Source organism: Halioxenophilus aromaticivorans (genome assembly GCF_042850945.1).
Classification (GTDB): domain Bacteria; phylum Pseudomonadota; class Gammaproteobacteria; order Pseudomonadales; family Cellvibrionaceae; genus Halioxenophilus; species Halioxenophilus aromaticivorans.
On the sequence record NZ_AP031496.1, the window covers coordinates 5,356,910 to 5,414,580 of the forward strand.

At 52.5% G+C, this 57,671-nt stretch carries 46 protein-coding genes and 1 pseudogene (1 of these 47 cut by a window edge); 21 read left to right on the top strand and 26 right to left on the bottom strand.

All coding sequences use genetic code 11. From position 1 onward, the window contains the following. The 3 genes from ACGHM3_RS22755 to ACGHM3_RS22765 all read left to right on the top strand — a co-directional run. On the top strand, positions 1 to 414 hold the 3' end of the coding sequence (locus ACGHM3_RS22755) for an MFS transporter (protein ID WP_345424207.1). 954 nt of this gene lie to the left of the window's left edge; the window shows 414 of its 1,368 coding nt (coding positions 955–1,368); its start codon lies off the left edge, out of view; the stop codon is at positions 412 to 414. A gap of 298 nt (positions 415 to 712) precedes the next feature. Continuing rightward, positions 713 to 1,570 carry a TauD/TfdA family dioxygenase gene (locus tag ACGHM3_RS22760; protein ID WP_345424210.1) on the top strand — a complete coding sequence of 286 codons (858 nt, stop codon included), beginning with the start codon at positions 713 to 715 and terminating at the stop codon, positions 1,568 to 1,570. A gap of 134 nt (positions 1,571 to 1,704) precedes the next feature. After that, the gene (locus ACGHM3_RS22765) at positions 1,705 to 2,490 is read left to right on the top strand and encodes a sugar phosphate isomerase/epimerase family protein (protein WP_390517709.1); all 786 of its coding nucleotides are present in this window, start codon (positions 1,705 to 1,707) and stop codon (positions 2,488 to 2,490) included. Here the strand turns inward: ACGHM3_RS22765 and ACGHM3_RS22770 are convergent. The 4 genes from ACGHM3_RS22770 to ACGHM3_RS22785 form a co-directional block, all read right to left on the bottom strand. After that, positions 2,473 to 2,913, bottom strand: a complete 441-nt coding sequence (locus tag ACGHM3_RS22770; protein ID WP_345424216.1) for a hypothetical protein — start codon at positions 2,911 to 2,913, stop codon at positions 2,473 to 2,475. The two genes, ACGHM3_RS22765 and ACGHM3_RS22770, sit on opposite strands and share 18 nt — an antisense overlap. 107 nt (positions 2,914 to 3,020) lie before the next feature. Beyond that, the gene (locus ACGHM3_RS22775; RefSeq protein WP_345424219.1) at positions 3,021 to 4,166 is read right to left on the bottom strand and encodes an acetate/propionate family kinase; all 1,146 of its coding nucleotides are present in this window, start codon (positions 4,164 to 4,166) and stop codon (positions 3,021 to 3,023) included. Position 4,167: 1 nt separating this feature from the next. Continuing rightward, complete coding sequence (locus tag ACGHM3_RS22780; protein WP_345424222.1) at positions 4,168 to 5,586, bottom strand: bifunctional enoyl-CoA hydratase/phosphate acetyltransferase; 1,419 nt, start codon at positions 5,584 to 5,586, stop codon at positions 4,168 to 4,170. An 81-nt stretch (positions 5,587 to 5,667) separates the two neighbouring features. Then, positions 5,668 to 7,566, bottom strand: coding sequence for an alpha/beta fold hydrolase (locus tag ACGHM3_RS22785; RefSeq protein WP_345424224.1), 1,899 nt, complete (start codon positions 7,564 to 7,566; stop codon positions 5,668 to 5,670). Between the two features lie 1,275 nt (positions 7,567 to 8,841). On the opposite strand from ACGHM3_RS22785, the gene ACGHM3_RS22790 reads away from it, so the two are divergent. Continuing rightward, entirely contained in the window at positions 8,842 to 9,489 is a 648-nt protein-coding gene (locus ACGHM3_RS22790; protein ID WP_345424227.1) for a TetR/AcrR family transcriptional regulator, read from the top strand. A 163-nt stretch (positions 9,490 to 9,652) separates the two neighbouring features. On the opposite strand, the gene ltrA is transcribed toward ACGHM3_RS22790, so the two are convergent. The 7 genes from ltrA to ACGHM3_RS22825 form a co-directional block, all read right to left on the bottom strand. Further along, entirely contained in the window at positions 9,653 to 10,885 is a 1,233-nt protein-coding gene (gene ltrA / locus ACGHM3_RS22795; protein WP_345424229.1) for a group II intron reverse transcriptase/maturase, read from the bottom strand. A 693-nt stretch (positions 10,886 to 11,578) separates the two neighbouring features. After that, the gene (locus ACGHM3_RS22800; RefSeq protein WP_345424232.1) at positions 11,579 to 12,901 is read right to left on the bottom strand and encodes a heme biosynthesis HemY N-terminal domain-containing protein; all 1,323 of its coding nucleotides are present in this window, start codon (positions 12,899 to 12,901) and stop codon (positions 11,579 to 11,581) included. Positions 12,902 to 12,906: 5 nt separating this feature from the next. Beyond that, positions 12,907 to 14,265 carry a uroporphyrinogen-III C-methyltransferase gene (locus tag ACGHM3_RS22805; RefSeq protein WP_345424236.1) on the bottom strand — a complete coding sequence of 453 codons (1,359 nt, stop codon included), beginning with the start codon at positions 14,263 to 14,265 and terminating at the stop codon, positions 12,907 to 12,909. A gap of 23 nt (positions 14,266 to 14,288) precedes the next feature. Continuing rightward, positions 14,289 to 15,050 carry a uroporphyrinogen-III synthase gene (locus ACGHM3_RS22810; RefSeq protein WP_345424239.1) on the bottom strand — a complete coding sequence of 254 codons (762 nt, stop codon included), beginning with the start codon at positions 15,048 to 15,050 and terminating at the stop codon, positions 14,289 to 14,291. After that, entirely contained in the window at positions 15,047 to 16,048 is a 1,002-nt protein-coding gene (gene hemC, locus ACGHM3_RS22815) for a hydroxymethylbilane synthase (RefSeq protein ID WP_345424242.1), read from the bottom strand. The genes ACGHM3_RS22810 and hemC overlap by 4 nt, the downstream gene beginning before the upstream one ends. A gap of 196 nt (positions 16,049 to 16,244) precedes the next feature. After that, the gene (locus ACGHM3_RS22820; protein ID WP_345424245.1) at positions 16,245 to 16,976 is read right to left on the bottom strand and encodes a LytTR family DNA-binding domain-containing protein; all 732 of its coding nucleotides are present in this window, start codon (positions 16,974 to 16,976) and stop codon (positions 16,245 to 16,247) included. Positions 16,977 to 17,093: 117 nt separating this feature from the next. Continuing rightward, positions 17,094 to 18,182, bottom strand: a complete 1,089-nt coding sequence (locus ACGHM3_RS22825) for a histidine kinase (protein WP_345424248.1) — start codon at positions 18,180 to 18,182, stop codon at positions 17,094 to 17,096. A 141-nt stretch (positions 18,183 to 18,323) separates the two neighbouring features. Between ACGHM3_RS22825 and argH the strand changes: the two genes are divergently transcribed. The 6 genes and pseudogenes from argH to ACGHM3_RS22855 all read left to right on the top strand — a co-directional run bounded on the left by argH (position 18,324) and on the right by ACGHM3_RS22855 (position 25,929). Then, positions 18,324 to 19,724 carry an argininosuccinate lyase gene (gene argH, locus ACGHM3_RS22830; RefSeq protein WP_345424251.1) on the top strand — a complete coding sequence of 467 codons (1,401 nt, stop codon included), beginning with the start codon at positions 18,324 to 18,326 and terminating at the stop codon, positions 19,722 to 19,724. Between the two features lie 133 nt (positions 19,725 to 19,857). Continuing rightward, positions 19,858 to 22,713, top strand: a complete 2,856-nt coding sequence (locus ACGHM3_RS22835; RefSeq protein WP_345424253.1) for a class I adenylate cyclase — start codon at positions 19,858 to 19,860, stop codon at positions 22,711 to 22,713. Between the two features lie 220 nt (positions 22,714 to 22,933). After that, positions 22,934 to 23,038 (top strand): annotated as a pseudogene (locus tag ACGHM3_RS22840) (lipoprotein); the annotation flags it as partial. A 78-nt stretch (positions 23,039 to 23,116) separates the two neighbouring features. Continuing rightward, complete coding sequence (gene lysA / locus ACGHM3_RS22845; RefSeq protein WP_345424259.1) at positions 23,117 to 24,382, top strand: diaminopimelate decarboxylase; 1,266 nt, start codon at positions 23,117 to 23,119, stop codon at positions 24,380 to 24,382. A gap of 21 nt (positions 24,383 to 24,403) precedes the next feature. Next, a complete protein-coding gene (gene dapF, locus ACGHM3_RS22850) occupies positions 24,404 to 25,234 on the top strand; it encodes a diaminopimelate epimerase (RefSeq protein ID WP_345424262.1) in 831 nt (276 codons plus the stop codon). Next, on the top strand, positions 25,231 to 25,929 hold the full coding sequence (locus ACGHM3_RS22855) for a DUF484 family protein (protein ID WP_345424265.1): 699 nt from the start codon (positions 25,231 to 25,233) through the stop codon (positions 25,927 to 25,929). The genes dapF and ACGHM3_RS22855 overlap by 4 nt, the downstream gene beginning before the upstream one ends. A gap of 58 nt (positions 25,930 to 25,987) precedes the next feature. On the opposite strand, the gene ACGHM3_RS22860 is transcribed toward ACGHM3_RS22855, so the two are convergent. The 5 genes from ACGHM3_RS22860 to ACGHM3_RS22880 all read right to left on the bottom strand — a co-directional run bounded on the left by ACGHM3_RS22860 (position 25,988) and on the right by ACGHM3_RS22880 (position 29,670). After that, positions 25,988 to 26,251: a hypothetical protein gene (locus ACGHM3_RS22860; protein ID WP_345424268.1), complete on the bottom strand. Its 264-nt coding sequence runs from the start codon at positions 26,249 to 26,251 to the stop codon at positions 25,988 to 25,990. A 256-nt stretch (positions 26,252 to 26,507) separates the two neighbouring features. Continuing rightward, a complete protein-coding gene (locus ACGHM3_RS22865) occupies positions 26,508 to 26,846 on the bottom strand; it encodes a P-II family nitrogen regulator (protein ID WP_345424271.1) in 339 nt (112 codons plus the stop codon). A gap of 258 nt (positions 26,847 to 27,104) precedes the next feature. After that, positions 27,105 to 28,373, bottom strand: coding sequence for an ammonium transporter (locus ACGHM3_RS22870; RefSeq protein ID WP_345424274.1), 1,269 nt, complete (start codon positions 28,371 to 28,373; stop codon positions 27,105 to 27,107). Positions 28,374 to 28,444: 71 nt separating this feature from the next. Beyond that, positions 28,445 to 28,783: a P-II family nitrogen regulator gene (gene glnK, locus ACGHM3_RS22875; protein WP_345424277.1), complete on the bottom strand. Its 339-nt coding sequence runs from the start codon at positions 28,781 to 28,783 to the stop codon at positions 28,445 to 28,447. Positions 28,784 to 28,953: 170 nt separating this feature from the next. Continuing rightward, positions 28,954 to 29,670 carry a TorF family putative porin gene (locus tag ACGHM3_RS22880; protein WP_345424280.1) on the bottom strand — a complete coding sequence of 239 codons (717 nt, stop codon included), beginning with the start codon at positions 29,668 to 29,670 and terminating at the stop codon, positions 28,954 to 28,956. Positions 29,671 to 30,174: 504 nt separating this feature from the next. On the opposite strand from ACGHM3_RS22880, the gene ACGHM3_RS22885 reads away from it, so the two are divergent. Then, positions 30,175 to 30,375 (top strand): accessory factor UbiK family protein, encoded by a 201-nt coding sequence (locus ACGHM3_RS22885; RefSeq protein WP_345424283.1) that lies wholly within the window; start codon positions 30,175 to 30,177, stop codon positions 30,373 to 30,375. Between the two features lie 188 nt (positions 30,376 to 30,563). Here ACGHM3_RS22885 and ACGHM3_RS22890 read toward each other — a convergent pair whose 3' ends face one another. The 3 genes from ACGHM3_RS22890 to ACGHM3_RS22900 form a co-directional block, all read right to left on the bottom strand. Continuing rightward, entirely contained in the window at positions 30,564 to 31,583 is a 1,020-nt protein-coding gene (locus ACGHM3_RS22890) for a glutamine synthetase beta-grasp domain-containing protein (RefSeq protein ID WP_345424286.1), read from the bottom strand. Between the two features lie 281 nt (positions 31,584 to 31,864). Further along, positions 31,865 to 32,641: a PP2C family serine/threonine-protein phosphatase gene (locus tag ACGHM3_RS22895; RefSeq protein WP_345424289.1), complete on the bottom strand. Its 777-nt coding sequence runs from the start codon at positions 32,639 to 32,641 to the stop codon at positions 31,865 to 31,867. A gap of 184 nt (positions 32,642 to 32,825) precedes the next feature. Continuing rightward, entirely contained in the window at positions 32,826 to 33,776 is a 951-nt protein-coding gene (locus ACGHM3_RS22900) for a serine/threonine-protein kinase (protein ID WP_345424291.1), read from the bottom strand. A 252-nt stretch (positions 33,777 to 34,028) separates the two neighbouring features. Here ACGHM3_RS22900 and ACGHM3_RS22905 point away from each other — a divergent pair, with 252 nt between their 5' ends. Then, on the top strand, positions 34,029 to 35,519 hold the full coding sequence (locus ACGHM3_RS22905) for a YifB family Mg chelatase-like AAA ATPase (protein ID WP_345424293.1): 1,491 nt from the start codon (positions 34,029 to 34,031) through the stop codon (positions 35,517 to 35,519). A gap of 47 nt (positions 35,520 to 35,566) precedes the next feature. On the opposite strand, the gene ACGHM3_RS22910 is transcribed toward ACGHM3_RS22905, so the two are convergent. Together ACGHM3_RS22910 and thiI are read right to left on the bottom strand one after the other, a co-directional pair. Next, positions 35,567 to 35,998: a hypothetical protein gene (locus ACGHM3_RS22910; protein WP_345424296.1), complete on the bottom strand. Its 432-nt coding sequence runs from the start codon at positions 35,996 to 35,998 to the stop codon at positions 35,567 to 35,569. A gap of 57 nt (positions 35,999 to 36,055) precedes the next feature. Beyond that, the gene (thiI, locus tag ACGHM3_RS22915) at positions 36,056 to 37,504 is read right to left on the bottom strand and encodes a tRNA uracil 4-sulfurtransferase ThiI (RefSeq protein WP_345424299.1); all 1,449 of its coding nucleotides are present in this window, start codon (positions 37,502 to 37,504) and stop codon (positions 36,056 to 36,058) included. Between the two features lie 400 nt (positions 37,505 to 37,904). Here thiI and glnA point away from each other — a divergent pair, with 400 nt between their 5' ends. The 6 genes from glnA to ggpS all read left to right on the top strand — a co-directional run bounded on the left by glnA (position 37,905) and on the right by ggpS (position 47,218). Then, positions 37,905 to 39,311 (top strand): glutamate--ammonia ligase, encoded by a 1,407-nt coding sequence (gene glnA / locus ACGHM3_RS22920; RefSeq protein ID WP_345424301.1) that lies wholly within the window; start codon positions 37,905 to 37,907, stop codon positions 39,309 to 39,311. 230 nt (positions 39,312 to 39,541) lie between these two features. Continuing rightward, entirely contained in the window at positions 39,542 to 40,126 is a 585-nt protein-coding gene (locus ACGHM3_RS22925) for a DUF4124 domain-containing protein (RefSeq protein ID WP_345424304.1), read from the top strand. 192 nt (positions 40,127 to 40,318) lie between these two features. Further along, the gene (gene glnL, locus ACGHM3_RS22930) at positions 40,319 to 41,395 is read left to right on the top strand and encodes a nitrogen regulation protein NR(II) (protein WP_345424307.1); all 1,077 of its coding nucleotides are present in this window, start codon (positions 40,319 to 40,321) and stop codon (positions 41,393 to 41,395) included. Then, positions 41,379 to 42,824 carry a nitrogen regulation protein NR(I) gene (gene glnG, locus ACGHM3_RS22935; RefSeq protein WP_345424310.1) on the top strand — a complete coding sequence of 482 codons (1,446 nt, stop codon included), beginning with the start codon at positions 41,379 to 41,381 and terminating at the stop codon, positions 42,822 to 42,824. The genes glnL and glnG overlap by 17 nt, the downstream gene beginning before the upstream one ends. 662 nt (positions 42,825 to 43,486) lie before the next feature. Next, entirely contained in the window at positions 43,487 to 44,830 is a 1,344-nt protein-coding gene (locus tag ACGHM3_RS22940; protein WP_345424313.1) for an MFS transporter, read from the top strand. A gap of 162 nt (positions 44,831 to 44,992) precedes the next feature. Beyond that, positions 44,993 to 47,218, top strand: a complete 2,226-nt coding sequence (gene ggpS / locus ACGHM3_RS22945; protein ID WP_345424316.1) for a glucosylglycerol-phosphate synthase — start codon at positions 44,993 to 44,995, stop codon at positions 47,216 to 47,218. 405 nt (positions 47,219 to 47,623) lie between these two features. Here the strand turns inward: ggpS and ACGHM3_RS22950 are convergent, their stop codons facing one another. From ACGHM3_RS22950 to ACGHM3_RS22970, 5 genes are all read right to left on the bottom strand, one after another. After that, positions 47,624 to 50,335, bottom strand: coding sequence for an FG-GAP-like repeat-containing protein (locus tag ACGHM3_RS22950; protein ID WP_345424319.1), 2,712 nt, complete (start codon positions 50,333 to 50,335; stop codon positions 47,624 to 47,626). Between the two features lie 397 nt (positions 50,336 to 50,732). After that, positions 50,733 to 51,818 carry a peptidase M42 gene (locus ACGHM3_RS22955; RefSeq protein ID WP_345424322.1) on the bottom strand — a complete coding sequence of 362 codons (1,086 nt, stop codon included), beginning with the start codon at positions 51,816 to 51,818 and terminating at the stop codon, positions 50,733 to 50,735. Between the two features lie 165 nt (positions 51,819 to 51,983). After that, complete coding sequence (gene secB, locus ACGHM3_RS22960) at positions 51,984 to 52,487, bottom strand: protein-export chaperone SecB (protein ID WP_345424325.1); 504 nt, start codon at positions 52,485 to 52,487, stop codon at positions 51,984 to 51,986. Between the two features lie 204 nt (positions 52,488 to 52,691). Then, a complete protein-coding gene (grxC, locus tag ACGHM3_RS22965) occupies positions 52,692 to 52,949 on the bottom strand; it encodes a glutaredoxin 3 (RefSeq protein ID WP_345424328.1) in 258 nt (85 codons plus the stop codon). Positions 52,950 to 52,957: 8 nt separating this feature from the next. Beyond that, positions 52,958 to 53,371 (bottom strand): rhodanese-like domain-containing protein, encoded by a 414-nt coding sequence (locus ACGHM3_RS22970; protein ID WP_345424331.1) that lies wholly within the window; start codon positions 53,369 to 53,371, stop codon positions 52,958 to 52,960. Positions 53,372 to 53,540: 169 nt separating this feature from the next. Between ACGHM3_RS22970 and ACGHM3_RS22975 the strand changes: the two genes are divergently transcribed. The 3 genes from ACGHM3_RS22975 (at position 53,541) to ACGHM3_RS22985 (ending at position 57,469) form a co-directional block, all read left to right on the top strand. Then, positions 53,541 to 54,674 (top strand): peptidoglycan DD-metalloendopeptidase family protein, encoded by a 1,134-nt coding sequence (locus ACGHM3_RS22975; protein WP_345424334.1) that lies wholly within the window; start codon positions 53,541 to 53,543, stop codon positions 54,672 to 54,674. Positions 54,675 to 55,336: 662 nt separating this feature from the next. Further along, complete coding sequence (locus ACGHM3_RS22980; protein WP_345424337.1) at positions 55,337 to 56,677, top strand: S41 family peptidase; 1,341 nt, start codon at positions 55,337 to 55,339, stop codon at positions 56,675 to 56,677. A 99-nt stretch (positions 56,678 to 56,776) separates the two neighbouring features. Next, entirely contained in the window at positions 56,777 to 57,469 is a 693-nt protein-coding gene (locus tag ACGHM3_RS22985; RefSeq protein ID WP_345424340.1) for a divergent polysaccharide deacetylase family protein, read from the top strand. Positions 57,470 to 57,671: the final 202 nt, after the last annotated feature.

Below are 57,671 nucleotides of genomic sequence, written 5' to 3' on the forward strand. Positions count from 1 at the left end.
GGCCATAAAAACGCGCAATTTAAATGGTACGGCTGGAGCCTAGTGGCGGCCACCCCCATTGGCGTGTTTGGCTGCATGAGCAGCAACCCTTGGGTGTATTTAGTTTGTTTATTTTTATTTATTGCTATGCTATCACCGCTGGCTGCCGTGTACATCGCCTCACTCAACCTGGTAACCCCGAACGAACTACGCGGCACTGGCGTGGCCTTTTTTGGCACCATTGCCGGCGTGGTATCGCTCAGTGCCGGCCCTCTTTTAATTGCGATGTTTTCCGATTACATTTTCGGTGGCGACGCCATCGGCTTAGGTATGGCGTTGCTGTACGGCATCTTCTGCCCGCTGGCTGCGATAGCCCTTTTAACCGGCAGCAAGGCCATGTACAACGCCGTTAGCGAAGCAGAAAGTTGGAATTAGTACGCTGACTTAAGCGTTATTGCCGACACCTATTTGTCCGCTCATTTACTGCGCGGACAAAATCACCTTCTCCTTTAACCTTCCCCGTCCCCCTCTCCGCCCCCGATTCGTAATTAATCATTATCTAATTTTCATCACTGGTACGGACAACCGCGCGTTTTAGTTGGCAAAGCCATCGATATTACTTACCATAATTCCGTATACGCACACTGTTTTTTGCGTATGCGAACTGAGCTAAAAACCCGATTAATACAATAAGAGATCGCCAAAGAAATCGCGAAGGCCACAGGAAGCTGTTATGTTCGCTTTAAACCTCGAAAAAATCACCGATCACCTTGGCGCCAGGGTATTTATTGATGCCAGCCAATTGCTTGCCCCCGATGCACCTGCCGCCGTGCTGGATGCACTCAATCAATACGGAGTTTTGGTATTCCCACAAATCCACGTCCCCGATGAAACCCTGGTGGCTTTTACTAACCAATTGGGAGACATGGAGGCCGCCACCCGCACCGCCGACGGCTCTAACGTAAGTGCCAAAGGCATTTATCGTATTGCATTAGACAAAGACGATAAAACCCAGCGCGATTACGTGGTTGGCAATAATTACTGGCACATGGATGGCACCTCCTACGAGGTACCCGGGAAGGCCACGTTACTGAAATGCGAAAGCCCTGCCAGTGCTGGCGGCGAAACCGACTTTGCGCACGTTTATGCGGCCTATGAAGCATTACCTGAGGATAAAAAGCACGCCCTACAAAACCTGCGTGTGATCCACGGTCTAAAAGCCGTGGGTGTCAAAATTTACGACAATCCCACGCCGGAAGATTTCGAACGCTGGCGCGTAGCTTTCCCCGAAACAGAACAACCCTTGGTATGGCACCAAGCCAATGGCCGTACCTCCTTGGTGATTGGCTCAACGGCGCAGAGCATCGTCGATATGCCGGAAGCCGAGGGATACCAACTGCTGCAAGAACTAACCGATTGGTGCACTCAGCCTCAATTTACCTACCGCCACCATTGGCAACAAGGTGACCTGGTTATTTTTAATAACCCAGGCCTATTGCATCGCTCTCGCCCCTACGCAGAAAACAGCGGCCGGGTCATGCACAGAACTACGGTTAAAGGTGTAGAGGCATTTACCTACGGTAATATTTAAGGCAAAAATTTGAGGCACAGTTACGCTGAAATAGTCACGCCGAAATAGCAAAGTTGGGCCCCGCACTATGGCAATGATTTTATAACTTGGCCAAGGTTAAAACTAAAAGCTCACGCGTTAGGAGATTAATGACTATGCCCAATATCGGCCTTCACCATCTGTGCGCCTTAGAAATTAACGCTGAGGAATTGGTAAGAATAGCCGGACGCAATGGCTTTGTTACGGTCTCGACCTTTACCCAAGGGTTAACGGGCGGCCAAAGTCAGTTTCCGCTGATCGACCAGTCTAACAAAAAATCGTTTACAGCCGCCCTCAGCCATAGTGGCGTTAGCCTACTCAACATCGAGTGCTTTATGTTGACGCCACACACCCAGGTAAAAGATTACGCCCCCGCGTTGACTCTCGGTGCTGAATTAAACGCCGTGGGCGCTACCGTATTGATTTACGATACCGACAGCCAACGGGTGGTGGATAACCTGGCGCAACTGTGCAGCCTGGGCCAAGAGCTGGGGTTGAAAATTAACGTTGAGTTTATGGCATTAACGCCGGCATTTAACACCCTCGACCAAATGCTCGCCCTGCTTAATCGCGTGGCGGCAGATAACCTAGGTTTGGGCTTGGATATTCTGCATTTGGTACGCACAGGCACCCAGCCGCAACAGCTCGGTAAAATACCACGCGAAAAAATTCATTATGTGCAAGTGTGCGACAGCAAGAGTTTAGCCGTAACCAACGATTACGCACGCGAAGCCGGCAGCCATCGGTTGGCGCCCGGCGATGGCAATATTGAAATAAACCGGTATCTATCGGTACTACCAGCAGGGGTTGCCATGGAGCTTGAAGTACCCCAGCCCGCCAGCACACCGGCAGCCGATAGAATCGCTTATCTAGCGAAAAAAGCGTTACACATCGGGGCTTAAATTAACGCCGCGCTTGTCGCAGGCAATCTGTTTAAATCCGGGCTGTTGACCCTGCTGCAAACTCGACACCGGCTTAAACCCAGCACGTTCTGCCAAGGGTAGATGACTAGCCTGAATAACGTGGAGATTGATTTTTTCGGTGTGGCCGCCACACACTGCGGGAAACATCACGCCAGTCAACACACCGCAGGCGCTTTCCGTCACAGTGACACCGGCGGCCTGTAAACGCTGCTCGGTTTTGGCCAAGGGATGGCCTGAGAAATAGCATTGCTTAGCACCGCTATCGATGTAAACGGTGACGGTTTCCACGGCACTGCCCTCTGTTGTTTGACCCTTACAGCCAGCCACGAATACCGTAACAGTAATGATAAAAAAGGCAATCAATACACCACACAGCCTAGCAACCCTGCGAGGCCAACACATTCTTCGCCCTAAACGATGTAAATACGATTGCACGGTAGACTCTCTTAACCAATTCGCAGCCAACTTTAAGGGGCACTATACCGCGTTACTAGGGCCTGTTGAATAAATCAATGAGGTGAGACAAGCGCAGCCGATTGTTGGGCAATCATTAATTCTTCGTTGGTGGCGATAACATACACCCCTAGGGCGCTGCCTTCGGCGTGTATGCGATTGATGCTTTGCGTACCGGCGCCCGCCACACTGTTGGCGTGCACATCCAGCTTAACCCCAAGCCAAGCTAAATAGTCGCAAATCATTGTGCGGGTGGCAGCGCTGTGTTCACCAATGCCACCGCAAAAGACTATGGCATCCAAGCCGTTTAAAGCCGGGATCAAGCCGGCCAATTTTTGCGCCGCGCGCAAACAAAACAACTGGCGCGCTTGCAGAGCCTCGGGCTTACAACTGCGTTCCAGCTCGCGCATATCGCTGCTCACGCCAGACACACCCAACAACCCCGATTGTTTGTACAACAGCTGCTGAACCTCGTTTAAGCTCATACCTTGCTGCTGGCATAAATGCAGTACCACACCGGCATCCAACTCGCCACAGCGAGTGCCCATCACCAAACCATCCAACGCAGTGAAGCCCATGGTGGTGGTAACGCTTTTGCCATCTTGCATGGCACATAGGCTGGCACCGTTGCCCAAGTGCGCTACGATGACCTTTGCTCGGTGCTCAGGCTGCAGCACGCAGGCCAATTGGGTGCTGATATATTGATAAGACAGACCATGAAAACCATAGCGCTTTACGCCTTGCTCGTTAAGTGCTCGCGGCAGAGCAAACCACTGCGCCAAAGGCATTTGAGTGGCATGAAAGGCAGTATCGAAACACACTACCTGGGCCATATCCGGGTAGTGTTGACGAATAATTTCCACCGCATTGATTTCTGCGGGCAGATGCAAAGGCGCTAAGGGAATAAGAGTCTTAAGCCGAACTAGAACCTCTTCATCCACCAATATCGGTTGGCTATAAAAATCGCCACCGTGCACCACTCGGTGCCCCACCGCCGCAATGCAATCGCCACCAAACGTATTTTCCACCAGCGCCACTACCCGATCCACCGCAAGAGACAGAGCGTTTTCATCGGGGCTGTCGCTGGGCGATACCTTAAACTCCAGCTTGCCGGCGGTTAGCTTATGGCGGACCTGGGCATCGTAAACCGAATATTTTAAATTGGAGGAGCCCGCATTTAACGTTAAATATACCTGCTCCATGTCATTGCACCGGCACTTGTTTGCTCATTGCGTACAACTGAGCCAAAGCACAGGACGCCAACCGCGTGGGGCCAGCTCCGGCGGCTCGGCTGGTTAAGATTATGGGCACCTTAGCCCCCATAACAATGCCGGCACCGTCAATACCAAACAAATACCCCATTTGCTTGTACACCATATTGCCGCTCTCTAAATCCGGTGCCACGATAATATCCGCATCACCCGCCACCTGAGACACAATGCCTTTGGCCTCGGCAGCGGCTTTTGAGATGGCGTTATCGAACCCCAGCGGTCCATCCAACAGCCCGCCGGTAATTTGCCCTCGCTCGGCCATTTTGCACAGAGCGGTGGCATCTAATGTGGACGGTATATCTTGGTTAACGGTTTCCACCGCGGACACCAAAGCCACTTTTGGTGTACCGCGGCCCAAGCCTAAAAATAAATCAATGGCGTTTTGCACGATGTCGACCTTCACCGACAGGTTGGGCTGAATATTAATGGCGGCATCGGTTAGAAAAAGCGGCTTGTGATAGCTGGGAACATCCAGAGCAAAGATATGGCTCATGCGCCGGCCTGTACGTAGGCCATGTTGTTTATCCACCACCGCGGCCATTAATTCATCGGTGTGGAGTTTTCCTTTCATTAACGCCAGGGCTTGGCCGCTAACCGCCAAACCCACAGCCACTTCGGCAGCCTCATGGCTATGCTGGGTTGAAATTAATTGATAGGGCGATAGGTCGATATTGGACTGCTCGGCAACGGCGCGTATTTTCTGCTCCGGCCCCACCAAGATGGGCTCGATAATACCCGCTTCGGCAGCTTCCACCGCACCCAATAAAGAGGCCTCGTCGGTGGGGTGGACAATGGCGGTCACCAGTGGCGGCAACGGCTTGGATTTGGTCATTAGCCAATGGTAAAACCGGCCGCCGTTGTCCTTAAAATCGATTTCTGGCAACGCTACTTTTTTGCGGCTTATTTTTTCAGTAGGTGCGATCACCCGTGCCTGACCAACCACCACCTGCTTGCCGTCTTGGTTGGTGCATTCGCAGTCGAGCACCACGGTATTTTTATTTTCATTATTGCTGTCGCAGGTTTTTTCACTTACCTTCACCGTGGCAGTAACCGTGTCACCCACCTTTACCGGGCGTAGAAAGCTCAGGCTTTGATCCAGATAAATAGTGCCGGGGCCAGGCAATTGTGTGCCCAAAACGGTAGAGATTAATGCCCCACTCCACATGCCATGGCCGATAATGCCATGAAACATATCACTCTTTGCGTACTCTTCGTCTAAATGCGCCGGGTTAACATCGCCGGACATGACGGCAAACAATTGAATGTCTCGCATGGTTAATACGTGGTTAACACTGGCGCTGTCTCCTACCTCAATTTCGCGGTAGGTTTTATTGGCTATGATATCCGTCATACTGCACTCCTGGGATAGCAATTGCGGCAAATTTAGGTTCGTAAATGTATTTGGCTTTGGTACATCAACTTGGGGCTCGCATTAGCTTTCGTAAACGTAGCTGCCCGGCGCGTCAGCCAGCACCCGGTAGCCTTTTTCATCGTTACCCATGGCCGGTGGTACCACCGGTGTACCGGAATATTGTTCTAACCAGCAAGCGTACTCCAGCCACCAAGAGCCCTCTTGAATGGCCGTGGTTTCCAACCAGGTATCGGGGTCAACATAGGGGCTTTGATCGGTACTGTGGGATACCCGGTAATGGCGCCGGGGGTGGCCGGGCTCAGAGACAATGCCCGCGTTGTGCCCGCTACTGGTAAGCACAAAGGTCACGTCGGTATCACTTAAAATATGAATTTTAAACACCGATCGCCAAGGCGCCACATGATCCTTTTCCGTTCCCACAGCAAAAATAGGCGCCCGAATATCGGTGATGGAAATGGGTTTGCCATCAACCAAATATTGCCCCTGGGATAATTCGTTATCCAAAAACAAATGGCGAAGGTAATGGCTGTGCATGCAGTAGGGCATGCGCGTGGCATCGGTATTCCAAGCCATTAAATCGTTGGCACTGGTACTCTCGCCCATCATTAACTCGTGCACCAAGCGCGACCAGATTAAATCGTTTGAGCGTAGCATTTGAAACGCGCCGGCCATTTGTGAATTGTCCAACACCCCCTGGTGCCACATCATGTCTTCCAGAAACGTCACTTGGCTTTGATCAATAAACAACATCAACTCGCCAGCTTCACTAAAATCGGTTTGGGCAGCCAACTGACACAAACTTTTAAAACGATTGCTTTTCGCCCGCGCTTGGGTGGCGGCTGCAATGGTCAGCAGGGTTCCTCCCAAGCAATAACCGACACCGTGAGCCTGGTCTTGGCCGGTGATAGCCTGCACGGCATCCAGCGCTGCCTCTACCCCCAATTGCCGGTAATCGTCCATGGTCAGCTCGCGGTCTTTACTGGTGGGGTTGTGCCAAGAAATACAAAAGACCGTATAACCCTGTTGCGTCAGGAACTGAATAAACGAGTTCTTGGGTGATAAATCCAAGATGTAGTATTTCATAATCCAGGCCGGTACGATGAGTATTGGCTCTGGCTTGACTTTATCCGTACTGGGCTCGTATTGAATAAGTTCTATTAATCGGTTGCGGTAGACTACCTTACCCGGCGTGACCGCCAGATTAACCCCCACTTGATAGCCTTCTGCCGCAACCGGCTTTTGCCCCTGCAGAGAACGCTGCCAATCCTGCACGGCATTGGCGATACCGCGAACGATATTGGCGCCACCCTCTTGAGCAGTTTTCACCTGTACCTCGGGGTTGGTGGCAAAGAAATTACTGGGCGAAAACATATCCAACATTTGCCGCGCACCGAACTGCATCATGTTTTCATGATGCTTAGAAACTCCGCGCACACCCGTAGTGGCGCTTTGCCACCACTGCTGTGTTAGTAAAAAATTTTGTTGAATAACGTTGTATGGCCAGGTTTTCCAACCCACATGAGAGAAACGCTTATCCGTGGGCTGAGGCTCTACACAGGGCTCTAGCATGGTGTAAAACGCGCCATTGGCGGTGTAATTAGTCAACCGCAGGTTTTTGTTCCAATACTGTTCGGCCAAACGCATTTGTTTGCCGGGAGATATCATCAGATGGCTGAACCAATCCGCATAGGCCTCTAAAACCGACGCAGGGGAAATGCCCATGGTCACCTTGGCCATCATTGCGTGAATGGAGCGATCCCACTGATCGCCCAACTCTTGGGATGGCTGCTGCATAATCTGCGATACATCGTTCATATAACGGTACAGCGGCCAAATCGCATTAAATCGCTTTAGCCGTGTTTGCGCCTGTTCGCTCACTAAACCTTGTGCACCGTTACGTACAACAGATGCAGCAGGCTCTGGAAAGGAAATCACGTTTTCCGACAAGTTCTTAGCCATTCTTATATAACCACTGTTAACCGCTCCTTGGAACGCCCAGCAATTCTTAGCCACTCCTAGGAACGCAAAGCAATTCCCCAAACCAATGGCAAGCCAGTTATCTCGGCATTACTGAAAGTTAAATCATACTCCCTTCGTTACGCGCTGATTTGATACAAATCACGAACTGTTACACGGCTTAGACGTTAGCCGCATGGATAGATAGTGGCAGCACCTTGCAAAAAGTACTGGTACTGCATTCGACCAAAGCCATTGAATCTGCGAGCAATAAAATATGGCAGCAAAAGTAGGCCAATAGCAGCGATTGCGAAAAAACATCACCAAAACTGCTTATGAAAATCTCCATTACAAATGAGAATACACCTTCGGTGGCACGCCAATAAATGCTACGTAAAAAACTAGTACGCTCGGCAATTTTTTAATTGGCTCCTACCACCCAAAAGCTTAAGCACAAGAATAACTTTGCCATATTTACTCACGTATTTTTTGCAGTCTAAAACCTGACTAAGTTAATTTTTTCGCATGAGAAATGCCTAGCGTTACATTAGACATGTTGGAGTAGTTTATTAGCGGATAAGAAAAAGCATTAATACTTAGAGTTAAAATTACGGGTGTTTGCGGGCTCTCGCCTATTTCAATGTGACCTTTCCAACAGAGAAACTGGCTGGTCAACTCGACGAGAATTGCGAAGAAACGTCAAGCAAAGCAATTTTAACCGCCACAAATGGCCGCAAAAAGGAGATAAGCGTCTCATTAGAGTAAATAAGTCTAAGCCGCTTTTTAACATCCAGAGCAAATTGCCGGATAATCACAACATATCGTTAGGCTCTTTCGAGCGCTGTCAGCGAGATTTTTCCACCGTTCGATACACCATACTCACATGCTGTGTTTTTTAGGTCGGCTCTGCCGATGGCAAGCAATGGGTTTTGGTGAAAACCTTTAGGTGTTGGCTAAGGTCTATAGACGTTAGCGAATGCTTGGTTAGTGATTGGCGAGAGCCTGATTACGGGTTTTTTGTTACTGCTTTGTATAGCAGGCACTTGATTCAAGTATCGTCTAACGAGGCATAAGGTGGTAAAACCTCTAGAATTTCGCGCCAATATCAGGGACGAAGTGCGCATGCCCGTCAACGGATGTTAGTCCTAAGAGCCCATCGAAACAGTACGATCCAGAATAACAGTTGGTACATTGGCCACCATGAGTCAACGGTAGCTGTATTTTAGTCGGCATAGAGCAGTGCGACTGCGTTGCTCCCATAAAAAAGGATACGTCAAGATGGAATTACAAAAGCCCAAGAAGGGCACAAGAGGACGCCCCATTTCATTCGATAAAGGTCAGCTGGTTAATGCTGTGATGCAGAAGTTTTGGCAACAAGGCTACAACCAGGTATCTCTGAATGAAATCGCTAAAGACAACGGCCTTACCCGGGCCAGCTTGTACCACAGTTTCAACTCCAAAGAGGCTTTATTTTCCCAGGCCTTACATGTCTACCTAGAGACCGCGCCGGAGGCCATTCTAGACCACCCGGTCAGCCCCAGTAGCGTCAGTGATTTTCTGTTTAGCCTGATGGATAGCATCTGCCACGCCAGGGCCGCCGATCCGTTGCGCCGGGGCTGCTTGGTGTGCAATAGCGTTAATGAGCTGGTTGGCTCTGAAAGCCCGATCAAAGTCGAAATTTTGGATGTCATGGCCGCGCGTCAACTGCACGTAGAGCAATTGATCTCCCGTGCAGTGCGAATGGGCGAGCTACCAGAAGCAACCAATATCGAATTAACCGCAAAAATGTTTATGAACTTCATTTTTGGGTTAAATACCTTTTCCAAAACCGCCGAAAATGAATCAGAGCTACGTGATCTGTGCGAGGCGTTTTTAAAAAGTATGGGTTTTTATCGCCGGGCCGAGATTAGCCAACAAGCCGGATAAATTTAGCGGCATCAACCCGATGCCGTAAAAATGGCCCGCAAACATTAGCCCGTAAAAAATGGCCCATAGAAATCCGCCCAAAGAAATTAGCCATCGAGTAGGAGGGGCCTCGCGGTCCCCGTCCTCTCACACCACCGGGCATACGGTTCCGTACCACGGCGGTTTATGTTAATGATTGTAGCCGGTGGAACTGATCCACCAGCGATACCAAGCCAAGGCGATCGAAGCGCCGTTTGGGCAGTGCTTGGTTCATGTGGCTTGCGCCCGCATTCCACCAAGCCCCTCTACCGTTTTGCGCACTAAACCACGCCCGCTTTTCAGTAAGACCAAGTTTCATCAAGTTCTTGGCTCGTGTGAAAGAGCGTTTCCACTGGCGCCAGATTATCTTGCGTAGATGGCGGCGTACCCAGCCATCTAATTCAACCAAGATTCCCTTCACGCCAATGAATCGGAAGTAGTTGATCCACCCTCTGATTTTCGGGTTAAGTTCTTCTACCGTCCGGATTAACGATCTACCCCGCGACCTACGCAACAGCGATTTAAGATCTCCACGGAACCGTTTCACCGTCTCCGGGGATATTCTAAGGCGCACGTTGCGCTTACGCGGACACACACTGTAACCGAGGAACTTCCGTTGCCACGGTCGCCCAACAGCGCTTTTATCTCGATTAACCTGCAACTTCAGCTGGGTTTCGAGATAAATGCTCAGTGAGGTCAACACCCGTTCGCCCGCTTCTTGACTGCTCACGTAAACGTTACAGTCATCCGCGTAGCGACAAAACGCATGGCCGCGCCTTTCGAGTTCTTTGTCAAAGTCATCCAATAATATATTGGATAGCAATGGCGATAGCGGCCCACCTTGCGGTGTGCCTTTATCACTGACAGTGAATACACCGTTATCCAGTATCCCTGCTTCAAGATAGGCGCGTATCAGCTTCAGTACGCGCTTATCCTTAACTTTGCGAGCAACACGCGACATCAGAATGTCGTGATTTACTCGGTCAAAGAACTTTTTCAGATCAAGATCAACCACCCAGCGCTTACCGCCCTCAACGTAGCGTCTGGCCTGCTTTACTGCTTGGCCTGCGCTACGCCCAGGCCGGAAGCCGTAACTACTGGTTGAGAAGTCTGGCTCATAGAGCGCACTGAGCACTTGATGTATGGCTTGTTGTATCAGCCGATCCAGTACCGTTGGAATACCCAGCTCCCGGATACCTCCGTTGGGCTTAGGTATGGACACTTTGCGTACCGGTTTAGGCTGATAGCACCCAGTCAGGAGCATTGATTTATGCTTGGGCCAGTTTGACTTTAGGTGGGCTTTTAGCTCGTCCGTTGTCATTCCATCTACGCCCGGTGCTCCTTTATTTTTAAGCACTCGGTCATAGGCCTTTTGCATATTGCTCCGTTCTAGTATCGCTGACAGTAGATCTGTCGACTCTTGGTTCGAGTGGGTTGTACCCGCCGCAATGTTGGCTACGCGCATCACCTATCGTCACAAATTCTGTTTGTTATTGTCGGTTGAGGCTTTCTGGTTTTCATCAGAAATTCTGTCGCTTTTACATCGTCGAGAATTCAACGCTCGTTCCAATTAACACATTCGGCCCTTCAGTTTGTGGTAGCAAACCTACTATGGCTTCTGCTGACTTCTGTCGTCGCATCCCAACACCTCACGATGCTGGTAGCCTGTGGCACAACAACAGACCTCCCAGGGTAATACGCGTGACCTTCACACTTATACCTGCCGCATCTACAGCCGTAGTTTCCGTGTAAGTTTTGGGCTTTGAAGATAATGGCCTTCTCACCCACTACGACTGCCTTCCATGCGATTCCTGTTCGTCAGGCCAGTGCTTTGCCTGCGGCTTCCTTCAGATTCCTCCTCGCGGAGGACACCCTTGCCGTTCGGCTAACTGTTCCCCTTACCGGGCCAGTAGAGGACTTTCACCTCCAAGTCATCCAATCACCACCACGCGGATTGGAACAGCGCTTGCGCGCTACGCGCCATGCCTGGCGCACCATAAAAAAGGCCGCCGCAGCCTAGGCTGCGGCGGCCCTATCTTTAAGGCTTGCAAACGTTTGCGCTGAATAGCCCTTAGGACTTAACAGCCGCTTGCTCTGCGTTTTCTTCGTGTTGCTCGGCCGCCTCTGGTTGAGCCTCTTCATTAGACTCAGACTTTGCCGCCGCCATAGGGGGCATGGGCAGCTCCGGTGCGTCGGTGTTGTCTAATCGCAGTGCGTCGCGGTAAACCAAACCACTGGTTTGATGCTCACCCAAGCTGGTAAGCAGCCGAGCCAGCTCGGAATAGGCTTCCCGGGTTGGCCCAGCCTCGATGCTTTTCTGATAATAACCCTTGGCTTTATCCCACAGATGGTTACGCATACTTAAGCGCGCCAGGGTAAGCAGCAAGATGGCGTCTTTGGGGTGGCGCTTGAGCCAGCCTTCGGCGTGGGACAACTGGGCCACGGAATCAGCGGAATCCATTAAGCCGTAGTACAACACCATGTCTTTATGCCAAGAGCTGCGCAAAAATTTACGTACCGTAGACTCGGCTTCTTTGCTGTCACCCACAATAATCAATGAGCGGGCATACTCGGCACAAACCTGGGGAATTTGCTGGATGCGACTGGCTTGCTCCAACCAAAACATTTGCAGCTTGCGGCTGGCTTCGCTGGGCTCTTCGTTGGCTTGCTGGGTTTGCAGGGCTTTCAAATCGGCAATCACCAACTTACCTTGCAGCTCACGCCAGCGATCCTTGGGCAACTGCGGGCGCAGGCGTGGCAGCATCTCGCGCACCTCGGCCCAACTGCCCAATTCCATGTAGGTATCGCACAGACGGTCTTGCACCATAACGCTGTTGGGGTGCTGCTGGTTAGCTTCCAACAGTGTTTCCAAACGCGCTTCTTGGTTGTTAGCCCGGCGGAAGATTTCTGCACGCGCCAACGCCATGGTAACGCTTTGCTCGCCAAAATCTGGCTTGGCTTTATCTAAAAAGCCCAAAGCCTTACCGGTGTCACCCAGCGCCTGGGCGGAATCCGCCGCAGCCAGCAGGTTAACCAATGGCATGGGCGATTTTTTGGCCGAGCGCAACAACCAGCGCTGGGCTTTGTCGTGCTCGCCACGCATGTAAGCCAACATGCCGCGGTTGGCCAGTTTGGCGGCGCTTTCAGAGCTGCGAATACCCAACGCTGGGCGGGTTAAACGCCAGGAAAGACGCAGTAATTTCACACCCCAGTAAAGTGCGATCAGCAACACTATCAGTGTTAACACCGCCATCCACAGGTTCATTTCTAGGGTGGTTTTATTAATGGCAATCAACACATAACCCGGTACCTCGGTCATGAGTTTGTCCAACGCGTAGCCGCCTACAATAAGCAGCAATACCACCAACAGTATTTTAATAATTAAATTTTTCATTCTGCTTAGGGCTCCTCACCGCTGCCCGCAAGCTGATGCAAGCGTTCGATGTAAGCCTCCAGCTGCTCAATGGAGTTGTCGATGTGAGGCAAGTCCACGGCGATGGGTCGTTCCTGCAAGCCGGTGAGCTCTTCAATCAAGGCTTTGCTGGCTGGCGTCTCTGGGAAATAACGCTGCACCAAATCAACGGCTTGGCCCAAGCTAGCCGCGTAGATTTCGTTTTGCTCACGCAACATGGCCACCTGAGCAGACTCCAAACTTAGGCGCACATTTTGTCGCAGGTAGGACTCCTGGGTAGGCGCAATCAGAGCACTTTGAGGCTGGTCGTGACGCTTCAACACAAAGTACTGAGACAAACGGTCACCGGCGGCATCCAAATATTGTTGCGCCCATGGCCAGGTACCGATTTCTGGCTCAGCGGTCTCACTGGCTTGCTCACCTGCATCCACAGACTCAGGCTCTACCATCTCTACGGTGGGCGAATCGGACAGCGGATTTTGGTAAAGAGGCAGCTGCTCCATGTTGTGGATCAGGCCATCCAGGCGCAGGTAAATACCCTCGCGGTCCACCTCAGCGGCAAGACGTACAGCGCCGAGGTCACGGGCCAAGGCTTGGCGTACCGAGAACAAATCCGGCATGGCCAGCTCTTGTAAAATATCATCCACCGCTTCCATCAGGCCCAAGGCTGACGTCGCCTGGCGATCAACCAATAGGCGCTGGCTGGCCAAGCGCAGTAGGTAGTTGGCCTCGGCCAGCATCCAATCCTCACGGGAGGTGTTGGACAGCGACAACAAGCGCTGGTTGTGCGCGTTTAAACGCTCGGTGATGGAGCGCAGCTCGGCTTTCATTTCTTCGGCCAACTGTTGCGCCTGGGCCAGAGATTCATCGCTGGCTTGGCGCACGCCCGCCATCTGATCGTTGATGGCGTCGGCACTCTCAGCCAGGCTGGTTTTTTCCGCCGCCTGTTGTTTTTCCACCGCAGCCAGCGCCTGCTGCTGCTGTTGCCACTGCTGTTTCATTTGTGGAAACAGCATCCAAACGCCGTAGGCGATGCCGCCGATTAACGCTAGGGTCAGCAGGAAGTTAAAAAACACCGGTATCCACAGCTTGGACTTTTTCACCTTTAACGGCGCCGCTGCCGGGGCAGGTTGTGGCTCTTGCTGTGTTGGCTGAGGCTCTGGTGTTGGCTCGGGCTCGGGCTCAGCGTCGACGGTGTTGGACAAGATCGGTACGTCTTTACTCTGATCGCCGGCGTCAGCTTGTGACTCTAGCGTTGGCACGGTTTCAGATTCGGGTGTGGCTTCACCGTTGTTGGTGAGCTCGGTGTTGTCAGATTTTGGGTCTGTATTTTTTGGATCGCTCATCTATCGGATTCCAACCAAAGTTATTAAATTCGTAATTCCACGGCTGCCAGTGCAGCCAGCATTGCTGGGTCGGTGGCGTTTTGCGCCTGTATTACTCGGCTAAAGCCAAGCTCCTGTGCAATCGCCGCTACCCTGGGCCCCGGCACAATGGTGGTTCTGGCCAGTAGCTCCCGGCGCTGTGCTGCCTGCAGAGCAGTGTGAATCAGTTGTATGCTTTCGCCACTGTACGCCAAGGTGCAATCGTTAGGCATTAAGCCAAAGTCGGATTGGGCCAGTGCGGTGGCTGCCTCCGTGCAGGCTTTGCGTTCGTACAGTGGGCAGTTATCTACCCGCGCACCCCGTGCGCTCAGAGTATCGGCCAGCTCTGTGCGGCCGCCTACCCCTTTGAAAATAATGATGCGCTGTTGTTCAACCTCGGCCAGCACCGGCAGCGCCAACAGCGCTTCGCTGTCCATGGCCACCTGGGGCGCCTCGGCTAAAATGCCGGCCTGCTGCAAGGCCCGAGCCGTGGCATTGCCCACGGCCAAAAAGGCCACGCCCAAAGGCACTTGTGGCCAAAACGCTTCTATGGCGGCCACACCGTGACGCACGGCATTTTGGCTGATAAAAATCGCCACCTGGTACAGATCCAAATCCATCACCATAGTGCGATTGGCCGGTGCCAACTCGGCCAGAGGGTGAATTTCCATCACCGGTTGCGACCAGGGCTGCAAGCCCAACTGCACCAGTGCCGCGCAGGTTGAACGCGCCTGGGCCTCAGGCCGCGACACCCAAACTCGGGTCACAATGCGTGTCCGTCGCCGTATACCTTGGTCAATATTTCTCCGGCACCGGCGGCCAGCAATCGCTCCGCTAAGGTCACCCCCAGTTGCTCGGCCTGATCCACCGGCCCGCGGATTTCATCACGCAGAATTAAACTGCCGTCCGGGCTGCCCACCAACCCGCGCAACCACAAGTGCACGGTTGGATCCTCTGATGCTTGCGGCTGGTCGTTTGTTAACAGCGCAAAACAACCGATGGGCACCTGGCAACCACCTTCCAAACGACGGTTCATGGCGCGCTCGGCGCTAACCCGAGCGGCAGTTTCTGCATCGTGCAAGGGTTGTAACAAAGCTTGGGTTGCACGGTCATCGGTGCGGCATTCTATGCCGACTGCGCCCTGACCTCCAGCCGGTAAGCTCACTTCCACGGAAATGTACTGGCGGATACGCTCAGCCATTTCGAGCCGAATTAATCCCGCCGCAGCCAGGATGATGGCATCGTATTGGCCTGCGTCCAGTTTGGCCAATCGAGAGTTCACATTCCCGCGTAAAAAGGTAATTTTTAGGTCTGGCCGCAAAGCGCTTAGTTGGCACTGGCGGCGTAAACTGGAGGTGCCTACCACCGCCCCTAGGGGCAGGTCATCTAGGCATTGATACTGGTTGGAGACAAACGCATCGCGCGGGTCTTCCCGGGGACAGATCACGTGCAACCCCAATCCCTCGGGAAATTCCATGGGAACGTCTTTCATGGAGTGCACGGCGATGTCGGTTTCGTTGGCTACCAAAGAGTGTTCTAACTCTTTAACGAACAGGCCCTTGCCGCCTACCTTGGCCAGCGGCACATCCAAAATGTGGTCGCCACGGCTGGTCATAGGGCAAAGTTCAACGATGAGATCTGGGTGGTGATGCTCTAACTGCGCTTTAACGTATTCCGCCTGCCACAACGCCAACGCACTTTTGCGGGTGGCAATGCGCAGTGTTTTGCTAGGCTTAGAGGCATCCGTTGAGGTGGCGTTGACCATAGTAAATCCGTTATTTCAGCCCGCCGGGCTAGATTCGAGGCCGCCTATGATACCAGTCTGATGCGCACTTGGCGCATGTCGACGTAAAATCCTTTTAATTTTAAATTAAGCCAAACCACCCAAGGCGCAACCCGCCGCGCTATTTAAGCCCGCGGCGCGCACCTTGGAGGCAGCTTAGTGCCTTACAATTAATCTACTACAGGCTTTGTAATAGCGCTTTTACGGAGGATAAATGACGACGACTCACCGAAGGCTTGCGCTCGGTGCCCTGCAGGCGTAATTGGTATCCGCCCTCGGGGCTTTTTTCCAGGGCCAAAATGTACTTTTTGGCCACCAGCGCGTTGCGGTGTACCCGCACAAAACGCGAACCCAGCATGGACTCCAATTCTTTAAGCGTATCGTCGATTAAGGTTTCGCCCTCAGCGTGGACCACGGTGACGTATTTTTGATCAGCGCTAAAAAACCGAATACTGTCGATTTCTATCAACTCCAAACCGCGGTGGGTTTTGGCACTGATGTGCTGGCGTTGGGGCTGTTCGCTGCTGGTGTCGGCCACGGCGCGCTGTAGGCGGTTCACCTTGGAGGCTTTTTCTATCACCTCGGTAAGCTCTTCGGTGCGCACCGGTTTCACTAGGTAACCCACAGCGGACACGCCAAAGGCATCCAGGGCGTATTCATCGTAGGCGGAACAAAAGATAATCGCCGGAGGATCTTCCATCTCACCGATGGTGCGGGCCACTTCCATCCCATCTGGGCCGGGCATACGGATGTCTAGCAGTACCAAGTCGGGATCTTGGGATTGCACCATGGTCAGTGCTTCTTCGCCCGTCGTCGCCTCGCCTACTAAACGGTGTGCGGGAAGGTCTTCCAATAACTTTTTCAGACGTTGGCGAGCCAAAGGCTCGTCGTCGACCAACAAAATATCCATTGATTAGTCTCTTCGGCTTTGAAATTAAATTCCTGTTAGCAGACCATTTGACGTCTGCTCATCCTCATTACAGTGAATTTAACGGCAGAAACAGAATAAACGTGAGTGATTTATCGCTTATTTTACGTTTTTAGTAGCTGCCTCTAGCCGGCTGTGGTGCCAGTTATAACGCAAATGGACGCAATATTCATCGCCTTGGGCTAGGCTGGTGAAAACAACCTGCTCGCCAAAGTGTGCTTGCAAGCGGGCGCGAATATTGCCCTCAGCCATGCCATTACCGCGCCGCACGGCGGCGGATTCGGGCCTGGGGTTGATGATGCGCAGATCGCAGACACCGCCTTTTACCGAGATATCCACCTTCACCGTACCGCCTGCCGGCAGGGGTTCAATGCCGTGGTATACCGCGTTTTCCAGCAACGGTTGCAAAATCATACTCGGGATTCGACAGGACTCGACTTCGCCATCAATCAACCACTCCACGCGCAAACGATTATCCAAGCGCAGGTCCTCAATGGCGATGTATTGCCGTGCCAATTTCAACTCAGAGGCCAGGGAGACCAAAGTGGGCTCAGCAATGGAGGCCCGGAACAGATCGCACAGATCCAATACCACGCGCTCGGCTTTAATAGGGTCAAAACCAATTAAGCTGACCACCGCATTTAAGCTGTTAAACAAAAAGTGCGGCCTAATGCGCGCTTGCAAGGCGTTAATTTGGGCGCGGTTGCTGGCTTGCTGTTGGTAGCTCAACTGCTGTTGCAGATACATATAGCGCAGCACAACACCGGCGATAATGGCAGTGAGTAACAGCACCTTAAGCACCACTAGCCAATCAAACGCCGGCCACACCAGCCACTGGCCGGCGATGGTGAAAAAGCTCGCCAGCAGCAAAATCAACAGGTAGCTCAATCCACCGGCCACCCAGCTGGGTAACCGGCCCAGCCATATCCGGCTTTGGCACAATAGGCCGGCACTGGATAAACTAATCCACAGCAGCAACATCGCTAACTGCCCCAACAGCTCCCAGCTGAATTCATTCAATGGCGAACTAACCAAAACAATGGCCACCGCCAGTAGGCCGGTGCCCAGCACCAAAAACAGCACTGACTGCAACGAACACAAATCCGGTAAGAAGGCGCGCGGCTCCAGCGTGGCCGTTGCTGGGGCAGTGGTGTGAGTGCTATCGCCCGCGGGCGAGGAAACGATCATGCAGCATGTTACTCTTGCGTGTTATTAAACGTTGATCCATCAATCTTATGCTAACTTTTGGCAAAGCAGCCGCTTGGGCTATAATCCCGCCGCTTTTTGCCGCACATTTTGCATGTTTTACCAACTACAGGTCATCTGACTATGGATAAGAAATCCGCGACTAACCAGCAGTGGGGCGGGCGTTTCAGCGAAGCCACCGACGCCTTTGTGCAACGATTCACCGCCTCTGTGGACTTTGATCAGCGCCTATACGCCCACGATATCCAAGGCTCCATTGCCCACGCCACCATGCTGGCCAAAGTAGGCGTGCTCACCGACGAAGAGCGCGACCAAATCATCACTGGCCTGGAAACCATCCGCGATGAAATCGAACAGGGCATCTTCGCCTGGAGCGTGGAGCTGGAAGATGTTCACATGAACATCGAAGCGCGCCTCACCCAGCTTATCGGCATAACCGGTAAAAAGTTGCACACCGGGCGCTCCCGTAATGATCAGGTAGCGACGGACATTCGTCTTTACCTGCGCGACGAGATCGACCAAATTGCCGCCGAACTGACGCGCCTGCAAACCGGCCTGCTGGATTTGGCCGAGCGTGAAGCCGACACCATTTTACCAGGGTTTACTCACTTACAAACCGCACAACCAGTGACCTTCGGCCACCACATGTTGGCCTGGTTTGAGATGCTCACACGGGACAAGGGCCGCCTGCTGGATTGCCGCACGCGCTTAAACCAATCGCCCTTGGGCGCGGCCGCCCTGGCCGGCACCAGCTACCCTATTGATCGCGCTCTAAGCGCGGAACTGTTGGGCTTTAGCAAAGCCACCGAAAACTCCCTAGATTCCGTATCCGATCGCGATTTCGCCATCGAATTCTGCGCTTTTGCCAGTCTGTTGATGACCCATCTGTCGCGCGCCTCAGAGGAATTGGTGATTTGGACGTCGGCACAATTCGACTTTATTCAGCTGCCAGACCGCTTCTGCACCGGCTCATCCATTATGCCGCAAAAGAAAAACCCCGATGTACCGGAGTTGGTGCGCGGTAAAAGTGGCCGAGTGAATGGCCATTTAATTGCGCTGCTGACATTAATGAAATCGCAGCCGCTGGCCTACAACAAAGACAACCAAGAAGACAAAGAGCCGCTGTTCGATGCCGTGGACACAGTGAAAGATTGCTTGCGTGCCTTCGCCGACATGGTGCCGGCATTAATTACCAATAAATCCCCCATGCTGGCCGCCGCCAAACGCGGCTATGCCACCGCCACGGACCTGGCCGATTACCTAGTGCGCAAAGGCGTAGCCTTCCGCGATGCCCACGAAATCGTCGGCCGCTCGGTGGCGTTTGGCATTGAGCAAAATAAAGATCTGGGCGAGCTGAGCTTGGCCGAATTGCAGCAGTTCTCGGATCAAATCGACCAGGATGTATTTGAAGTACTGACCCTAGAGGGCTCCGTGGCAGCACGCGACCACCTGGGCGGCACCGCGCCCAACCAAGTACGACAAGCGGTGGCACGAGCACGAACCATGCTGACCAAAGAGAATTAATAGCCGCCAAGCTGGTTATTTTTACAACAGTCGGCGCCTCAGTTATCGAGCAAAGAGTAATCAAATGCAAAACATTCGCCCTGAATGTGATGACTGAGGTGCCGGACTGCTAAGGCGCCACTATACTTAATAGATGGAACAGCCAATCGACATCGCCAATCTCGACCAAGGACTGGATCGGGACCAGCTCAAAAAACTTAAAAAGCGCTTTCTCGCCATCAGCGAAGAACGGCTGGCACGCACGCGTCTGGGCTTGAACGATCGCCAGCAACTGGTGCTGGACACCCTCGCCGCCTTGTTCCACTACAACCACCCGGGCTTACCCGGCTATGTGTCTCATAAAACCCCGGCCAAGCTCAGCAACTTTAAACCAGATAACCGCACCAAACTGGCGGTAAAACGGCTTTCTCGCAGTTTTAATTTTAATGAGCCCGCCGGCCGGAACAACGACATCTACGCGATTTTTATTATGGGCAGTGTGGGCACCATCGCCCACGGCAGCCACAGCGATTTGGACGTATGGGTGTGTTACCGTCCGGGCTTGGACGCCGCCTCGGTTCAGCTGCTCACCCACAAAGGCGAACGCATTTCCCGCTGGGCCCAAACCCTAGGGGCAGAAGTGCACTGCTTTCCGATGGACAGTGAGGCGTTTAAATCTGGCCAAGACGAAACCTTGGATGAAGAATCCAGTGGCAGCAGCCAACACTATTTATTGCTGGATGAATTCTACCGCACGGCCATTTGGCTGGGCGGGCGTATCCCCCTGTGGTGGTTTATTCCGCCGGAGCGAGAGCACGATTACGACCATTGCGCAGATTTGTTGCTGCGCAAACAATTTATTCGGCCAAAAGAGGTTTTGGATTTTGGCAGCACCGCCAAAATACCCGCCGGCGAATACATTGGCGCCGGAATTTGGCACCTCTATAAAGGCATAGATTCGCCTTACAAATCCGTGCTCAAACTGCTGTTACTCGAAGCCTACGCCAGCCAACACCCCCAAGGCATGCCATTGAGCGTAGACTTTAAAAAGTTGGTGTACTCCGGTGCAACGGAAATCGACACACTCGACGCCTACGTACGACTGTATTGGCATTTGGAGGAATACCTAAGCCGCCGCAAAGAATCCAAGCGCTTGGAACTGATAAGGCGGGCATTTTACTTCAAGGTGCAGTGCCCACTGACGCGCAAACCGCGCCAGCAAAATCGCCTAGGCTGGCAGTGGAAAATCATGCAAGCCATGGCCGACCAATGGGGCTGGCGAAAAGACGCCCTCACCCTGCTGGATAACCGTCAGGAATGGAAGGCCGGCCAGGTTAAATTGGAAAAACACCATCTAGTGCACGAGCTGATCACCAGCTACCGGTTTATCACGCAGTTTGCTGGCAAGATTAAAGCCAAAAACGTGATTGATAAATCCGAACTGGAAGTACTCGGTCACAAATTGCATGCTGCCTTCGATCGCAAAGCCGGCAAAATAGAATTTATAAATCCGGATATTTCCAACAGCATCACCGAGTCTATGCTGTTGCTGCGCCACCGGCCCCAGCGCCCTAGTAACGAACGCTGGTCGGTCTATGCATTACCCAACCGAGCCACCCCGGCGTCGCGCCACCTACTGCTCAAGCAATCCAGCCAATTGAACGAAATTTTGTGTTGGAGCCTTGCCAACGGCGTTATTGACCCTCAAACCGAAATATTAATTGAGGGCGCCAACATCAAACCCAACGCCATTCGCCAATATATGAGCTCGTTGTTGGCCTGCATTCCCCTACCCTTGGCCAAGCCAGACCACCGGGATTTTCAGAACGCCAGCACGCTAAAGAAAGTCATGGTGTTTGCCAACCTCACCGCCACCACTTTGGATGACGACGCCGTTAGCCTAAGCCAGCGCAACCAGGATGCCTTTTGCTTTGGCGACGAGCCGCACAATTTAGTGCGCTCCATCGATGTGGTGTATTTAACCAGTTGGAACGAGCTGGTGTGTTTATCGTTTCCCCAGCAGGCGCTGCAAAAATTCACCCAGCGCTACTGGCAGCTATGCCAAGCCCAGGCCGCATCGCACCTACCAGAAATTACCGTATACTGTTCCCGCTCGCCCATTTCGACGGTGATCTGCGCTCGTATGAAGGATTACTTCAGCCAGCTAAACGAAGCCATCGCCGGCTCGGCCGCAAAACACAGCAACAAAAGTCTGCGTTTTATTTTTCAGACAGACACCCGTTATCACCTATTGCACGAGCAAGATCAACACACGCTGTTGCAGTCCTTCGATAGCGAAGAACTGCTCACCGAGGCCGTGCAAAAGCCGCGCAGCCAACCCAATTATTGGCACTTGGACAGCCGTGCAATGCACAACGACCCGTTGCGCCTAGTACTGGAAAACAGCGCCGCGCCGGGCATTAAAATCTTCTTTTATCTGCCCGCCACTAACCGCGCGCGGCTGTACTTTGTGGACGACTACCAAAACATCACTTTGCTGCAGTTTCCCTTCGGGCGCCTAATGAGCTTGCTGCAGTCTCTGCACCAATTTATACGCCACATCACCCAGCAGGCACTGGTCACCCATTACGACGAGCAGGAATCGTTTGGCGTTTACCCGGTGAATTTCTATCAACTGAAGCGCGACAACGGCCGCTGGCGCCATTGTGAACACCTGCCAGTGGCCGCCGAAACCAAAGAGCCGACCGAATTTGAAGTTAAAGCCATCGCCGAGCCCGGCCAGAGTCGCCCAGTGGAATACCGTTTTATCTGCGACCAGACCGAGCTGGAAGGCGACCTGGCAAGCCAGCTCGACGCCACCGCCCGGATGATTCGTGCCCACCGCGGTTTGGCTGAAGCCTACCCGCTGTACATCAGCGATTTGGATTTGTCGCAATGCCGGGAACTCATCGCCGGCGGCCGAGACCTTCTGCTAAGCGACTATTTAAATGCCAAAAACCACCTGGAACAGCTGATCAACACCCGCACTGGCTTTATCAACCAGCTCTAGGCCTGCAAAACCATAGAGTTAAACCCCACTCGCCTCATTAACCCAGTCCGCCTCATCAAGGCGCCAGCCAAGAACCCAGCAAGCCCCGCCCCCAAGCTTAACAGTGGGCCAAACTTTACTATGACTGCATAGGGGTTTTGTTATAATCGGCCGTTTTTGTACGGCATTGGAGCGCAGCATGGTTCTAGCAGCGGCAAAACGCGCAGTTCGCGGCGCTAAAATAAAGGCAATAGGGTGTTTGCTGGCAATCTTGGTAGCCATGGGCCTTGGTGGCTGCGGCCAAACCGGGCCGCTCTATCTACCAAAAGAGCAACCCCAGAGTGAAGCGGCCGTAGAGCAGCCAGCCCAATCCAACAGCCAGCCCCAGAGCAGCAACCCTTGAACAGGCATTGAGTTAAGCAGTATGAAGTTAAACGACCACAATCACATTTATTATCAAAATGGCCAGCTGCAAATGGAAGGTGTGGCCGTTTCGGAATTGGCTAAGCAATACGGTACCCCGCTGTACCTCTACAGCAGCAGCGTTATCGCCGATAACTTCAACGCCTACAAGAACGCAGCCAAATCCATCCCAACGATGGTGTGCTATGCCATTAAGGCCAATTCCAACCTAGCGATCTTGCAAGCTCTGGCCAAATTGGGCGCCGGCTTTGATATTGTCTCCGGCGGTGAACTTCAGCGCGTGCTGCAGGCCGGTGGCGATGCCAGTAAAGTGGTGTTTTCTGGCGTGGGTAAAACCGCCGATGAAATGGCACTAGCCTTGGAGGCTGGCGTGCACTGTTTTAACGTGGAATCCGATGCCGAGCTCAGCTTGCTGTCCCGGGTGGCCAGCCAACGCGGGGACACTGCTCGCATCTCGCTGAGGGTTAACCCCGATGTCGACCCGAAAACACACCCGTACATTTCCACCGGCCTGCGCGACAATAAATTCGGTATCACCTTTGAGCAGGCCCCCGCCGTGTATCAACGCGCCGCCGGCTTACCGGGCATTGAAATTGTCGGCGTGGATTGCCACATCGGCTCACAGCTAACCGAACTGGCGCCCTTTAACGATGCCGTAGACCGCTTGCTGGAGCTGATCGCCGAGCTTAAAGCCCAGGGCATCAGCTTGGAACACATCGATATGGGCGGCGGCTTGGGCATCAATTACTCAGGCAGCGAAGCACCGCCCACTAAGAGCAGTTACCTGGCCGCACTGGAGAGCAAGCTAGCCAACACCGGGCTTAGCCTTATCTTGGAACCTGGCCGCTCCATTGTTGGCGATGCCGGTGTTTTGGTAACCCAGGTCCAATATCTAAAACCCACAGCGCACAAAAATTTTGCCATCGTCGATGCCGCCATGAACGATAATATCCGCCCAGCGCTGTATCAGGCCGAGCAACGCATCGTATCGGTAACTGAAACCAGCGACGCGCCGGTGCAAACCTGGGATTTAGTGGGCCCGGTGTGCGAATCGGCGGACTTTATCGGCAAGGATCGACCACTGGCATTGACCGCCGGCGATTACCTGGCCCAGCTGGACGCCGGCGCCTACTGCTTTGGCATGGCATCCAACTACAATACCCGAGCCCGGGCCGCAGAGGTTTTAATTGCCGGCGATGACCACTGGCTGGTACGCGAACGCGAAACCTTTGCCGATCTAATACGCGGCGAACACCTATTGCCCTAGGCCGGCGGAAGCAAACACACTATGCGAATTCGTTTCACAAAAATGCACGGCTTGGGCAACGACTTTATGGTCATTGATGCCATTAGCCAGCAGCCGCAATTGGACGGTGCAGCCATCCGCAAACTGGCCGACCGCCAGTTTGGCATTGGCTTTGATCAATTGCTGTTGGTGGAGTGCCCCACCAAGCCCGACGTGGATTTCCGCTACCGCATTTACAACGCTGATGGCAGCGAAGTTGAAAACTGTGGCAATGGCGCACGCTGTTTTGCCAAATTTGTGCGCGACCGCAGGCTGACCGGTAAAAGCAGCATCGCCGTGCAAACCGCCAACGGCATAATGACGCTAAACGTACAGGCCGATGGCCGCATCAGCGCTGATATGGGCGCGCCCATTTTGGCACCCCAAGAAGTACCCATTCAGCAGACCGAGCAGGCCTGCGTGTATACCCTAGAGCTGGATAACCAAACCATTGAGTTTGGTGCCGCCTCCATGGGTAATCCCCACGCCGTGCTGGTGGTAGACAACGTAGAAACCGCGCCAGTGGAGAGCCTAGGCCCTAAACTGGAAACCCACCCCATGTTTCCCAACCGCGTAAACGTGGGCTTCATGCAGGTGCTGGCACGCAACGAAATCAGTTTGCGGGTATTTGAACGAGGCGTGGGCGAAACTCTGGCCTGTGGCACCGGTGCCTGTGCGGCGGCGGTGGTGGGCCAACTGCAAGGCTTGCTGGATAGCCAGGTCACGGTGCATTTACCCGGCGGCGATCTCACCATCCAATGGCCAGGCCCCGGCCAGTCGCTGATCATGACCGGGCCTGCGGTAACGGTTTATCAAGGACAAATTCGACTATGAGCAGCGCCAAGCCACCCGTCAATGCTGAGAGCGTCAGCGCGTTTTTAAGCGCCAACCCGGATTTTTTCCTCAAAAACATCAAACTGCTGCACGGGCTAAAACTGCCCCACGACAGCGGAAATGCCGTGTCTCTGATCGAAAAACAGGTCAGCGTATTGCGGGATAAAAACGTAGAGCTGCGCAACCGTCTAACCAACCTGGTGGACAACGCCCGCGAAAACGACGTGCTATTCGATAAGACCCGACGCCTGGTGTTAGCGCTATTGGAGGCCGAAGAGTTAGGGGATTTTGTCGACGCCCTGCTGTACAGCCTGGACAGCGACTTCCAGGTGCAGTTTAGTAGTTTGGTGATTTTTGATGACGAACTCACCGGTTCCATTGGACCGGCGCGCATTTTTAATCAAACCCAGGCGTCTAAGTCATTCCCTAAACTGTGGCGCCTAAACAAGAGCATCTGCGGGCAACTTCCGCGGGAGGATTTGCGCGAGCTTTTCCCCAAGCACATTCAAGTGATTGCCTCAGCCGCCATCACTCCCCTCAACGACGGCTCACCCATCGGCCTGCTGGCGGTGGCCAATCGAGACCCAGAGTACTACCGCTCCAGCATGGGCACCTTGTTTTTGGGCTACATTGGCGAAATTATCAACCGCTGCCTGCCGCGCTTACTGAGCAAGGATATAGACCCACTGGCCTAGGCTTAAGCCAGCAGAGCCCACACATCAGTTGTTTTAACCCTGGTTCTAGCCTGAAGGATTAGATCGGGCGGCTGCCGTAGCTGCTGCTCGGTTTTTGCGGTGGGTCGGCGCATACGTGGGTGTCTACTTGGCTAATCTTACCGCCACGGGCTAGGAATTCGGCGATCTGCCGGTCTAGCTCTTCACGCTCTTTGTCTTTTGATGCCAAGCTATAGTCGATGGCAATACCGCTGTTGGACGAATCGTCGCTACTGCTGCTGTTATCGTCCGCGGCATCTGTGCTGTCGATTGAGTCGAAGTCGTCGTCTAGATCGTCTGCCATAACCTGTCTGTCTCTTTTTAGGCTAAACCAAAGGAGTTGTATTTATAGCGCAACTTTTTGGCAGAAGAATGGTTTTTTATCGGCTTTTTTAGCTTATTTTTTTCTTTATTTCAGAGTTTTAAATAGCCAAAGTTATAATTGTGGCCGTGCCGGCTATGAACATAAAAAAACCAACCAGCCGGACATAAAAAAGCCCCGCTAGTGCGAGGCTTTCTAAAGTTTTCCAAACGTTTGCGCCGAGGCGTAAACGGTAATCTTATACCGCGTCGGCGCCGGTTTCCCCGGTACGAATGCGGATAATCTCATCCAAGGATGTGATGAAGATTTTGCCGTCACCGATTTTACCGGTCTGAGCCGCTTTACTGATGGCCTCAACAGCCTGCTCAACAACACCCTCATCAATGGCCAATTCGATTTTTACTTTAGGCAGGAAATCAACGACGTATTCAGCACCACGGTACAGCTCGGTGTGGCCCATTTGGCGGCCAAAGCCTTTAACTTCGGTTACCGTCATACCCTGTACACCCACTTCAGATAGTGCGCTGCGTACATCGTCTAATTTAAAAGGTTTGATAACAGCAGTGATTAATTTCATGGATTTAGTCCTTATTGTCACTGTATCTCGATTCTTGTTTTGGTCACGCTGTTGAAATCGATCAGCGGAGAATCACATCTCATACTCTAAACATACCACAACTTGGTGAATATGACAGTGTGGCTGAAAAGCTGTTCCAGAATCCATTGCGGGGCAAACTGCTGGGTCTAGGAACGGCTTTGAATGATTTAGAGAGCCTATTCGCTTGTGCTTAGAAAGCACTGTGCCCGCAGGACGCGGGCACAGATGGGATAGGTGTTACTTACCAGTACCAATGAACTCTGGGTAAGCTTCCATACCACACTCGGAAATGTCGACACCGTCGAACTCTTCCTCTTCGGATACACGTACACCAATAACTGCTTTGATGATGAACCAAACGATTAGGCTTGCTACAAACACCCAAACGAAGATAGTGATTGCGCCAAGAATCTGGCCCATGAACGAAGCACCGCCATCGTCAGTCAGAGGGTTAGTAATTGGTACCAGTAACAGACCAAGCAAACCAACTACACCGTGAACAGAAATCGCTCCTACTGGGTCATCAACTTTAAGCTTGTCTAAAGTTAGAATACTGAAGACTACAAGGACGCCACCCAAAGCTCCGAAAAGAGTCGCCTGAAGAGCAGAAGGAGTTGAAGGCTCGGCAGTAATTGCAACAAGTCCAGCCAAAGCACCATTCAGAGCCATTGTTAAGTCTGCTTTACCAAACATAATACGCGCAACCAAAAGTGCGGCAATCAAACCACCTGCGGCGGCAGCGTTGGTATTCATAAAGACAACAGCAACAGCGTTTGCATTTTCTACGCTAGATGTGGCTAGAACTGAGCCACCATTGAAGCCGAACCATCCCATCCATAGAATAAACGTACCGAGAGTTGCTAGCGGCAAGTTGGCACCAGGAATGGCATTTACTTCGCCGTTAGGACCATACTTACCCTTACGTGCGCCAAGTACCAACACACCCGCTAATGCAGCTGCAGCACCGGCCATGTGAACGATTCCAGAGCCAGCAAAGTCAGAAAATCCATTATCGCCAAGGTTGTAAAGACCGAATACATCTTTGCCACCCCAGGTCCAACCACCCTCCATTGGGTAAATCAAGCCAGTCATTGCTACAGCGAATATTAAAAAAGCCCATAGTTTCATCCGTTCTGCAACTGCACCAGATACAATAGACATGGCGGTAGCTACAAACACCACCTGGAAGAAAAAGTCCGCTGAAGGCGCATAAGTGTCTTCAAACTCAGCAACACCATCACCGGTTATGCCAGAAAGGAAAGGTACAGCGCCGTGCAATCCATCTTCACCACCATACATAATCCAGTAGCCACACACCAGGAACATAGTGCAAGCAATAGCAAATAGAGCTACGTTCTTAGTTAAAATTTCTGTGGTATTTTTAGCCCGTACCAAGCCGGACTCAAGCATGGCGAAGCCAGCCGCCATCCACATTACCAGCGCGCCTGACACCAAGAAATAAAAGGTGTCTAAGGCATACTGGAGTTCAAAAATGTTGTTTTCCATAGTGGATCTCCAAGATTCTTACGTCTAACTATCCTGTCTTTCAAACAGCGGTTATCGGGAATTGCAGGGCCCTATAGGGCATCTTCGCCGGTTTCACCTGTTCGAATACGAATAACTTGTTCGAGGTTACAAATAAAGATTTTACCGTCGCCGATTTTGCCGCTGTGCGATGCCTTGCTCACAGCTTCTACTACGGCTTCGAGCTGATCGTCGGAAACCGCTACTTCCAATTTGGTTTTAGGCAAAAAGTCCACAACGTACTCCGCTCCACGGTAGAGCTCGGTGTGACCTTTCTGACGACCAAATCCTTTAACTTCGGTAACAGTAATACCCTGTACACCAATGTCGGATAGCGCTTCACGAACGGCATCAAGTTTGAATGGTTTAATAACAGCTGTTACTAATTTCATGCCTTCCCCCTGGTTTTGTAGTGCGGGCGATTGTTGTACAACTCACCCTACTGGTAGACGTAAGGCATGCCCTACGCCAAAAACTGCTTTGTTATCAGCCGGCTGGCTGAAAAGGGGCGGCCGCTTGCGCTAACCACCCCTCAACACTATCCATTATTCAATGGACTAACTTAGAAACCTTTGGCCCAAGTTACGAAGAACAGAGGCTGGTCGGCATTTTCATTGTTGCTGAAGCCAACGTTAGGGTCGGCAGCGCCCTCTTCCGCCAAGCTAACGGAGAAAGCGAAGTCGCCCCAGTCGCCGTAGGATTTGCCCAGGTCAACTTGAACGTGGCCGTAGCTTTCTAGGACAGCACCGTCGTTATCTACGCCATCATTGTCGAAGTCGTAGTAACCCGCAGTCAGGCCCAGGCTCCAATCGTTGCCCAGGTCGAAGCTAGCACCGGCGTACAGGTAAACGTCACCTTCTACGAAAGGCATGCCGTCGCCCCAATCACTGTGGATGGTGTAAGCCATACCGAAAGACAGGATGTCGTAGGAGAAATCTAAAGTGATTTCACCGAAGTTGTAGTCATCTACTGTAGGGTAGGCGTACAACAGGTAGCCGATGCTGTAACCGAAGTCACCAGCTTCACCCGCGAAGCCCGCGTACAGGTCAAGCTCGCCGCCACCGTAACCGGTGTTAGAAGCCCAAGCGCCTGCGTAAAAACCGCTCTCGTCGGCGTAGTCGATACCACCAGATACGGAAGACCCGTAGTAGGTTTGAGAAACGCCACGCCATACATAGTCACTGGAAACCGCAATGTTGGTGGTTACTTCAGCTTGGGTGGTGGCGCTGAAAGCAACGGCTGCTACGGCAGTGGCTAATACTGTTTTTACTAATTTCATTCGTTTGTCTCCAAATGTGTGCTCTATGTCTTGTCTGGGTAGGGAACTTTCCGCCCCCGCACCCGTCGCCAAACTAGCACTTGATGTGCCAAACCGATTTTTCGCAATAAAATCATAAGGTTAAGCTGAAAAAGACCTAAAACGGTCCGTCTGACAGGGGGGAATGATAAGAATGCGCGCCATGTAACGGTGCCAAAACCCCACCCAAGCACCACAATAAAGCACCAACATGAAGTTCCAGCGTCAAAAATGAACAAAATCTGAAAATCAACGGTGATTTACATTTTTTTCCTCACCAAAACTCACCGCCAGCCTGCTTTCTGACGGATAATTGGCCAGCACTTGACAGTCCAGTCCAGAAAAAACGACACCCATTTGTGCACAAACATTGTCGGTTGATTTTGTAGCACCATTTTTGACCACTTGGCGCGAAAAGCATCCTAGTGAGGATCGATGACACCGCAAGAGTGTCCACCAAGCACGCCTTGCCGTACACTAAGGCCTATGAAAACGCCCCTCAGCACCAATATCGCCCAGAAACTAATCAAACGCTTGGCCCAAGAGCACAACCTGGTCACTCGCGAAGAGTTCGATGCCCAGGCACGCCTGCTGGCCGCCTCGGAAGCCAAAATTCAAGAACTGGAAAATCTGATAGACGAATTAGAAAAACAGATGCCGCCTAATCAGCAAACGGCGCCTCAGTAGTCAATACTGCATTAATCAGTACACAATGGTCATCGCCTGAAACCAAATCGAGCGGCGCGTGCTCTAGCCAGCATTTTACGGTTCCACCACTCAGTGTTCGCTGCGCGATTTTTAAGAACACATTGCCTAAAACAAAAAAACCGGAGCCAAGGCCCCGGTTTTTTGTACCACTTAACAGCAGGGCTTTATTACTTGGCCATGGCTTCGTTGGTGGTTTTTACAATCGCTGCAGCCACTTTGTATGGATCAGCGTTAGACGCAGGACGACGATCTTCCAAACGACCTTTCCAACCGTCTTCTACAGTACCTACCGGGATACGGATAGAAGCACCACGGTCAGATACGCCGTAGCTGAACTCATCGATGGCTTGAGTTTCGTGCTTACCAGTCAAACGCTGGTCGTTGTCTGCACCGTACACGCTGATGTGACGCTCGATGTTTTTACCAAACTCTTCACAGATTTTGGTGAAGATTTCTTCTTTTCCAGAATCGCGCATGGCGCCATTGGAGAAGTTTGCGTGCATACCAGAGCCATTCCAGTCGGTATCGCCCAGAGGTTTTGGCCCCCACTCGATGGACAGACCATACTTCTCACCTACACGCTCCAGCAGGTAGCGGCTCAACCAGATTTCGTCACCGGCGCGCTTAGCGCTTTTGGCAAAGATTTGGTATTCCCACTGGCCAGCAGCAACCTCGGCGTTGATACCCTCAACGTTCAAGCCAGCTTCTAAGCACATATCGAAGTGCTCGTCGATCATTTCACGACAGTAGGCGTTTTTGGCGCCAACTGAGCAGTAGTAAGGGCCCTGTGGTGCAGGATAGCCATTGGCTGGGAAGCCAGGTGGCAAGTTGGTGATTGGATCCCACAGGAAGTATTCCTGCTCGAAACCGAACCAGAAATCGTCATCGTCGTCTGCTTCGTCGATGGTGGCGCGACCGTTAGAAACGTGAGCAGTGCCATCCGCATTCAGCACTTCGGTCATTACCAAGTAAGCATTTTTGCGGTCTGGGTCTGGAATAATGAAAACTGGCTTTAGTAGACAATCTGAAGCGTTGCCCTCGGCTTGCTCGGTAGAACTACCGTCGAATGACCACATTGGACACTCTTCCAAAGTACCGCCGAAGTTGTTACGGACCATAGTTTTGCTGCGCAGGCTTTGGGTTGGTTGGTAACCGTCTAGCCAGATGTATTCCAACTTGCTTTTCATGTTGAATTTCACTCCAAATGTGTATCTTCAGATTGTATGTTGTAGCGGTCGTTAAAAGCAGAATCTATTCCAACCCTTGTACCGGAACGACAAACGAGAAAGGCATGGAGGAAAAACACGTCAAAGAGCCCCAAACCATGGGGCTTTGACGACAGCACAGAGGGAAATACCAGCAAACCAACCAAGCCCAGCCCGCGGCACCACGGAACCACTTTGGTGCAGTAAAAAAAGGATTGCACCAATTTGGTCCTAAAGATGCGCAACCTGCCACTTTGGAGCGGCTAGCCCGGCGAGGACACGTCCACCACCAAGGACGTGGTGTTGTCATGACCGCCTCGATCCAAGGCCAGCCCTTCTACGCACTCCAGCACCTCGGGTGGTGTCGCGAGCATCATAGCTGCTCTAATTTCGTGCGCGTCCAAATCTTTGAATGCACCGTCAGTACACAACAGAAAACGGTCAGAAGCCTGCACTGATTGGTAACACAGTTGCGGACACACTTCTCGATGTACACCCACCGCTCGCGTTAGGACGTGGGCAGATTGCAGCGTTTGCGCACCATCTTGCGGCGGTTTTCCCTGGGTTCGCTGCTGCTCGGCAAGATTGTGATCGATGGTGAGCTGTTCTAACTCGCCAGCGCGCAAACGGTAAATACGGCTGTCCCCGGCCCAGACCAACAGGCCGTGGCTATCTACAATGTGCAGCAACGCCAGGGTGGTGCCGATACGCTTGCCACGAAACGCCTTGTGGCAAGTATCGTGGGCTTGGTTAATTATGGCGTGCAGGCTGGCTAAGCAGGCCTCCAATGTGGCGCCGGTTTGGTATTCCTGCAGCGCGCGAAGGGTGACTTTACTGGCGTGATCGCCTCGATTTAAACCACCCATACCATCGGCCACCGCCCAAAGCTGAGACTCACCGTGCTCTAAATAGGCGTCCTCATTCACCCAGCGCACACGGCCCACATGGCTGCGGCCGAGGCTACAGAAACGAAACGTCTGCGGCGTGGGCAGGGGTAAAAGCTCTGAGTTGAGCTGTTCAACGAGGGTTGGGTTATTCAATGGTTGGCCTTGGTGATTATTCGCCGAATTCGCCGTCTAAGCGATTCGGTTATCTATCTTCTATTAATACGCTCGGTATAAAGACGCAAATAAAGACATGAAGTTAGTTACAAAAACTGTGCCTTATAGCGCTCTTCTTTTTACCTAGGTGTTGGTTTCAAAACATCGCCCTGCGTGGTAACAATCAGCAGTAGATACCCTCGCGCAGCAAGCGAATAAATTCATCCACACTTTCGGGCCGCTGGGCTGGGTCTTTTTCCAGGCACTGCATGGTCAAATCCACCAAACCCTGTGGCAATTTGCCACCCGCGGGCGATTTGGGAACCGCCGGTGCGGCACTGCGCACGTCGTCTATCACTCGCCGCACAACATCCCCTTGAAAGGGCGTCTCGCCGGACAAGGTTTCGTAGAGCACGGCACCCAAGCTGTATACGTCCGAGGCGAAACTGATGGCAGGGTCGCGGTCTACTTGCTCCGGCGACATGTACATCACCGTACCCTGTAATTTTTCCTCACCGGTCATGCCCACCGCTGCGCTCACCTCATCGACGACAAGATCCACAACCTGGGCCTCATCGACTTGCTTGGGCCAGACCTTGGCTAAGCCCCAATCCAACAGCAGCACTTCACCGTAGGCGCCTACCAATATGTTATCGGGCTTTATATCTCGGTGTAGTACCCCACGAGAATGGGCATAGGCCAGGGCGCTAGCCACCTTTTGGATGACCTCACTGAGCTGGGTTAAATCGTAGCGTTCGCGGTAATGTAAAACCTCCCGTAGGGTATAACCATGGACCAACTTCATGGTGAAGTAGTATTGGCCACGGCCATCTCGGCCCAGCTCATAGGTGGGCATGGTATTGGGGTGCTGCAGGCGGGCGGAAATGCGAGCTTCGCGCAGTAATCGCAGGTTTTCCACCTCGCTTTTCACAAACTCTGGGCGCAGGGATTTGTAGCACACCGTACGCCGCAGATGTAAATCCATGCAGGATTGAATGATCGATTTACCGCCGTTAGCAATCGCCGAAAAATACGCATAGCGGGTTTTAGGGTTGAGCTTTTCAGGCAGGGGCGCGTCGGTGTCTTCAACGTAGATAGGCCCATGGCTATTTTTTTGTTCTTTAAATTCCAACATAGCGTCTCACCGTGGATAGGTAGCCCAATGCCAACAGCATAACTGGCATGGCGCGATTGTGACCAGCGTCGAATACTCACCAGCAAAAATCCATTAACCTAAAGCTCTGGCATGGCACACGGACGTGCATCCAAATAACCTATGCCGGTTATTGATCCCGCGCCACACGCCCGCAAGGAAGCCTTTTAAGGATAAAACTCGCCAACAAAGGACGTTTCGGCAGTACCCCAAGGTACGCCGGCGACAATAACTATGTCTCTCGCCACTGTCCACACCCGCGCCTTACTGGGCGTTGAATCACCTCCGGTCACGGTGGAAGTACACTTATCCGGCGGCCTTCCTGGCCTTACCATGGTGGGCCTACCTGAAACCGCCGTGAAAGAATCCCGCGAACGGGTGCGCAGCGCGCTGCTGAATTGCCATTTTGAATTCCCTGCCCGTCGCATCACCATTAACCTGGCACCGGCGGATTTACCCAAAGAGGGCGGCCGCTACGATTTAGCCATCGCCCTGGGTATTCTGGTCGCCTCCAATCAGCTGCCTATCACCGTTCTCAACAACACCGAAGTCTTGGGAGAGCTTACCTTGGGCGGAGAAATCCGCCCGGTGCAGGGGGCTATCTCTGCGGCCATGGCAGTAAAGCACTGTGGCCGCCGGTTGGTGCTGCCCGCCGACAATGCCCAGGAGGCCAGCTTGGTATCGCAATTGGACTGCGCCTATGCCAAGGATTTGCTTAGCCTGTGTGCACACCTGCGCGGTGAGCACCGCCTGCCGGAGTTTGCACCCATTGCCGAGCATGTAAATGACCGCCAAGCCCCGGACATGAGCGAAGTGAAAGGCCAAGAACTAGCCAAACGCGCTTTAGAGGTGGCCGCCGCCGGTGGCCACAATTTGTTGTATTTTGGCCCACCGGGCACCGGTAAAACCTTATTGGCTCAGCGCCTACCGGGCATTTTACCTCCGCTAACCGAGCACCAGGCGCTCAGCGTTGCGGCCATTTATTCCGTGGCTGGGTTACATCGCCAACAACATTTTTGCCCACCCATTCGCCACCCCCACCACACCGCCTCGGCGGTGGCCTTGGTGGGCGGCGGCAGTAACCCCAAACCCGGCGAAATATCGCTGGCCCACAGTGGCGTGTTGTTTTTGGACGAATTACCCGAGTTTCAGCGATCCGTATTGGAAGTCATGCGCGAGCCGTTGGAGAACGGCCGCATTGATATCGCCCGCGCCAACCGGCAGGTGAGCTACCCGGCCGCATTCCAGTTGATTGCCGCCATGAACCCCTGCCCCTGCGGGCATTACCCCGAGCCACGTTGTTCCTGCACCCCGGATCAAGTGCGCCGCTACCGCAGTAAAATCTCCGGGCCATTGTTAGACCGCATCGATCTACACGTGGCTGTCATCAATCAGCCGCCCAGCCGATTGCAGCAATTGCCCGGAGGCGATAGCAGCGGGGTAATTCGGCAGAGAGTTATCGCCGCGCGGCAGCGGCAGGTCGATCGCCAGGGCGTTAGCAATGCCCATTTGGCAGGCCGCAATCTGGACCAACACTGCGCTATTGACGCACCATCGGCGCAGTTTTTAGAACAGGCCACGGTAAAGCTCGGCTTGTCCGCGCGGGCTTACCACCGTATTTTGCGGGTGGCTCGTACGCTGGCCGATTTAGCCCTGAGCGATACCGTACAGCGTAGCCACCTGGCCGAGGCCATAGGCTACCGGCAATTGGACCGCACTCAATAGGTGTTTAGAAAACCCAAGCCTGGAATCGAGGCCAGTAACGCTGCCGATTAGAGGTCGTAACCAAAGGGGTTACCGCCGTCCACAGGCTCTGGTTTGGGGCCGTCGCCGCCCATGCCAGCGCCAAAGGATTTAACCTTGCCGCGGTCATCTACCTGGCAGCTAATAAAAGCGGCCTCCATAGCGCCGGTCTTTTTATTTTTGACTTCGGCATCAATGTAGATTTGATAGCGCCCTTTAGCTTGGTTGTAACGCGTGGACAAGGAGTCTTCGCCATAGCCCGCCAACCGAGAACCGAACTTTTTTTTGGTTTTTTCAACGCACTGGAGGTAGGCGTCGGTCATGGTGACGTGGCGATAACCGCCACCGCCACCGCCCTCGCGCAGCTTAATGACGGTAAAAGAGGTGACACCTACGGAGGTACACACAAGCAGCAAGAAGGCCAATATCACCCATAGTTGCGCGCGCTTGTTATCTGGCATTGTTTCGGTCCATGTTAAATCGGCGGAAGAATCGCGACTTAACTATAGACCACGGTGTTAATTGGGCCGGTAGACTCCGATATTCGGGTAGCCTTCCTCGCTCAGCTGCCCGGCGTGTAAGCGGCTCATCACGCCGCGGTCACAATACAAGAGGTATTGCTGCTGGCTGCCCAGCTCGGCAATGGACTTCGCCAACAAATAGAACGGAATGTGCTTTACCGGTTTGTTATCCACCAGCAGGGGTGCGGACTCTTGCTCGTCCGGATGGCGAATATCAATCACTTCGGCGCCAGTGGGCACATAGCCAAATTCATCCGCCTGCTGGTAATCCGTGGCCTCCAGCACATTCAAAATGCCCTGCACCGTCATTCTGGCTACGGCATCCTCAAGCACACTGAGGTCAAACTCAGATTCCTCCTGCTCCACCACGGCCAGTTTGGCCCGGGTAGTGGGCTTTTTGGAGATAACACCACAGTATTCGGGCATATTGGCGGCGAATTCTTCTGTGCCTATGGCCCGTGCGGTAGCAATAATGTCGCCTTTATCGCTGGTAATCAGCGGCCGCAGCACCAGGGTTTCCGTTACCCGATCAATCACCGAAAGGTTGGTGATGGTTTGCGACGAAACCTGGGCCACACTCTCACCGGTGACCAGGGCCTCGATGTTAAACTCTTGCGCTACCTTGCTGGCAGCACGCAGCATCATGCGCTTGAGCACCACCCCCATATTAGCCTGTGAGATGGTGCCGAGGATTTCCGCTACCACACCCTCAAACGGCACACTGATAAACCGCACTTGGTGCGATGAACCAAACTTTTGCCAAAGATAATGGGCAATTTCTTTACAACCAACCTCGTGGGCACGCCCCCCCATATTGAAAAACAGGTAGTGGGTGCGTAGACCACGCTTAATCGCTAAATAGGACGCGACGGTGGAATCAAAACCGCCGGAGAGCAAACTCAGCACCGGGTCTTGGGTGCCCAGCGGAAAGCCACCCAGGCCGCCCACTTCTCGTTGCACCACAAACAGCGTGTTGTTTTTGACCTCCAGCTTTATGGTGATGTCCGGTTGCTTTAGGCGCACGCCGCCAGTGACGTGGTTTTGGTTGAGCCCGCCACCCACGTAGCGCTCTATCTCCACCGAGCTGTAGTCGTGGCTGCCGGTGCGTTTGGCTCGAATGCAAAAGGTTTTGCCCGCCAGATGATCACCCCAAATCTGCGCCGTGTGCTGATAGATGTCGTCAAGGGTTTCAAACTCAAACTGAGTGACCTGATAAAAGAAGGCAATACCTGGTGTGTTGGCCAGCACCTGGGCTACCTTGATTTGTACGGCGCTATCTTCTGGGCCAACCACTTCGAGCTTTTCCCAATCGCGGCGCACCTTTAACGAAGGGCTGATGCGTTTAACCAGGATGTTGAGGTTGTTGTACAGCTGGCGGGTGAATCGTTTACGAACGGGGGCGCTTTTGACGATGATTTCGGGGAATAGCTTAATTACAAAATGCATATAAAAATTCAATAAAATAGGTGCTTCAAGCCGCATTATAGCCCAGCTGGCCCCCTATCGGGACTGCAAAAGGTGTATTATGCTGACGTTATAGAGAACCCAGGCACCGCCGGTACGACCGCCACCAACGCACCAATATAATGCATAAAAATACTGGCACGTTATAATGCCTTCTCCACTCGGATCAAATATTGACAAGCTACTGATTTTATTGAATTTTTATGCCAAGGCCGGCCCGCCGGCAGCGGCACAGGGATTGCCTTATCGCAAGGCATTTGCGTGCAGGGTAACCACAGCACGCATACTGGGGGAAGCTACAGTCCTTTCACTCCGGCCTAAAGGCTGACAACGCCTTTTGCCACTTTTATGATTTCTGACACAGCCATTTTTGGAGGAATACATGTCAGGCCAAACGCAAAGCCTAATTACCGACAACGAAGCAAAATGGGTAGATCTACGCTTTACCGACACCAAGGGTAAAGAGCAGCACGTTACCATCCCGTCCACAGAAGTAGACGACGACTTCTTCACCGAAGGCAAAATGTTCGACGGTTCTTCCATCGCCGGCTGGAAGGGCATTAATGAGTCCGACATGATCCTGATGCCAGATGATTCATCCAGCTTCCTTGACCCCTTCACCGATGAAACCACCGTAATTGTGCGCTGTAGCATCGTTGAGCCAACCACCGGTGAAGGCTACAACCGCGACCCTCGCTCCATCGCCCAGCGCGCCGAAGCTTACCTGGCCAGCACCGGCCTGGGCGACACCGCATTCTTTGGCCCAGAACCAGAGTTTTTCGTCTTTGACGACGTTAAGTGGGGTGCCGATATGTCCGGTGCCTTTTACAAAATCAACTCCGAAGAAGCCGCATGGTCTTCCGGCTCAGACATTCCAGACGGCAACCTAGGCCACCGGCCAGGTGTGAAAGGCGGTTACTTCCCAGTACCACCCGTGGATTCCCTGCACGACATCCGCGCCTCAATGTGTAATGCCATGGAAGCCATGGGATTGGAAATTGAAGTACACCACCACGAAGTGGGTACTGCAGGCCAGTGTGAAATCGGCGTTGGCGCCAACACCCTCACCAAAAAAGCCGACGAAGTACAAATCCTGAAGTACGCTGTACACAACGTGGCCCACGCCTACGGCAAAACCGCCACCTTTATGCCTAAGCCATTAGTGGGCGACAACGGTTCTGGCATGCACGTGCACCAATCTTTCACCAAAGACGGTGTTAACCAGTTCGCCGGTGACGTATACGCAGGCTTATCTGAAACCGCGCTGTACTACATTGGCGGTATCATCAAACACGCCAAAGCCTTGAATGCCTTCTGTAACGCCTCCACCAACTCTTACAAGCGTTTGGTACCTGGCTTCGAAGCACCGGTTATTTTGGCCTACTCAGCCCGTAACCGTTCGGCGTCAATTCGTATCCCATACGTTACCAGCCCCAAGGGCAAGCGCATTGAAACTCGTTTCCCTGACCCAACCGCCAACCCTTACCTTGCCTTCGCGGCCTTGTTGATGGCCGGCCTAGATGGCGTTAAAAACAAGATCCATCCCGGCGACTCTGCCGATAAAGACTTGTACGACTTGCCACCGGAAGAATTGGCAGAATACCCAACCGTATGTGCTTCATTAGATGAAGCCTTAGCTTCACTGGACGCTGACCGAGACTTCTTGAAAGAAGGCGGCGTGTTTGACGACGATATGATCGACGCCTACATCGCGCTTAAGGAAGAAGACATCGAGAAGGTTGCCATGACCACTCATCCTGTGGAATTCGGCCTGTACTACAGCTGCTAATTCATTTGGTGATGCACCACGCCGGAGCCTTGTTCTGGCCAAAAAAGCCCCAGCCTCGGTTGGGGCTTTTTTATGCACTAATCTGGAAGCAACCTACAATGTGGGTCACTCGGCGTGCACAATCACACCGCACACACTGCCGCCGGTCGGCGAAGCTCACCCTTGCCATGGATTGACCGCTTGCCGTGGTACACTGGCCAAACCAACCCTACTGCGAGTGGAGCCCACACATGCCGATAACTCAGCCTCCCAAGCCGAGCCGCCGTGGCATACACAACCAGCTGCCATCCCCCGGCCAGGCCTGGCGCCTATGCGCTCTGGCGGCATTCAGCCTGCTGCTGGCCGCAAGCTCAGATGCGCGACCCATCTATAAACACGTGGATGCCCAGGGCAATGTTTCCTACTCAGACAGCCCACAAGACAAAGACGCAAAGGCCATGGAGCTGCCGCCCATCAACACCCAAAGCAGTGAGAACTTGCAACCCCAAGGCACCCCAACACCGCCCCAACTATCGGAACAAGCCGACTACAGCATCAGTATCGACAGCCCCAGCAACGACGTGACCATTCCTCCGGGCCAAGCCTCGGTTACCGTCAGCGCGGTTGTGCAACCTAACCCAGAATTTACCGCTCGCTACGAGCTTGTGTTGGATGGCGAGTTCAGCCAATCTTCTAGTGCGCCGGTATTTAACATTGAACCGCTTTACCGCGGCACCCATACATTGTCCATCCGCATGATCGACGAATACGGCGTTAATATCGCCAGCTCTGAGAGTGTTACCATTCACGTCCAGCGCCCGACCGTATCAAGATAGCGCATTGAAAAATTAATGGCACCATACTGGTGCAAAAAACAGCATTCCTACCGCTTTTAAACCCAAAGCACTGGCCAGATTAGGGCATGCACCTCTTTGGTTCGGTTTTTGCTCTTATTCACCACGCGCTGACAACTGGGCTGTTGCCCCCGGCTCGTGCGCTGCCCGACCGACCACCACAAAACCCAAGTTATGAGCGTTGAACCCCAATTTACCTATTTGCTAGATAGCCTCAGTACCGCAATAGTGGTGGTCAATGAAGCGTTAGAAATTCACTACATCAATTCTGCCGCCGAATCATTGCTGGCCATTTCCAAAGAGCGTATCACCGGCAGCCCGATTACCGATTATATCGCCGAAACCGAAAGCGCGATCACAGCTATTAAGGATGCCTTGAGTGCGCAGCGCCATTACACCAAACGCCGCGCACACTGGCGCTTGCACAACGGCCAGCGTATCACCGTGGATTATTCAGTTACCCCCAACCAAGACCTACCGGGCTTGGTGTTAGAGGTGCAACCCCTAGACCGGCTGCTGCGCATCACCAGGGAAGAAGCACTCAACGCGTCCCAAGAAACCACCCGCAGTTTGATTCGCGGCGTTGCCCATGAAATTAAAAATCCACTGGGCGGTATTCGCGGGGCCGCACAACTGTTGGCTCGGGAGCTAGACAACCCCGAACTGCACGAATACACCGACGTCATCATTGATGAGTCGGACCGCCTGCGTAACTTGGTAGACCGCATGTTGGGGCCGCGCCAGGTGCCGCGCTGGGCCATGGTCAATATTCACGAAGTACTGGAGCGCGTAGCCACGCTAATCAACGCCGAAAGCCACGGCGGCGTGTTTATAAAACGCGATTACGATCCCAGCATTCCGCCACTGCCCGGTGACAATGAGCTACTGATCCAATCACTGCTCAACATTGTGCGCAACGCCATGCAGGCGCTCACGGAGTCCAACACGGACGAGCCAACCATCAAACTGTGCACCCGTATTCAAAGGCAATTTAGCATTGGCCGTCGCTGTCACCCATTGGTGTGCCGCATCGATATCGAAGACAACGGCCCGGGCATCCCAGCAGACATAATAGAAGACATATTCTTCCCAATGATTTCCGGCCGCGCCGAGGGCACCGGCCTGGGGCTGGCCATCTCCCAGCAATTAATTATTCAACACCACGGCCAGATCCTTTGCGAAAGCGCGCCTGGCACCACCAAATTCACCATCTATTTACCAATGGAACCTGGTTATGCAGAAAATGAATAACGTTTGGATTATTGACGACGATAAGTCCATCCGCTGGGTACTGGAAAAATCCCTACAGCAGGCCGGCATCGAAACCCAGTGTTTTGAAACCGGTGATGCCGCGCTAACCGCTGCCAACGGCGGCCGCAAACCAGACGCCATATTAAGTGACATCCGCATGCCAGGAATCGATGGCCTGGCCCTTCTGGAAAATCTGCACACCAAACACCCCGATTTGCCCATTATCATAATGACTGCCCATTCGGATCTCGACAGTGCCGTGGCAGCCTACCAAAGCGGTGCCTTTGAGTACCTGCCCAAGCCCTTCGATGTGGATGAAGCCCTGGCGGTGACTCGCCGCGCCCTGGCCCACGCCGAAGAACAGCGTGTAGAAGAACCAGAAACCAATGCCAAACCGGCACCGGCCAGCGGCGATATCATCGGCGAAGCACCAGCCATGCAGGAAGTGTTTCGCGCCATTGGCCGCCTATCACAATCCAACATTACGGTACTCATCAACGGCGAATCGGGTACCGGTAAAGAGCTGGTTGCCCGCGCCCTGCACGAGCACAGCCCACGCCGCAGCCAGCCTTTTATTGCCTTAAATATGGCGGCCATTCCTCGGGATTTGATCGAATCCGAATTATTTGGCCACGAAAAAGGCGCATTCACCGGTGCTGGCGGCCAGCGCCAGGGTCGCTTTGAACAAGCCAATGGCGGCACACTGTTTTTGGATGAAATTGGTGATATGCCCTCTGACACCCAAACGCGCTTATTGCGGGTTTTGGCCGATGGCGAATTCTATCGCGTGGGAGGGCACACTCCCGTTAAAGTGGATGTACGCATCATTGCCGCCACCCACCAAAATTTGGAAGAACTGGTTAGCGAAAATCGCTTCCGGGAAGATTTGTTCCACCGCCTAAATGTGATTCGTATTCACATTCCTCGCCTGTCCGACCGACGCGAAGACATCCCCAAGCTGGCACAACATTTTTTCCAAAAAGCGGCCTCAGAACTGGGTGTGGAACCTAAAGTGTTAACAACGGAGACCGAAAAGTACCTGTGCAACATTGCCTGGCCAGGCAACGTTCGCCAACTGGAAAACACCTGCCGCTGGATCACCGTGATGGCCTCCGGGCGTGAAGTTCACGTGCAGGATTTACCACCTGAGCTGATGGAACACAGCCGCGAAGTGGAGCCTTCCGGCGATTGGAACAAAGCGCTGCGCTACTGGGCCGACCAAGCCCTGGCCCGTGGCCAGTCCGACATCCTAAGCGAGGCGGTGCCGATTTTTGAGCGAGCCCTGATAGAAACCGCGCTTAAACACACCGCCGGCCGCAAACGCGATGCCGCCAACCTATTGGGCTGGGGCAGAAACACCCTCACCCGTAAGCTCAAAGAGCTGGGCATGGTGGACTCTGGCGATGGCGACGAGGCCGGCGACGACTAGCGCTATCGATTTATCAGTGCAGCGAAGCCATCACGGTCCCTTAAAGCCAAGCGTTTGCTTGGCTTTTTTCGTTTCGGAACCACTAAAGACTCAACACTCAGTGTTTTCAAACAACCTTAAATCGACTCTCAGCCGGTGACAAAAAGAAGAAAACAACGCAAACATCGAGAGAAGAATGGCGGATCTGAACCCTTGTAAGATGCGCGTAGATTTTGAAAATATTACAATAACTTGCGCCAAAATCGGTTAAACCCTGTGCTTAAAACTCGCGGCTAGCGACCTTTACAAAACATTTTGAGTCTATTTTTAGACTGCAATCCCCAGCCAAGGTCCCATTTAATTTCGTGCTAAATCACAAAGCGTACCCAACTTAAAACAGCCACCGAGCTAAATGTGCGCTATGCTCTAAAGCACGGACTACGGGTAGGCTTTAAATCGGATACTGCTTGCCTGCCGCGCACGATCGAGACCTATTTTAGTGTCCGTGCGAGTGGGCGACTGCAAGCGTGTGCCAACAAGTTGGCAATGGTTGGTAATTTACGCTGGTGCTGTTGCGCGGTAAGCTTGCCATTGTCGGCAACCGAACACCCACCTTGGAACGGTTTTTGACACTGCCCACTTCTTTATCACCCACAAACCTAATTTTGTACTAGGTCTGCTTTATGATCCCCATGATCTCACAGGTCGGCGCTTTGCTCGTCGGCGTGTCGATTTTTATTCTCGGCGTTGGCTTACTCAATACCATTTTGGCCCTGCGCGCCAACCTCGAGGGCTACAGCGACTTTATCATCGGTTTGATAATGTCTTGCTACTTCGTCGGCTTTTTTATTGGTACCTACGTTGCCCTGCCTTTGGTAAAACGCATGGGCCACATCCGCGCCTTTGCCGCCTGCGCCTCCGTGGCATCGGCTTGCGTGCTACTGCATCAACTGGTGGTAGACCCCTTCGTGTGGATGGGTATTCGAGTTCTCACCGGCATCGCCTTGGTAATTTTATACACGGTGATCGAAAGCTGGCTTAACGGCCAAACCCCAGCCGAGCATCGCGGTAAAGTCTTTGCCGTATACATGAGCGTTAACCTCGGCTCACTGGCTCTGGCGCAGCAACTGCTCCGCCTAGACCCCACCATTACCTTTACCCTATTTGCGTTATCCAGCGTGCTGCTGAGCCTCAGCCTAGTACCCATTACCTGGACCAGAATGCAGCAGCCGCAAATTAACAACGTCAGCAAAATCGAATTAAAACAATTGTGGCGCAAGGCTCCAGTGGCGGTAACGGCGGCGTTTGTGTCCGGTATCTCCATGGGCGCGTTTTGGGGCTTGGCACCCTCCTACGCGGTACACACGGGCATGAGCAACACCCAGGTGGCCAGTTTTATAACCTGCGCCGTACTGGGCGGCGCGGCCTGCCAAATCCCGTTGGGCCGGCTTTCGGACAAACAAGATCGGCGCCTGGTAATGATGCTGATTTGTATTTTTGCCAGCCTGTTTGCCGGCGCGCTGATAGCGGTTGGTAGCAATGGCTATGGCCCGTTTGCCTTGATTGCCGCCTTTGGCGGTATGGCTTTTGCAGTCTACCCGGTAGCGATGGCTCACATGGTAGATCACCTAGAGCCTGGGGATATGTTGGCAGGCGGCAGCGGAATGCTATTGCTGCACGGCATAGGTGCCATGCTTGGCCCAACGGTGGCCGGGCAATTAATGCAATTTTTACAACCGAGTTACTTACCGGGGTTTTGGGCTGCAGCCCACTTGCTGCTAGCACTGACAGCGGGCTGGATACTCTACACCAACCGCAAGGAAGACCCCGAGGAACACGCCGCCGACTTTGTACCTATGGTACGCACCACGCCCACTGCGCTGGAAATGCTACCGGGTGAAGAGCAAGGCGAATTGTTTGAAGGCCAGGTGCCCGTGTGGGGCCACGAGCCAGAGGCCGATACCGAGGCAGAGGCCGGAAACGATGCTGATGCCGACGACAATCCCCCCAAAGCCGCTGCGCAATAGGAGCTAACAATGCCCGCTATCCCGTGGTTTCAGCTCCCGCAGCAACCAATGACGAATCAACACACCGGTGCTGTACAGGCAGCGCCCAGCGAGCCAGCACACATTCCCTAGCCCAGCAGCGCTATGGCTCCTGGCTCGCACTAGCAACCACAGGAGCTTTACATGCTACTTGCAACCGACTTGGATGGTACTTTCTTAGCCGGAGACCCCACCAAGCGTCGCCAGCTATATCAACTCATCTCACTCCACCCCGAAATCGAACTCGTGTTTGTCACCGGTCGCGGCCTTGAAACTGTACTACCACTGTTATCCGACCCCACCATTCCTACCCCGCAATATTTGATTTGCGACGTCGGCGCCACCGTCGTAGACGGCGAAACCCTGCAAGCAATTCAACCCCTGCAAGCAGAAATTGAACAGCATTGGCCCGGTGAGCACAAAATCGAAGAAGTGATGGCCGACTATGCCGAGATTGTTCGCCAGGATGTGCCACAGGAGCGGCGTTGCTCTTTTTATTGCGAGCAAGAAGCCGTCACCCAAGATGTGTACGCCATCGCCGAGCAATTAAATTGCGATGTGCTGTATTCCGCAGGCCGCTATTTGGATTTCTTACCTAGAGGTGTCAACAAGGGCAGCACACTGAAACGCCTGGTGGACCACCTGGGCCTAGACGCAACCGACATTTTAGTCGCCGGCGACACCCTGAACGATTTATCCATGTGCCAGCAGGGTTTTTCTTCGGTGTGCGTGGGCCGTTCCGAGCCCGGCTTACTGGAAGCCACGAAGGATTTTGTCAATGTATACCACGCCAAAGAATCCGGCTGCGGCGGTATTTTAGAGGCGCTAGCCAAACTGGAATTCCTCACCGCCAAAAGCATCAAAGCGCGCACCGAGAACTCGTACGAACCGGGTAAATCCGATTTGGTGATTGTGTACCATCGCCTGCCGCTGGAGGAATACGAAGAAAATAACGTCGTAAAACAACGCCAGCCAAAATCCCCCAACGGTATTATTCCAACTTTGCTGAGCTTTTTTGGCGACGGCAAAAAAGGCTCCTGGGTGGCTTGGTCTACCTTCGATGACAGCTACCAAGGCTACCAAGCCCGCTCGCCCATCGACGAAGAAAACTACCCCAACCTAACCGTCTCTAAAATTACGTTGAGCCAGGAAGAAGTCGATATTTTTTATAAGCGCTTCTCCAAAGAAGCATTTTGGCCAACCCTGCATACCTTTTGGGAGCAAGCCAGCTTCCGCGAAGACCACTGGCAGGTGTTTTTAAAAATTAACCGCCGCTTTGCAGAACAGACAGCCGCGGAAGCCGCAGAAAACGCCGTGGTGTGGATTCACGATTATAACCTATGGATGGTGCCGGCCTTTTTGCGAGAAATGCGCCCGGATTTAACCATCGCTTTCTTCCACCACACCTATTTCCCCTCGGCGGATGTGTTTAACGTATTGCCGTGGCGTAAGGATATTGTGGGCAGCTTGCTGCAGTGCGATTTTATCGGCTTCCATATCCCTCGCCAGTCAGAGAACTTCTTAGATGTGGCCCAAGGGGTAATGCCTATTACGGTGAAGGAAAAACAAAACTGTGCACCGCGCTTTTTAACCTACGGCTGCGCTGTAGGCATGGACGAAATGGCCACCAAAATCGAGGTCAATGGCCGCACCATTACACTGGGGGCACTGCCCGTTGGTTTGGATTTAAAACGCGTTAAGCAAACCATCGAGAAGAAAAACTTCCAAGAGAAAGTTGCCAAATTTAAATCCGATTTAGACGGCAAAAAAATTATTCTCTCGGTGGAGCGCTTAGACTACACCAAAGGCATACTGCCTAGACTGGAAGCCTTCGAACTGTTGCTGGCGCAGCACCCAGAGCTTATTAGCAAGGTCACGCTAGTCACCGTGTGCGTACCGGCGGCCAAAGAAATGCTTATTTACCGCGAGCTACAATCGCAAATTGAGCAAACCGTGGGCCGAATCAACGGCCGCTTCGCCAAAATCGGCTGGACCCCGGTGCAATTTTTCTTCCGCGCGTTTCCATTTGAGGAGTTGGTTGCTTACTACGCTGCCGCCGACATTATGTGGATCACACCACTGCGCGACGGCCTCAATTTAGTGGCCAAAGAATTTGTTGCCGCACAGGGCATGACCGATGGCAACGGCGTGTTGGTGTTATCCGAATTCGCCGGCGCCGCCGCCGAACTGCGCGGCGCACTGCTCACCAACCCACACGACCCACACGATCTGGTCAACACCTGCTTCCAAGCGTTAACCATGGACGAAGCCGAAGCCCACAACCGCATGCGCGAGGCCTTCCAAGTGGTGGAACACTACGATATCGATGCCTGGGGCCGGGAGTTTTTGGAGACCGTTGAGGCGATTTGATTGCCAAAGTCACATCGCGAATGAAAGCACACAATCAATTTAGAGGAAAAATCGGCTCGCTAGCCAGTAACATCGGGCAAACAGAACGACGTTGTAAAACTCGAATTCACGTTTGATCTGCCTGTGAAAGACCGGTAGCGATTCGCAATACGCAGCATTTCTAATCAATCCAAGAGAGCGCCATTCAAGGAATTACTGCCGAAATTGATGCACAATTTAGGGGTAAGACGGAAATTGACACGGACATAGTACTGATCTAAGAAGCCGATCCTATAAGTGCAATCCACTGACCAATACCTGATTGAGCTGTCCAAGTCTATTATCATCAAAGGGACCGTTTTACGTTTTTCTCTTCTATAGAATGCATGCCGCAGGGCCTAGGCTCTGCGGTGGATTTAAAGCAGTCTATTGGTGGACAACAGAATATACCTTTTGGCCGCCATAATAGATGAACTCCTCTCCAAGCGACCGAGCAATGATATCCGCATACCCATCATTGTTGACGTCTTTCACGTCGAATTGCCGAGCATTAGAAGGCAGTGGGAATGATGTTATCCGATAAACACCGTTTTCTTGTAGGATCAACTCAATTTCGTGGTTATTGTCAGTTCGCGCAAGCATGATGTCAGCCTCACCGTTGTTGTCGAAATCACCAACGTAGGCTGAGCCTCCGGTACTTGCAATACCGAAAGCACCGGAATCCAAAGTGGCCACCAACGTGAAGCTATTGCCGTCATCACGGGCATACATAAGCACCTCCGAATCAGTGACTTGCAGAAAATCTAGAACACCATCTTCATTAAAATCAACCGGAATCACCCTGACATCCCACCCCAAGGTTTGCCCAACGCTATTCTCAAATAGCAACTGCAACCCAGATTCAAGATTTTCATACACCGCTAGAGTAATACTACTACTATCAAAATTACGACTCGAAACCACCAAATCGGTTCGTTCGTCTCCAGTCAACTCGACAACATAGGCTCCGAAATAAGGCAACAATGTGGGCTGATCTAAGGTCCCATCTAGCTGACCAAGAAACAGCGCTTGGCCAACCACGTAATCATTTCCACTGCACTCAACGTCAGCAAATAAATCATTTAAACCATCACCATTATAGTCACCGACCTGAGCGCTGTATGTTTCCGTACTCGAATAGTCATCACAAGGCAATGAACCCATTGAGAGAAACACTGGTTGCGCAAACGTACGATCTGCATTTTGCTTAGCTATAAAATAGCCGGAATAAGTGGGAATGACCAAATCTTTAAAACCATCGCTCGAAAGGTCAGCTAACAACAACTGCCCATCAAAAAATATATAATCGGAGCTATCACCTAAGACCAACGTCTGATTCAACTCCAAGGCATCATCTCTTCGATAATAAATTGAGAGTGACTCACTATGACCAACGATTAGATCATCCACCCCATCACCGTTGAGATCGGCAGATATCATGTCTCGTACATCCTGTATTTCTTCACTCTGTATTTCCAAAGGACTAACTGAGAATAAATCCGGAACACTTTTATCAACCGAGAAAAGCAGTTCTATAAGAGGGTCGGACTCGTCAAAATACTTTATAAATGAGACTCTGCACATTTGATTGTTGATAAATTCATTGGCAGCCCCAATCGTTAAAGGATCGAGTCCCACATTGAAATTCGCATCAATGCTATAACCATTTCCTACTTCCCAACCGATTTGATTTTCCAAATCAGCTGGAGTGTACGGAATTACTGAGTCAGCACTCGCAGTTAGGGACTGCGTACCAACATCATTCAAAAATATTTCGATACCGCCTACTGGTGAATAGTACAGATCTGTATCGCGAAAGAAGGAAGCGTGATTCACTGTTACTTTAGTACTTACCTTCGCTGAGCTGAAGCCATCACGTACTTGCAAACTAAACAAATAATCGCCTTCAACATCTGGCACAAATTCTAGTATCGATTTTTGCAGATCAATTTTCTCTGCTACAAAGCTTCCGCTTGGTACTGCCACGACATTCCAATCATACTCCAGAAAATCTCTGTCCACATCATGACTAAACAATCCGTGCACGAGTGTTGTTGCACCCACGTTAGAGGTGAAAGCTATCCCAAGATTAGCCACCGGAGCACTAGTATTACCTAAAATAAATACTTCGCTATCACCATTTATTTCTGACCAAGTAACTCGTTGGAATTTGGGTGGATTACCTTGATCATCAAAAGCAATAGTAACGGCGGCAAATTGTCGATTTAACCCCGAGAATGTTACTTCATTTTGCGAACCTGAAACCGCTAACTCAGAACCACCACCGCCTGCAAAAAGACCATCCACTTCAGACCAACCATACGCTTGCAATGGCCTGGTTGTTTTTACTTGTAATAGCCCTAACGCGGAATCATATAACTGACCTTTCAAAGAAAAACTATCAATTCTTGCGCCTGGGTCGTTAGCATCAGAGTTATTTTTTATGTCCACAGACAAACCATTTAAAAGGAGCTGCGAGCCGTCACCTAGGTCTTCCGACAGTAAATTGGCCGTCAACAACACCCCCGTAGAAAGCTGACTTTCGATAGTACCGTTCAATCGCACAGAGGAGTCTTCAATCTCGATAACCAGGTCATCAAAGGTCAGTGAACCTTCCAGTGAAAATATTTGCGCATTCAAAGGATTTCCACTTTCTCCGGTAGAAACCTGTTCTACCGTTCCATCTATGGAACCCTCTGCGGTTGTGTAGCCGTCATATTCGGAAGTGATGGTCACTTTGCCGCTGCTGTTCGTGACCGTTATATGCACCGTTCCGCCCAGCTCACCCGCCAAGGTTTCACTACTAGGCTCCACAAACTCTAGTTCGAACACGGAAGTTGCGAATGGCATGGTGACAAACATTAAATCTAAGGCGGATAAAGCAGCCTTGGCAGCAGGAAGCGCGTTTGTTTCAGTCAGCACAGGCTGAGTTTTACTGCCACTGTATAGATCAACAATGCCAGTGGAAATTGCCCCCACCTGTCCGGTATAACCACCACTCTCATTACCACCGCCACCACCGCCACCACAAGCAGCAAGCACCGCCACACAAGCGGACAATAAAATCGGTTTTAATGGAAACTTTACTACGGCGAACATCAGAGCGGATCTCCCTATCAATATTGTACTTATCAGTGCCCACACTCCGCAGGCAATATTGAGCATATGTTCTCATAATCAGGAGAATTTTTGAACAGCCGTGAATATAAATAGATGCTAAGTCGGATCACCGGTCGGCTCTACCAGACACTCAGGCGCAGGGAAGACTTAGTCGTGGCCGCACTAATATGTGATGGCGATCGATGATCTAACAGCTGCGGAAGGGAAAATCGGATGGCCGCCTTGCGTCGATCCAATTACATGCATCGATATGTAACACTCACTAAACACTAGAGTCCTCGATATTTTGCTCTTAATGTTTAACGTCAATACCCATTAGTGTTTTTTAGAGCCAATCTCATTTATGGGTTTAGTCACCCATAATCGCATACAAACTTTACAAATAACTCAGCAATAAAGTGAGCATACCGGCAATGGCCGAGAGCGAGGCTGCTTCGCTGGCGGTGTGGTATTCGGTGGTTGGGATTTGTACGGTAGCGCCGTTAATCGCGCCTTGGGTTGCAGCCACTATGCGGCCTAGTTCGGTTCGCCCTAGCGGGAACGGCCGTGGCCGGGTTTTATTTTTTAGCTCTATGTATTCATCTTTAAAACCGTAACTTAAACCCAACTGCTCACATCGCTCTACTAACTCGGTGCGCATAGTTTCAGAGAAAGTACCATTGGCGTCTTTTCGCCGCAGGGTAATTTGCTGTAAGTCTGCGTCTTCTCGGCTGGTGTAGGGGCTGGTATCCAACACCACAAAGCGTTGGGTTTCAATTTCATGACGTTGAAACCAAGACAACGCATAGCGCCAACTGCGGCCGCACTCTTCTTCTGCGGTAAATAAAGCAGTACCTTGAAACCCCTTGCGGAAAAGAAACAATATTAGCGCCGCACTTACTACGTTATCCAATTGACAAGAAAGAACTCCCTTGTCAATTTTTAATCGGTCGAGAAACGATACCGGGGTGCCCGGTTGTAGATAATCGAGCCCGTCTACTTCAAAAATTAAATTTTTACGGCGTGGGCAAATGTAGGAGCGGGTTATTCGGCCCTGGCCAATATATGTGCCGGTGTAGGGCCAATGCGCTTGTACTCGCTGGCCGGTAAAGCGGTTTTCGATTTGATTGATCATATAGGCCGATGACGAATCAGCCATGTTCTCGCCCTGATTACCAGCGATAAATGCAGCGTATTCAAATTCGTTGGGCCCAGTGCACAACAATCCATGACGATCAACATGGGCGGATAAATACAGTTCTGTAGGACGATTGCCTTGGGCAACCAACACACCGTTGAAGGCTTGAACTTTTAACCCTAGCTCTTCGAGTTCTCTGCGCAACACCCGAAAAAAAGCGTGCTCATGGCCAATGACCGAGGGCTCTCGAACCAGGGGTTTAAGGATATCCAGGTATTCGTTAAGGAGAGCATCGTCTTGCGACGGTTGTACGCTTACCGCGTTTTCTGCTAAGGAACTGGGCATTGATGGATCGACTCCAGCGACAATGTAGAAACTCATTGTCTGCCCATTTGGAAGAAAATCAAGCAAAAACGGGCATTGAAAAAAGCCCGTTCTTAATACACAAAAGCCAGAGCGCTAGCCCTGGCTTTTAGCGTGTTACACCGGGTAGTTCACCCAGGGTTAGGCTTAGTTGGTCGCTACAGACTCGGCTTTCTGCTTGGCTTGAGCAACCGCCTGTGCGAACAACGCATCGAAGTTAACCGGTGGCAGCATCAACGCAGGGAAGCTGCCTTTAACCACGGCGCTGTCGATGGCTTCACGGGCGTAGGGGAACAGAATCTGAGGGCACGCTGTGTTCAGCGCTTGGGCCAACTGCTGGCCTTCCAAACCGGCGATGGCAAAGGCGCCACCTTGCTGTACTTCTACCAAGAACGCGGTTTCTTCTTCCAGCTTAACGGTAACGGTAAGGGTTAAAACCACTTCGTACAGGTTGTCTTCAATCTTAGATGCTTTGGTGTTCAACTCTTGGTTGATGCTGGGCTTCCACTGTTTGCGGAAGGCCTCCGCCCCCATGGGCGCTTCAAAGGACAGATCTTTGATGTAGATACGCTGCATAGCGAATTGTACTTGTTGTGCGTCGCCTGCGGCTTCGCCTGAACCGTTGGTTGTTGGCGCTTGTTCTTCAGCCATGATGCTGTTGTTCCTTAGTTTTTGTTGGGTTGCAATGAGTGGATGAGTGAATCACAGCATCCTAAATACACGATAGATCACACACAGGTTGCATCGGGGGCAAACCATTCAGTTCTACCTTGGGGCACGGCGGCGTATTTCAACAGCCAGCTGGCCGGTTAAAAAGCAATTATAGGCCAACGGATCAATTACGCGGGCTGACGGCTACGATTGGCCAGCCAGCAAGCCGTCTAACTTGCCGGCGGATTCCAATAGGAAGAGGTCGTCACAGCCACCCACGTGGTGCTCGCCAATCCAGATCTGAGGTACCGTGCTGCGGCCGCTCTCTTGCGTCATTTCTTGCCTCAAATCTGGCTTGCCGTCTACGGCAATCTCATCAAAGCTAACCCCTTTAGCACTGAGTAATTGCTTAGCTCGGATGCAATAGGGGCAAAAACGGGTGGTGTAGATTACGACTGCCATATCAACCTTTACGACTTAACTACGGGTAACTTCTGCGCCTGCCATTCGGTCATGCCGCCTTCTAAGCGCGCCACTTGGAAACCCAGTTTCAACAAATCACGCCCGGCTGCACCGGTGTGCTGACCCATTTTGTCCACCAGCACCACGGTCTTGCTTTTGTGCTTGTCCAGCTCGCTGGCTCGGTCATTGAGCTTAGCATAGGGGATATTGATGGCGTTGTTGATATGGCCGGATTTGTAATCGCCATTATCACGCAGGTCAACCAGCACCCCGCCGTCGGAATTTACCAACCGGGTAACCTGATGAATGGACATCACCTGGCCACTGCGACGCTTCTCGTTCCAAAAATAGAACCCAATCAGCCCGAGGAACAGAAACACCAAAATCCACTGCTCCACCACAAAGGCGATAAACTTCTCCACAACTTCTCCCACCGTGCGTTGTTGTTAATCGGGGCGGGAGTATACACCAAGCGCTGGCCTTTTTACGCTTTGGTGGCTGTTTTTTACGCCGCCGGCGCCCTAAACATTTGTATTTTCTAATCAGTTTTGGTTAGCTCTCGCCTTCGCTTCTAACGCTACAGGATTGTTTATGCGCAAAACCGCCATTTTTGTTGTGGGCATGTTGTTGGCTGGCGCCACCTATGGCCAAAACGCCGACGAATATGAGGCCAAGCTGAAGCAGCTTAAGCAGGCCATCAGCGAGCTGCAAGGCCAGCTAAAAGAGGTAAACAGCGCCAAAGACCAGCTTAACTCCGAGCTGTCTAAATCAGAGACCGCCATCGGCGACCTGACCCAAAAAATACAGCGCATTGAAGGGGAGCTGGCCCAGGAAAAAAAGCAACTAGCGCTGCTCCGTGAGCAGCGCGACTCTCTTCAAGCCAGCCGCAAACAGCAAGCCACAGCCGTGGCCGAACAATTGGTATCGGCCTATAAACTGGGCGGGCAAAGTCAGCTCAAGGCTATACTAAACCTGGATGATAGCTACCAAATAGCTCGCCTGTTGCGCTACCACCAATACATTGTGGACGCCCGCCAAAGCAAGATTGAGCAGTACCTCGCCACCGTGCGCGAGTTAGATCAAGTAGAGCCTGCCATTGCTGCCAGCGCAGCCAAGCTAGAGCAACAGCAAGCAACCCTCAGCGACCAGCAACAAACATTACAATCGGCTCAAAAGCAGCGCAAACAAACCCTAGCCAAACTGGCCCAAGAAAGCCGCTCCGCCGAGCAGCGACTAAAGCAGATGACCTCCGAGCGAGACGAGCTACAGCGGCTTTTGGATGAAGTCACAACCCTGCTCGCCGATATCCCCACCCCCAGCGACCAGCAACCCATTCGCGAACTGCGCGGAAAGCTGGCTTGGCCAGTGGAGGGCAAAATCAAACACCGCTTTGGCACCCAGCGCGCGGGCACCGACCTGAAATGGGATGGCGTTTGGTTGGCGGCGGCAGCTGGCACCCCTGTGAAAGCCTTGCACGGCGGCCGGGTGGTGTATTCCGATTGGCTCCGCGGCCAGGGCCTATTACTTATTGTGGACCACGGCGCGGGATACCTCAGCCTCTACGGTCACAATCAAACGCTGTATAAAGAAGTGGGCGACTGGGTAAAAGCCGGCGAAACCGTGGGCCTTGCTGGAGACTCCGGTGGCCAGACCGAAGCCGGGCTGTACTTTGAGATTCGCCACCAGGGCAAACCTCAAAACCCCAAACGCTGGTGCCGAGGATAAAGCCACCTCGCCTGCCGCTGCGTATTCTTCTTTGCCGACCTTGTGGTTTCTTAAAGTGGGTGTCTTGTTAAGCCGGAGCTCCTTGCTGTGGGGGCCTCTTACTGTGGGTGTCTTAGTAAGAGTACTTTCTCAAATGTGGGTGTCTTGTTAAGCAGGTAAGCAGTAGCACAAACTGTGGGGGTCACATTAGTCAGTGGTGGGTGTCTCGATAAGAAAAAGGCGGTTTCTTATCATGGGTGTCATGTTAAGAAGAAACGGGCATCTAATGTGGGTGTCTTGGTATGGAATGAAGACGCAACTAACATGGGTGTCTCGTTAAGAAGATGACTAACATGGGTGTCTCGTTAAGAAGATGGAAAGAGCGGTGTTAACGCCTGCTTAAGGTGGGTGTCTCAATAATTCTCGATAATTGCGCCTGCTTAAGTTGGGTGTACCGATAATTGCGTCTCGATAATTGCGATAATCGCCTTCCAACAATCAAGAATGGCCAAGGCAAGGCTTAAGATGTAGTTTTTATCAGCCAACCAGTGGCAATTGTGGGCAAAAACTTGCTTTTAGGGCGCTTTTGCCCAATCTTGTGAGTTACGCCAAGAATTTATTACCGTTACGTGAGTCAATAACAAGGCCAAACAGCCATGACCAGTCGCCTAGGAGATCGTCCCATGAAGTTTCGTTTATTGCCCGCCGCATTATTGGCGCTGTCGGCGGTTAGCTGGGCCGATACCGCCGAGGAAGCTGACGAGCGCGCGCAATTGCCCCTGGACGACCTGCGTACGTTTACCAAAGTCTACAGCCAAATTCGCAACACCTACGTTGAGGAAGTGTCTGACCAGAAGCTGCTGGAATACGCCATTAAAGGCATGCTCAGCGAGCTAGACCCACACTCAACCTACCTGGACGCCAACTCCTTCGACGACCTGCAAATGAACACCACCGGCGAGTACGGCGGCCTGGGCATTGAAGTTGGCATGGAAAACGGTTTCGTAAAGGTCATCGCTCCCATCGACGATTCGCCAGCCTCCCGCGCGGGTATTGAGGCCGGCGACCTTATTGTCACCCTGGACGACAAACCCGTGCGCGGCATGTCGCTGAGCGAGGCCATAGAGCAAATGCGTGGCCCGGTTGGATCGGATATTGTGCTATCCATCGTACGTGAGGGCAACGACCAACCCTTCGACGTTACCCTCACCCGAGACACCATCAAAGTTAACAGTGTCCGCGCCCGAGTATTAGAGCCGGGCTACGGCTACCTGCGCATTGCCCAGTTCCAACTCAAAACCGGTGATGATCTGCTTAAGCGCATTACCAAACTCAAGCAAGACGAGCCCAATCTAAAAGGCTTGGTTCTGGATCTGCGCAACAACCCCGGCGGAATTTTGCAGTCGTCGGTTAAGGTGGCGGATGCCTTCTTAAACGAAGGCTTGGTGGTGTACACCGAAGGCCGAGTAGAAAACGCAGACGTTAAGTATCACGCCACCCCTGGCGATGAAATCAACGGCCTACCCATGGTGGTTTTGATTAACGAAGGCTCGGCTTCGGCCTCAGAGATTGTTGCCGGCGCCCTGCAAGACCACGGCCGCGCGGTGATTATGGGTACAGACAGCTTTGGTAAGGGATCAGTGCAAACCGTCATCCCAATCAGTGAAGATCGCGCCATTAAGCTAACCACCGCCCTGTACTACACCCCCAGCGGCCGATCGATTCAGGCCCAGGGTATTGAGCCCGATATCATCGTGGAGCGCGCTAAAATCACCGCGCTTACTCGCGGCGGTAACTTTAAAGAGGCGGATTTAAACGGCCGTTTGGAAAACGGCAACGGTGGCGACGCATTAGATGCCAAGGCGCGGGAAGAACGCAGCTCACAGCGAGATGATCTAGCCGCCAGGGATAACCAATTGTACGAAGCCGTTAACTTGCTCAAAGGCATAACCATTTTTGCCAAGCACGGCCAGGACAAGTCCGCTGGCAAAAGCACTCAAATGGCCGACCGCACCGGCGACTAACAGGCGGTTCCATTGCAACGGATGCTCAACCCAATGGCCTGGTGCTGGTGGCTGATTTGGCTACTGTGCACACCTGCAATCGCCCACGCAGAGCGCGTTATGCTAATTATGGACGACATCGGCTATAACCTGCAGGCGGGTATTGCCGTGGCGCAAATGCCCTTTCCTCTCACTTTGGCCATCATTCCCTTCAGCCCCCACGCCGAAGAAATCGCCGCTGTGGCGCGTGCCCATGGTAAAGAAGTGATTGTGCACTCACCCATGGCCAGCCTGGATGGCCGCATGGTAGATCCCGGCGGCTTAGTGCCCGGCATGAGCAAAGCCGAATTCGATAACGCCCTGCTCAGCCAATTAGCCGCTGTGCCCTTTGCCACCGGCCTAAACAATCACATGGGCAGCCTGCTCACCCAGCAGCCACAATCGATGATTTGGTTGATGCAAATGCTTAAGCAGCACCAACTGTACTTTATTGATAGCCGTACCACCTCCGCCACCGTGGCTGGCGAAACTGCCATGGCCGCTCAGGTGCCAACGTGGCAACGCGATATATTCTTAGATCACGACCGCGATGCCTACTCAATCAACCAACAAATTGGCAAGCTTCTACCCATGGCGGAGCGCAAGGGATTAGTGGTGGCCATTGGTCACCCTTACCCCGAAACCATCACTGCGTTAACTGAAACCTGGCAACTACTGCAAACCCAAGGTATTGAGTTTGTGGCCCCCTCGCATGTGCTTACAGATCAACTTTTGGCGCGCAAAAAATCGCTTCAGCGTGCAATCCACCCATAATTGTCTACACTGTTAGCCGCGCACGTGCTGTTTTAAAACCAGCCATTAAAGCCGAGCGGTTTGCTCGGCAGAAAAAATAACACTAAAAATAATTACGTATGAATAAGCGCCGCTTTATCCTAAAACCTGCGCTAGTTCTCATTTCTTAACCCAAAAGTGGCGCGGCAGTATACAAGGTCTGTGATAATATCTGTCATATAAA

Coding starts and splice junctions, on each gene's coding strand:
- ACGHM3_RS22760 (WP_345424210.1), top strand. CDS start 713: ATGTTCGCTTTAAACCTCGAAAAAATCACCGATCACCTTGGCGCCAGG.
- ACGHM3_RS22765 (WP_390517709.1), top strand. CDS start 1,705: ATGCCCAATATCGGCCTTCACCATCTGTGCGCCTTAGAAATTAACGCT.
- ACGHM3_RS22770 (WP_345424216.1), bottom strand. CDS start 2,913: ATGTGTTGGCCTCGCAGGGTTGCTAGGCTGTGTGGTGTATTGATTGCC.
- ACGHM3_RS22775 (WP_345424219.1), bottom strand. CDS start 4,166: ATGGAGCAGGTATATTTAACGTTAAATGCGGGCTCCTCCAATTTAAAA.
- ACGHM3_RS22780 (WP_345424222.1), bottom strand. CDS start 5,586: ATGACGGATATCATAGCCAATAAAACCTACCGCGAAATTGAGGTAGGA.
- ACGHM3_RS22785 (WP_345424224.1), bottom strand. CDS start 7,566: ATGGCTAAGAACTTGTCGGAAAACGTGATTTCCTTTCCAGAGCCTGCT.
- ACGHM3_RS22790 (WP_345424227.1), top strand. CDS start 8,842: ATGGAATTACAAAAGCCCAAGAAGGGCACAAGAGGACGCCCCATTTCA.
- ltrA (WP_345424229.1), bottom strand. CDS start 10,885: ATGCAAAAGGCCTATGACCGAGTGCTTAAAAATAAAGGAGCACCGGGC.
- ACGHM3_RS22800 (WP_345424232.1), bottom strand. CDS start 12,901: ATGAAAAATTTAATTATTAAAATACTGTTGGTGGTATTGCTGCTTATT.
- ACGHM3_RS22805 (WP_345424236.1), bottom strand. CDS start 14,265: ATGAGCGATCCAAAAAATACAGACCCAAAATCTGACAACACCGAGCTC.
- hemC (WP_345424242.1), bottom strand. CDS start 16,048: ATGGTCAACGCCACCTCAACGGATGCCTCTAAGCCTAGCAAAACACTG.
- ACGHM3_RS22820 (WP_345424245.1), bottom strand. CDS start 16,976: ATGGATATTTTGTTGGTCGACGACGAGCCTTTGGCTCGCCAACGTCTG.
- ACGHM3_RS22825 (WP_345424248.1), bottom strand. CDS start 18,182: ATGATCGTTTCCTCGCCCGCGGGCGATAGCACTCACACCACTGCCCCA.
- argH (WP_345424251.1), top strand. CDS start 18,324: ATGGATAAGAAATCCGCGACTAACCAGCAGTGGGGCGGGCGTTTCAGC.
- ACGHM3_RS22835 (WP_345424253.1), top strand. CDS start 19,858: ATGGAACAGCCAATCGACATCGCCAATCTCGACCAAGGACTGGATCGG.
- lysA (WP_345424259.1), top strand. CDS start 23,117: ATGAAGTTAAACGACCACAATCACATTTATTATCAAAATGGCCAGCTG.
- dapF (WP_345424262.1), top strand. CDS start 24,404: ATGCGAATTCGTTTCACAAAAATGCACGGCTTGGGCAACGACTTTATG.
- ACGHM3_RS22855 (WP_345424265.1), top strand. CDS start 25,231: ATGAGCAGCGCCAAGCCACCCGTCAATGCTGAGAGCGTCAGCGCGTTT.
- ACGHM3_RS22860 (WP_345424268.1), bottom strand. CDS start 26,251: ATGGCAGACGATCTAGACGACGACTTCGACTCAATCGACAGCACAGAT.
- ACGHM3_RS22865 (WP_345424271.1), bottom strand. CDS start 26,846: ATGAAATTAATCACTGCTGTTATCAAACCTTTTAAATTAGACGATGTA.
- ACGHM3_RS22870 (WP_345424274.1), bottom strand. CDS start 28,373: ATGGAAAACAACATTTTTGAACTCCAGTATGCCTTAGACACCTTTTAT.
- glnK (WP_345424277.1), bottom strand. CDS start 28,783: ATGAAATTAGTAACAGCTGTTATTAAACCATTCAAACTTGATGCCGTT.
- ACGHM3_RS22880 (WP_345424280.1), bottom strand. CDS start 29,670: ATGAAATTAGTAAAAACAGTATTAGCCACTGCCGTAGCAGCCGTTGCT.
- ACGHM3_RS22885 (WP_345424283.1), top strand. CDS start 30,175: ATGAAAACGCCCCTCAGCACCAATATCGCCCAGAAACTAATCAAACGC.
- ACGHM3_RS22890 (WP_345424286.1), bottom strand. CDS start 31,583: ATGAAAAGCAAGTTGGAATACATCTGGCTAGACGGTTACCAACCAACC.
- ACGHM3_RS22900 (WP_345424291.1), bottom strand. CDS start 33,776: ATGTTGGAATTTAAAGAACAAAAAAATAGCCATGGGCCTATCTACGTT.
- ACGHM3_RS22905 (WP_345424293.1), top strand. CDS start 34,029: ATGTCTCTCGCCACTGTCCACACCCGCGCCTTACTGGGCGTTGAATCA.
- ACGHM3_RS22910 (WP_345424296.1), bottom strand. CDS start 35,998: ATGCCAGATAACAAGCGCGCGCAACTATGGGTGATATTGGCCTTCTTG.
- thiI (WP_345424299.1), bottom strand. CDS start 37,504: ATGCATTTTGTAATTAAGCTATTCCCCGAAATCATCGTCAAAAGCGCC.
- glnA (WP_345424301.1), top strand. CDS start 37,905: ATGTCAGGCCAAACGCAAAGCCTAATTACCGACAACGAAGCAAAATGG.
- ACGHM3_RS22925 (WP_345424304.1), top strand. CDS start 39,542: ATGCCGATAACTCAGCCTCCCAAGCCGAGCCGCCGTGGCATACACAAC.
- glnL (WP_345424307.1), top strand. CDS start 40,319: ATGAGCGTTGAACCCCAATTTACCTATTTGCTAGATAGCCTCAGTACC.
- glnG (WP_345424310.1), top strand. CDS start 41,379: ATGCAGAAAATGAATAACGTTTGGATTATTGACGACGATAAGTCCATC.
- ACGHM3_RS22940 (WP_345424313.1), top strand. CDS start 43,487: ATGATCCCCATGATCTCACAGGTCGGCGCTTTGCTCGTCGGCGTGTCG.
- ggpS (WP_345424316.1), top strand. CDS start 44,993: ATGCTACTTGCAACCGACTTGGATGGTACTTTCTTAGCCGGAGACCCC.
- ACGHM3_RS22950 (WP_345424319.1), bottom strand. CDS start 50,335: ATGTTCGCCGTAGTAAAGTTTCCATTAAAACCGATTTTATTGTCCGCT.
- ACGHM3_RS22955 (WP_345424322.1), bottom strand. CDS start 51,818: ATGCCCAGTTCCTTAGCAGAAAACGCGGTAAGCGTACAACCGTCGCAA.
- secB (WP_345424325.1), bottom strand. CDS start 52,487: ATGGCTGAAGAACAAGCGCCAACAACCAACGGTTCAGGCGAAGCCGCA.
- grxC (WP_345424328.1), bottom strand. CDS start 52,949: ATGGCAGTCGTAATCTACACCACCCGTTTTTGCCCCTATTGCATCCGA.
- ACGHM3_RS22975 (WP_345424334.1), top strand. CDS start 53,541: ATGCGCAAAACCGCCATTTTTGTTGTGGGCATGTTGTTGGCTGGCGCC.
- ACGHM3_RS22980 (WP_345424337.1), top strand. CDS start 55,337: ATGAAGTTTCGTTTATTGCCCGCCGCATTATTGGCGCTGTCGGCGGTT.
- ACGHM3_RS22985 (WP_345424340.1), top strand. CDS start 56,777: ATGCTAATTATGGACGACATCGGCTATAACCTGCAGGCGGGTATTGCC.